This window comes from Methanobrevibacter sp. (assembly GCF_015062935.1).
Lineage (GTDB): Archaea > Methanobacteriota > Methanobacteria > Methanobacteriales > Methanobacteriaceae > Methanocatella.
The window spans coordinates 57,672-115,342 of sequence record NZ_SUTM01000001.1 but is presented as its reverse complement, the minus strand read 5'-3'; the positions used below and the strand labels follow the sequence as shown (position 1 = coordinate 115,342).

General features: G+C 32.6%; 53 protein-coding genes (2 of these 53 cut by a window edge). 13 read left to right on the top strand and 40 right to left on the bottom strand.

Annotated elements, in window-relative coordinates:
• Positions 1-64 carry the 3' portion of an IGHMBP2 family helicase gene (locus E7Z81_RS00505; RefSeq protein WP_292742824.1) on the top strand. Its footprint begins 1,859 nt before the window's first position, so 64 of the gene's 1,923 nt are visible here — the last part of the coding sequence; the start codon falls outside the window, past its left edge; it ends in the stop codon at positions 62-64.
• A 298-nt stretch (positions 65-362) separates the two neighbouring features.
• The gene (locus tag E7Z81_RS00500) at positions 363-1,541 is read left to right on the top strand and encodes an argininosuccinate synthase (protein WP_292742822.1); all 1,179 of its coding nucleotides are present in this window, start codon (positions 363-365) and stop codon (positions 1,539-1,541) included.
• A gap of 16 nt (positions 1,542-1,557) precedes the next feature.
• Here E7Z81_RS00500 and E7Z81_RS00495 read toward each other — a convergent pair whose 3' ends face one another.
• Positions 1,558-3,201, bottom strand: a complete 1,644-nt coding sequence (locus E7Z81_RS00495; RefSeq protein ID WP_292742820.1) for a helicase C-terminal domain-containing protein — start codon at positions 3,199-3,201, stop codon at positions 1,558-1,560.
• Between the two features lie 85 nt (positions 3,202-3,286).
• Here E7Z81_RS00495 and E7Z81_RS00490 point away from each other — a divergent pair, with 85 nt between their 5' ends.
• Positions 3,287-4,012 (top strand): NAD-dependent protein deacylase, encoded by a 726-nt coding sequence (locus E7Z81_RS00490; RefSeq protein ID WP_292742817.1) that lies wholly within the window; start codon positions 3,287-3,289, stop codon positions 4,010-4,012.
• Here the strand turns inward: E7Z81_RS00490 and sfsA are convergent.
• The 6 genes from sfsA to E7Z81_RS00460 form a co-directional block, all read right to left on the bottom strand.
• Entirely contained in the window at positions 3,962-4,705 is a 744-nt protein-coding gene (gene sfsA / locus E7Z81_RS00485) for a DNA/RNA nuclease SfsA (protein ID WP_292742815.1), read from the bottom strand. The genes E7Z81_RS00490 and sfsA overlap by 51 nt on opposite strands.
• Positions 4,692-6,233 carry an NAD(P)H-hydrate dehydratase gene (locus E7Z81_RS00480; RefSeq protein ID WP_292742813.1) on the bottom strand — a complete coding sequence of 514 codons (1,542 nt, stop codon included), beginning with the start codon at positions 6,231-6,233 and terminating at the stop codon, positions 4,692-4,694. The genes sfsA and E7Z81_RS00480 overlap by 14 nt, the downstream gene beginning before the upstream one ends.
• Before the next feature lie 166 nt (positions 6,234-6,399).
• Entirely contained in the window at positions 6,400-7,809 is a 1,410-nt protein-coding gene (locus E7Z81_RS00475; RefSeq protein ID WP_292742811.1) for a phage terminase large subunit, read from the bottom strand.
• The gene (locus E7Z81_RS00470; protein WP_292742809.1) at positions 7,802-8,611 is read right to left on the bottom strand and encodes a hypothetical protein; all 810 of its coding nucleotides are present in this window, start codon (positions 8,609-8,611) and stop codon (positions 7,802-7,804) included. Before E7Z81_RS00470 ends, E7Z81_RS00475 begins: the two co-directional genes overlap by 8 nt.
• Positions 8,612-8,624: 13 nt before the next feature.
• Positions 8,625-8,873 carry a hypothetical protein gene (locus tag E7Z81_RS00465; RefSeq protein WP_292742807.1) on the bottom strand — a complete coding sequence of 83 codons (249 nt, stop codon included), beginning with the start codon at positions 8,871-8,873 and terminating at the stop codon, positions 8,625-8,627.
• A 139-nt stretch (positions 8,874-9,012) separates the two neighbouring features.
• A complete protein-coding gene (locus tag E7Z81_RS00460; RefSeq protein WP_292742805.1) occupies positions 9,013-9,210 on the bottom strand; it encodes a hypothetical protein in 198 nt (65 codons plus the stop codon).
• 256 nt (positions 9,211-9,466) lie between these two features.
• On the opposite strand from E7Z81_RS00460, the gene E7Z81_RS00455 reads away from it, so the two are divergent.
• The gene (locus E7Z81_RS00455) at positions 9,467-10,549 is read left to right on the top strand and encodes a helix-turn-helix domain-containing protein (RefSeq protein WP_292742803.1); all 1,083 of its coding nucleotides are present in this window, start codon (positions 9,467-9,469) and stop codon (positions 10,547-10,549) included.
• 5 nt (positions 10,550-10,554) lie between these two features.
• Here E7Z81_RS00455 and E7Z81_RS00450 read toward each other — a convergent pair whose 3' ends face one another.
• From E7Z81_RS00450 to E7Z81_RS00410, 9 genes are all read right to left on the bottom strand, one after another.
• Positions 10,555-11,373 (bottom strand): pseudomurein-binding repeat-containing protein, encoded by an 819-nt coding sequence (locus E7Z81_RS00450; protein WP_292742801.1) that lies wholly within the window; start codon positions 11,371-11,373, stop codon positions 10,555-10,557.
• 56 nt (positions 11,374-11,429) lie between these two features.
• A complete protein-coding gene (locus tag E7Z81_RS00445; protein WP_292742799.1) occupies positions 11,430-12,497 on the bottom strand; it encodes a hypothetical protein in 1,068 nt (355 codons plus the stop codon).
• 266 nt (positions 12,498-12,763) lie between these two features.
• Entirely contained in the window at positions 12,764-19,627 is a 6,864-nt protein-coding gene (locus tag E7Z81_RS00440; RefSeq protein ID WP_292742797.1) for an Ig-like domain repeat protein, read from the bottom strand.
• A 154-nt stretch (positions 19,628-19,781) separates the two neighbouring features.
• The gene (locus E7Z81_RS00435; protein WP_292742795.1) at positions 19,782-23,705 is read right to left on the bottom strand and encodes a hypothetical protein; all 3,924 of its coding nucleotides are present in this window, start codon (positions 23,703-23,705) and stop codon (positions 19,782-19,784) included.
• Positions 23,706-23,802: 97 nt separating this feature from the next.
• Positions 23,803-25,311 carry a hypothetical protein gene (locus E7Z81_RS00430; protein ID WP_292742793.1) on the bottom strand — a complete coding sequence of 503 codons (1,509 nt, stop codon included), beginning with the start codon at positions 25,309-25,311 and terminating at the stop codon, positions 23,803-23,805.
• A gap of 1,585 nt (positions 25,312-26,896) precedes the next feature.
• Positions 26,897-27,106 carry a hypothetical protein gene (locus E7Z81_RS00425; RefSeq protein ID WP_292742791.1) on the bottom strand — a complete coding sequence of 70 codons (210 nt, stop codon included), beginning with the start codon at positions 27,104-27,106 and terminating at the stop codon, positions 26,897-26,899.
• Positions 27,107-27,475: 369 nt separating this feature from the next.
• Positions 27,476-27,976: a DUF4411 family protein gene (locus tag E7Z81_RS00420; RefSeq protein ID WP_292742789.1), complete on the bottom strand. Its 501-nt coding sequence runs from the start codon at positions 27,974-27,976 to the stop codon at positions 27,476-27,478.
• A gap of 6 nt (positions 27,977-27,982) precedes the next feature.
• Positions 27,983-29,137, bottom strand: coding sequence for an ImmA/IrrE family metallo-endopeptidase (locus E7Z81_RS00415; protein ID WP_292742787.1), 1,155 nt, complete (start codon positions 29,135-29,137; stop codon positions 27,983-27,985).
• A gap of 503 nt (positions 29,138-29,640) precedes the next feature.
• Positions 29,641-30,336: a hypothetical protein gene (locus E7Z81_RS00410; RefSeq protein WP_292742785.1), complete on the bottom strand. Its 696-nt coding sequence runs from the start codon at positions 30,334-30,336 to the stop codon at positions 29,641-29,643.
• 530 nt (positions 30,337-30,866) lie between these two features.
• Between E7Z81_RS00410 and E7Z81_RS00405 the strand changes: the two genes are divergently transcribed.
• Positions 30,867-31,091 (top strand): hypothetical protein, encoded by a 225-nt coding sequence (locus E7Z81_RS00405; protein ID WP_292742783.1) that lies wholly within the window; start codon positions 30,867-30,869, stop codon positions 31,089-31,091.
• A 248-nt stretch (positions 31,092-31,339) separates the two neighbouring features.
• On the opposite strand, the gene E7Z81_RS00400 is transcribed toward E7Z81_RS00405, so the two are convergent.
• The 5 genes from E7Z81_RS00400 to E7Z81_RS00380 all read right to left on the bottom strand — a co-directional run bounded on the left by E7Z81_RS00400 (position 31,340) and on the right by E7Z81_RS00380 (position 35,056).
• Positions 31,340-32,122 (bottom strand): hypothetical protein, encoded by a 783-nt coding sequence (locus tag E7Z81_RS00400; RefSeq protein WP_292742781.1) that lies wholly within the window; start codon positions 32,120-32,122, stop codon positions 31,340-31,342.
• A 124-nt stretch (positions 32,123-32,246) separates the two neighbouring features.
• Positions 32,247-32,645 carry a hypothetical protein gene (locus E7Z81_RS00395; protein ID WP_292742779.1) on the bottom strand — a complete coding sequence of 133 codons (399 nt, stop codon included), beginning with the start codon at positions 32,643-32,645 and terminating at the stop codon, positions 32,247-32,249.
• Positions 32,646-32,695: 50 nt separating this feature from the next.
• The gene (locus tag E7Z81_RS00390) at positions 32,696-33,622 is read right to left on the bottom strand and encodes a hypothetical protein (RefSeq protein WP_292742777.1); all 927 of its coding nucleotides are present in this window, start codon (positions 33,620-33,622) and stop codon (positions 32,696-32,698) included.
• Between the two features lie 9 nt (positions 33,623-33,631).
• The gene (locus E7Z81_RS00385) at positions 33,632-34,570 is read right to left on the bottom strand and encodes a hypothetical protein (RefSeq protein ID WP_292742775.1); all 939 of its coding nucleotides are present in this window, start codon (positions 34,568-34,570) and stop codon (positions 33,632-33,634) included.
• Positions 34,571-35,056: a hypothetical protein gene (locus tag E7Z81_RS00380; RefSeq protein WP_292742773.1), complete on the bottom strand. Its 486-nt coding sequence runs from the start codon at positions 35,054-35,056 to the stop codon at positions 34,571-34,573.
• A 192-nt stretch (positions 35,057-35,248) separates the two neighbouring features.
• Here E7Z81_RS00380 and E7Z81_RS00375 point away from each other — a divergent pair, with 192 nt between their 5' ends.
• The 5 genes from E7Z81_RS00375 (at position 35,249) to E7Z81_RS00355 (ending at position 40,740) form a co-directional block, all read left to right on the top strand.
• Positions 35,249-35,491, top strand: a complete 243-nt coding sequence (locus tag E7Z81_RS00375) for a hypothetical protein (protein WP_292742771.1) — start codon at positions 35,249-35,251, stop codon at positions 35,489-35,491.
• A gap of 109 nt (positions 35,492-35,600) precedes the next feature.
• Positions 35,601-37,883, top strand: coding sequence for an EcoAI/FtnUII family type I restriction enzme subunit R (gene hsdR / locus E7Z81_RS00370; RefSeq protein ID WP_292742769.1), 2,283 nt, complete (start codon positions 35,601-35,603; stop codon positions 37,881-37,883).
• A gap of 14 nt (positions 37,884-37,897) precedes the next feature.
• Positions 37,898-39,367 carry a class I SAM-dependent DNA methyltransferase gene (locus tag E7Z81_RS00365; protein WP_292742767.1) on the top strand — a complete coding sequence of 490 codons (1,470 nt, stop codon included), beginning with the start codon at positions 37,898-37,900 and terminating at the stop codon, positions 39,365-39,367.
• Positions 39,368-39,375: 8 nt separating this feature from the next.
• The gene (locus tag E7Z81_RS00360) at positions 39,376-40,161 is read left to right on the top strand and encodes a restriction endonuclease subunit S (RefSeq protein WP_292742765.1); all 786 of its coding nucleotides are present in this window, start codon (positions 39,376-39,378) and stop codon (positions 40,159-40,161) included.
• Between the two features lie 6 nt (positions 40,162-40,167).
• Positions 40,168-40,740: a restriction endonuclease subunit S gene (locus tag E7Z81_RS00355; protein ID WP_367262994.1), complete on the top strand. Its 573-nt coding sequence runs from the start codon at positions 40,168-40,170 to the stop codon at positions 40,738-40,740.
• On the opposite strand, the gene E7Z81_RS00350 is transcribed toward E7Z81_RS00355, so the two are convergent.
• Positions 40,729-42,120 carry a restriction endonuclease subunit S gene (locus E7Z81_RS00350; protein WP_292742762.1) on the bottom strand — a complete coding sequence of 464 codons (1,392 nt, stop codon included), beginning with the start codon at positions 42,118-42,120 and terminating at the stop codon, positions 40,729-40,731. The genes E7Z81_RS00355 and E7Z81_RS00350 overlap by 12 nt on opposite strands.
• An 8-nt stretch (positions 42,121-42,128) precedes the next feature.
• Between E7Z81_RS00350 and E7Z81_RS00345 the strand changes: the two genes are divergently transcribed.
• Together E7Z81_RS00345 and E7Z81_RS00340 are read left to right on the top strand one after the other, a co-directional pair.
• Positions 42,129-43,115: a site-specific integrase gene (locus tag E7Z81_RS00345; protein ID WP_292742760.1), complete on the top strand. Its 987-nt coding sequence runs from the start codon at positions 42,129-42,131 to the stop codon at positions 43,113-43,115.
• Positions 43,116-43,144: 29 nt separating this feature from the next.
• On the top strand, positions 43,145-43,942 hold the full coding sequence (locus E7Z81_RS00340) for a hypothetical protein (protein WP_292742758.1): 798 nt from the start codon (positions 43,145-43,147) through the stop codon (positions 43,940-43,942).
• A 28-nt stretch (positions 43,943-43,970) separates the two neighbouring features.
• Here the strand turns inward: E7Z81_RS00340 and E7Z81_RS00335 are convergent, their stop codons facing one another.
• The 15 genes from E7Z81_RS00335 to E7Z81_RS00265 form a co-directional block, all read right to left on the bottom strand.
• Positions 43,971-44,240, bottom strand: coding sequence for a transcriptional regulator (locus E7Z81_RS00335; protein ID WP_292742756.1), 270 nt, complete (start codon positions 44,238-44,240; stop codon positions 43,971-43,973).
• An 11-nt stretch (positions 44,241-44,251) separates the two neighbouring features.
• Positions 44,252-45,394: a hypothetical protein gene (locus tag E7Z81_RS00330; protein WP_292742754.1), complete on the bottom strand. Its 1,143-nt coding sequence runs from the start codon at positions 45,392-45,394 to the stop codon at positions 44,252-44,254.
• 1 nt (position 45,395) lies between these two features.
• Positions 45,396-46,478, bottom strand: a complete 1,083-nt coding sequence (locus tag E7Z81_RS00325) for a hypothetical protein (protein ID WP_292742752.1) — start codon at positions 46,476-46,478, stop codon at positions 45,396-45,398.
• A gap of 14 nt (positions 46,479-46,492) precedes the next feature.
• A complete protein-coding gene (locus tag E7Z81_RS00320; RefSeq protein WP_292742750.1) occupies positions 46,493-47,332 on the bottom strand; it encodes a hypothetical protein in 840 nt (279 codons plus the stop codon).
• 6 nt (positions 47,333-47,338) lie between these two features.
• On the bottom strand, positions 47,339-47,680 hold the full coding sequence (locus E7Z81_RS00315; protein ID WP_292742748.1) for a hypothetical protein: 342 nt from the start codon (positions 47,678-47,680) through the stop codon (positions 47,339-47,341).
• 88 nt (positions 47,681-47,768) lie between these two features.
• Positions 47,769-48,641: a hypothetical protein gene (locus E7Z81_RS00310; protein ID WP_292742746.1), complete on the bottom strand. Its 873-nt coding sequence runs from the start codon at positions 48,639-48,641 to the stop codon at positions 47,769-47,771.
• Between the two features lie 28 nt (positions 48,642-48,669).
• Positions 48,670-49,302 carry a hypothetical protein gene (locus tag E7Z81_RS00305; protein ID WP_292742744.1) on the bottom strand — a complete coding sequence of 211 codons (633 nt, stop codon included), beginning with the start codon at positions 49,300-49,302 and terminating at the stop codon, positions 48,670-48,672.
• Positions 49,299-49,892 (bottom strand): hypothetical protein, encoded by a 594-nt coding sequence (locus tag E7Z81_RS00300; RefSeq protein ID WP_292742742.1) that lies wholly within the window; start codon positions 49,890-49,892, stop codon positions 49,299-49,301. Before E7Z81_RS00300 ends, E7Z81_RS00305 begins: the two co-directional genes overlap by 4 nt.
• Positions 49,889-50,146 carry a hypothetical protein gene (locus E7Z81_RS00295; RefSeq protein WP_292742740.1) on the bottom strand — a complete coding sequence of 86 codons (258 nt, stop codon included), beginning with the start codon at positions 50,144-50,146 and terminating at the stop codon, positions 49,889-49,891. Before E7Z81_RS00295 ends, E7Z81_RS00300 begins: the two co-directional genes overlap by 4 nt.
• Positions 50,147-50,173: 27 nt before the next feature.
• Entirely contained in the window at positions 50,174-50,422 is a 249-nt protein-coding gene (locus E7Z81_RS00290; protein ID WP_292742738.1) for a hypothetical protein, read from the bottom strand.
• A complete protein-coding gene (locus tag E7Z81_RS00285; RefSeq protein ID WP_292742736.1) occupies positions 50,419-50,583 on the bottom strand; it encodes a hypothetical protein in 165 nt (54 codons plus the stop codon). Before E7Z81_RS00285 ends, E7Z81_RS00290 begins: the two co-directional genes overlap by 4 nt.
• Positions 50,580-50,771 carry a hypothetical protein gene (locus E7Z81_RS00280; protein ID WP_292742734.1) on the bottom strand — a complete coding sequence of 64 codons (192 nt, stop codon included), beginning with the start codon at positions 50,769-50,771 and terminating at the stop codon, positions 50,580-50,582. Before E7Z81_RS00280 ends, E7Z81_RS00285 begins: the two co-directional genes overlap by 4 nt.
• A 64-nt stretch (positions 50,772-50,835) precedes the next feature.
• Entirely contained in the window at positions 50,836-51,606 is a 771-nt protein-coding gene (locus E7Z81_RS00275) for a hypothetical protein (protein WP_292742732.1), read from the bottom strand.
• Positions 51,607-52,797, bottom strand: coding sequence for a hypothetical protein (locus E7Z81_RS00270; protein WP_292742730.1), 1,191 nt, complete (start codon positions 52,795-52,797; stop codon positions 51,607-51,609). It abuts the gene before it with no gap.
• 611 nt (positions 52,798-53,408) lie between these two features.
• A complete protein-coding gene (locus E7Z81_RS00265) occupies positions 53,409-54,398 on the bottom strand; it encodes a hypothetical protein (protein WP_292742728.1) in 990 nt (329 codons plus the stop codon).
• A 147-nt stretch (positions 54,399-54,545) separates the two neighbouring features.
• On the opposite strand from E7Z81_RS00265, the gene E7Z81_RS00260 reads away from it, so the two are divergent.
• Positions 54,546-55,154, top strand: a complete 609-nt coding sequence (locus E7Z81_RS00260) for a DUF3800 domain-containing protein (RefSeq protein WP_292742726.1) — start codon at positions 54,546-54,548, stop codon at positions 55,152-55,154.
• 160 nt (positions 55,155-55,314) lie between these two features.
• Here the strand turns inward: E7Z81_RS00260 and E7Z81_RS00255 are convergent, their stop codons facing one another.
• The 3 genes from E7Z81_RS00255 to E7Z81_RS00245 form a co-directional block, all read right to left on the bottom strand.
• On the bottom strand, positions 55,315-56,616 hold the full coding sequence (locus E7Z81_RS00255; RefSeq protein ID WP_292742724.1) for a hypothetical protein: 1,302 nt from the start codon (positions 56,614-56,616) through the stop codon (positions 55,315-55,317).
• Between the two features lie 81 nt (positions 56,617-56,697).
• The gene (locus E7Z81_RS00250; RefSeq protein WP_292742722.1) at positions 56,698-57,012 is read right to left on the bottom strand and encodes a hypothetical protein; all 315 of its coding nucleotides are present in this window, start codon (positions 57,010-57,012) and stop codon (positions 56,698-56,700) included.
• 362 nt (positions 57,013-57,374) lie between these two features.
• Positions 57,375-57,671: the 3' end of a hypothetical protein gene (locus tag E7Z81_RS00245; protein ID WP_292742720.1), read on the bottom strand. Its footprint extends 1,398 nt past the window's final position; only the last 297 of its 1,695 coding nucleotides appear in the window; its start codon lies beyond the right edge, outside the window; it ends in the stop codon at positions 57,375-57,377.

The window sequence follows — 57,671 nt, the reverse complement described above, 5'->3', positions numbered from 1 at the left end:
CAATCCGACATATGCAAGACTGATTGAGTTTGCAAGAGAAAATAATGTTTTAAATAAAGTATAATTTTTAGGTATACCTAAACTTTTATATACTATGAAATACTACATATTAAATAAAGTATGAAAGAATACTTTAACACAAACTCTTAATTGGGATTTTCTTTTTAAAGCCCATATAACTTTCAACCTCAATTATTCCCCTCAATTAAGAGTTTTTCTTCTGCCTTATTTTTTCATTGAAATTTTTAAATGAATTTCATAACTTTTTTAAATTTTTTAGAATCCTTTAAAAATTTTAAATACTATTAGACATATAAATATAAATTGATATTTCATCTTATCAAAATTATTATGGTGATTATATGACTGATAAAGTACTTTTAGCATTCAGTGGAGGATTAGATACCTCTGTTTGTGTTAAATTATTAGAAGAAAAATACAATGTAGAAGTTATTACCGCATGTGTGGATGTGGGACAAGGCGAAGAAGAAATGGAAAAAGCAAAAAATAGTGCCGCTAAAATTGGTGGATTAAAACACTACAATATAGATGCTAAAGAAGAATTCGCAAACGAATACATCTCACGCGGAATTAAAGCAAATGCAGAATACGAAGGATACCCATTAAGTACCGCTTTTGCAAGACCATTAATTGCTCAGAAACTTATTGAAGTAGCTGAAAAAGAAGGAGCAACTGCAATTGCACACGGTTGTACCGGAAAAGGAAACGACCAATTCAGATTTGAAGCTATTATTCTTGCAATGTCAGATTTAGACATCATTGCACCAATCAGAGAAATGAACTTAACCAGAACTGAAGAAAAGGCATATGCAGAATCCAAAGGAATCGAATTAAATTACGATAAAATTTACAGTATCGATGAAAACCTCTGGGGAAGAGCAATTGAAGGAGATGTTCTAGAAGACCCTGCAAACGAACCTCCTGAAGACATCTACGAATGGACTGCCTCCTGGGAAGATGCTAAAGCTGAACCTGAAAAAGTATCTATCGAATTTGAAGAAGGTATCCCAGTAGCTATTAACGGCGAAATGATGCCATTAATCGACATTATCCTTAAAGCAAATGAAATTGCAGGATCCCACGGTATCGGCAGAGTTGACACTATTGAAAACAGAATGATTGGTATTAAAAGTAGGGAAATATACGAAACCCCTGGTGCAAAATTATTAATTGCAGCTCACCAAGCATTAGAAGAATTAGTTTTAACAACTGACGAGTTAAGATTTGCTGAATACATGTCCGGACTCTATGCAGACCTTGTATACAGAGCACTCTGGCAAGAACCTTTAAGAGAAGACCTTGACCAAGCAATCGACAAAATGCAAGAAAGAGTAAGCGGAGAAGTTGTAATGAAATTATTCAAAGGTTCCATCCAACCTATTTCCAGAAAATCTCCATTCAGCTTACACAGCATAGAACAAATTACATTTGAAGACAAAGAAACCGACCAAAGAGATGTTGAAGGTATGATTAAATACCACGGTCTTCAAGCAGCAAATTATCAAAAATTAAACAGATAGCTTTAACGCTATCACCTTACTTCTTTTTTTGAATGGCTTCAATGAAATATTCATTGAAAAAACGCCTGTTAAAATCAAACAGATTTTTAAAATCAGAATCAATAATATATAGTTCACACCAATCATCCTTATCACGTATTCCACGACCATAAGCCTGCATTATAGCCATAATCGCCTGATAATAATACCAGGACGGATCTAAATTTTTCCTATATATTACCTGTTCATTTAATTGAGGATATGGAACCTTGAAAATAATTTGAAAACGACATAAATCATCTTTAAAATCCACACCATCCTTAATTGATGCTCCAATAAGTATTATGTCATCTTCATTTTCTGCAAAATCCTTTAATATATAATTCCTATCTTCACCACCGACAAACATTAACGGATACTCTTTTAATTGTTCAATTATCCAAAAAGCCTGCTCATTACTGGAAGTATGGATTACACCTTTTTCACCCGGATGATTATCTAAAATTTCTTTAATTTTGAGAATTGCCTTTTCATTTTTCCAGTTTGGAATTCCCCTTCTTTTTCCACTCATTTTACCTACAAAATCTATAAATATAGGTCTTTTAGAAACATCAAACGGACTTTTCTCGTAAATATAATATGTTTCATCAACGTCAATGTTGTTCCATTTACAGAATTTTTCCATATTGCCCAATGTTCCGGTTAAAAATATGCGAATATTACCTAATTTAAGGAGTTCCTGCGTATCTTCAGACACTGAAAATGGTTTGAAATCAGCGGAAATATCCATGCTGTTGTCTTTTATTTTATTTAATTCCGGCAAATCAATAATCAAATCTTCACTCTCTAAACCCAGGCTGATTGAATTAAACGCTTTCATATCAGTTTCAAGCTGCTGTTTTTCCGCATAGTCAAAATTGGAAAATCGGGAAGGATTGCTTTCAAATTCATCCAATGTAACCTGAACCGTTTCTTTGCCATCCCCTTCAATTTCTTTAATATTTGCACTGCATTTTCCGACAAGTTCATCGCATAAATCAATCCAATACTGAGAATCCCTTTTCAAGTTGTTGATTGACTTAGTGTTATTCATTATCGGATCAAAAATATCCATTCCGAATTTTGTTGCAATATACTCCCTATTTAACGAATTGGAGGATAACATTAACATTTTTCGCTCCAAATTGTGAGCTTCATCCAAAATCAGCAATTCACGAGAATCCAACATTCTGTTGGAAACGCCCATATAATACATGAAATCATAATTAGTTATTACATTTGGAGATTCCTTTGCCTTTTTAAAAGCCATACTGAATTCACAGTCACTGCATTTTCTCAAATTATACTCTGCCTTAATACAGAAATCGCAACTTCCCTTGTAATTGCATTTATAATTTCCACGGCCCTTTATTTCTACAAGCATGTCTGAAAAATCATCCAGATATTGCTCCTGAAGTTGTTTGGTCATTGTCAAAATATAAGTGTCTTCATACATGTTGGCCAGTGTGGTGGCTATTGCAGATTTTCCGGTTCCGGTACCGGCTTCCAAAATAATATTTTTATAACCTTCACCGATAGCCCAATTTATTTTATTGATTAATTTGATTTGACTATTTCTGGGATAATGGCCTTCAAATGACCAGTGAACCATCCAATCAAGATTAGAATTATTATTCTCCAATTAAATCCCCACTAATTTAATAACAACTTTATAATAATAACTATGTTGAATAACTATATTTAAAAGTTTATGCATAGATTTAAACATGTCTAAAATTAACCAATTACAAGAAATAATCGATTCTTCAGACAATATAGTCTTTTTCGGAGGTGCAGGAGTTTCTACAGAAAGCGGAATCCCTGATTTCAGATCCGAAAGTGGAATTTTTAAAAGTCTTGAAAAATATGGGGACACTCCCGAAAATCTTGTTTCCCATAGCTACTATTTAGACCACACTGAAGAATTTTTCAACTACTACAAGGACAATCTGGTATTCAATGATGCCGAACCCAATCCTGCACACATCACTCTTGCAAATTTAGAAAAAGCAGGAAAATTAAAAGCAGTAATTACCCAAAACGTAGACGGACTTCATCAAAAAGCTGGAAGCAAAAATGTCCTGGAACTTCATGGAAGCATCCATAGAAATTACTGTCAGATTTGCAATAAGGAATATGGCCTGGATTATATTTTAGAAAGTGATGGAATCCCAAAATGTGAATGTGGAGGGACTGTGAAACCTGATGTTGTTTTATATGAAGAACCATTGAATAATGCTGTTTTAAGCTTTGCTATCGACTATATTTCAAATGCAGACACATTAATAATAGGCGGCACATCGCTTGTCGTATATCCTGCTGCAGGACTGATAAATTACTTTAACGGCAAAAATTTAATCCTCATTAACAAAAGTGAAACACCATGCGACGGTCTTGCAACATTAGTCATCAATGATGCCATTGGCGAAACTCTTTCCCAAATCAAAGTCTAAGGGTTCCGGAATCAAATCAATTCCATCCAATCGGTTAACGCATCTGTAAACCAGTATTTCAACGCCAGCATCATAGGCGTCATTTAATGTTTGAGAAAAATTAGGGTCATTTTCCCAGTTAGGTCTGAAGAATTTGCCTGCAGGATGCTGTATCAGGAAAAATACACAGCATCTATTTCCTTCTTTTTTAAGTTTAATCAATTCCTTTAAATGTTTCGCACCACGTTCTGTTGGTGCATCGGGAAATCTTGCTTCCCCATCCACAATCAATGTAACGCCCTTAACTTCAACAAAACAAGGGTCTACTAAAAAATTCATACCACAACAATCATCTTCATGATTTGCAAGATATATATCAATCCTTGAGTTATCAACAGTTTTTTCTCTTTGATGATAATCATAACCGGAAAGCTCTTTTATTTTACCATCTACGATTGCATCATATACAATACTGTTAGCTTGTTGAGAGTAAAGTGATACAAGTTCGCCCTTGTTCTCGACAAAATGAAGTGAAAATTTGGTTTTCCGATTGGGATTGTCAGAGGGTTTTAACCAGACCACTGCATCATCCACCAAAAGCTCCTTGCATCTTCCAGTATTTGGAACATGGGCTATTTCAAGGTTTCCATCCACTTCAACTTCTGCAATGAATCTGTTGGGACGATTTTTAAAAATTCCTTTAACATAGTCCATTTTTAATCACACTGCCGATGTGAGATACCAAATCTGTTGCTGAAAATCCATTTCCTTTTTCTTTAAAAGCTTCATCACCTGCAAGGCCGTTTATGAAAACACCCAAACATGCACAGTCAAAGGAATTGAGACCCTGAGTGAATAAACTTGCGCAGATTCCTGCAAGTGCATCCCCAGTTCCACCTACAGTCATTCCTGAATTTCCGCTTTTATTAATCCTGAATTTGGTACCGTTTAAAATAAGATCATATTTTCCCTTGACAACAACTGAGCCCTTAATTTGGCGGGAAATCTGCTGAAAACTGGTAATGTTTTCATCCACTTTTTCAAAATCATAATAATCAATGTCCAATTTCAATTCATCACCAACATTGAAAAATGATTTAAACTCAAATATATGAGGTGTTAATATAATATCTTCACGATTTTTAATTAAAGACATATTAACCTGTTTTAAAGCGTCAGCATCTAATACCAACGGTTTTTTGATTTTTGTAGCTAAAACATTGAATAATTTGGAAGTCTCATCATCAATTCCTGCTCCAGGACCAATTAGTACTGCATCGACTTTTTCAGCCAAACTTAAAATTTCATCTGCATGCTCGACTGACAGCTTGTCTCCTTCTAAAGATTTTACAATCAAATCAGGGGAATTTGCTTTAATTGCTTTAGCGGCATCATAAGGTGAAGCCACATAAACCAGATCTGCACCTGCACCAATAGCGGCCATCCCTGCAATTGCAGGAGCTCCAGAATAATCAGCGCTTCCACCTACAATTAATAAACTTCCGTTATTGCCCTTATGGGAACTGTCATCCCTATTTTTGAGCCTTAAAAAATCCCCATAATTGACAAAATATTCCGCTTCAAACGGAATACCAATATCTGCAGTGACAAGGCCTCCGACAACTTCCTCCTCAGCATTTCTAACGCCGGTTTTTATTTTATGAAAACTGATTGTATAATCCGGAACAACAGCCAAGTCATCCACTTCACCAGTTAAAGGATCCATTCCTGAAGGTACATCAACACTTATCTTAATCCCTTTGGATTCATTGATAATTTCAATAGCTCTTCTGATGTTTGTTTGGAGCTTTCCTTTAATTCCTGTTCCTAAAAGTCCATCTACAATCACAAATTCCTCATCATTGCTTTTAGCGATTTGGCAATTGTTAATGTCGGCCAATGTTTTAAGATTAAAGATTTTTAAACGGGACAGACGTGGTTTTAAATTTTTAAGAATTTCAAAATTAATTTTTGACTCATTTGAGTGGATATTATCTTTTAGCATGTAAATATCCACATCATAACCTCTGTTAAGTAAATATCTGGCAGCTACAAAACCGTCTCCGCCGTTACCTCCGGAACCTGTGAAAATAGCTACCTTGACAGGTTTTGAAAATGTATAAACTGCAATCTTGCCAACTTCCTCCGCCAGAGATTTTCCTGCAGATTCCATTAGGCACAACCTTGATAATCCTAAATATTCACAATTATAATCTGTTACCATCATATCAATAGGACGCATAATATCCCACACTTTTACTCTCTACGACAATATATTCTATTGTTTTTACTATTAATTAAATTTTTTTGAAACCAAAAATGTAACAAGTACCATCTTATTATTTGGTTTATATAATTGATATAATAAATAGATGTATTACAATCAAAAACAACATAAAATTATTTTATCATGTGGAATACCATCTATCCACATCAACTCTTTTACTTTGAGTTTCACTAACTATTTTTTCATAACCTCCAGTGAATGCCACAACACAGTCATCATGAATAGCTTCATTAGGATATGCTGTAATTTTTTCAAGAAATTCCATCGCCCACTTTTTCGTAAACCCTGTCCTATCCTTTCCAACCAGGAAAATTCCATTCTTTTGAATATCGGCTGAAACTCTTCTTGCCCTATCGATTTTGTTTTCTCTTGAGTTGCCGGTGCCTGTGGCGAATCCTCTACGGTTCAACTCATCTATAATTAGCAATCCAAAGTTTTTGCCTGTGCTTCCGTCGAGTTCGATATACTGCACGTCTGACTTGTCACGTGCTGCAGTATTGAGAATTTCATTGATCAGGTTTCTTGACTCAAGCTGGAACTCATATGAATCTAAAATATAGATATTTCCGTTTAAATCTTTGGCCAGCATGACACCTGCAGTATAATCCGGATCACTTCCCCTCAATTTGTCATCGTTCAATACTTCAGTAGCGGCAAGATCCCAGTATCTGATAACTCTAACGATTGGTATTTTCATGTATTCATCATGAGAGATTATGTGGAAGTCTGATTCATCGAATAGCTGGCCTTTGACTGATGCATACCAGTTACCATTCATTAATTGTTCTCTTGTTACCCGATCCAATCCCATAAGATATTCTTCATAGTCGTTTCTGTCCAGATAAATGTTATCCAGATAACTGGAGGAAATGAATCTTATTTGTGTTTTGTCCTGAATGTCAGTATCAATTTTTTCTATGAATCTTTCTCTTACCCATTTGTTTCCACGCTTTCCAGGGTTTGATGATGCCATCAGTTGTGTTGGAAGCTTATTATCTTTTGTTTTCCTTACTCTTGACCTCATGTAGATATATTTGAATCTTTCAAGCTGTGTCAGCTCATCAATACCAATGAACTGATATTCAGAACCCTGGTAAGTATCAAGGTCATTGATGTTTCTCAAATATCCGAAAGTCAGTGAATTTCCATTGGGAAATGTCCATGAATGTTCGGTTCCATCCCATTTTGGCTTAATAGCTGCATTATTTTGAATTTTCTTTCTGTTTAACCATTGACTGGCTTTATGTATTAATGCTCCTTTCCTTTTAAGGTCAGATAATGTTCTTCTCAGGATTAGGGCATGGTATTCATTCACGTCATCCTGGACATAAAACAATGCCCTCATCAACAGACTGGTGGATTTACTTCCTCCAGCAGCACCACCAATCAAAACTTCCTTTTCTCTAGCCAGTATCATTTCAGCCTGTTTCGGGAATGGATTGAATGGTATATATGGATTCTCATATACACATTTCTGAAGAATAGCTTTGTCCCTAGCATCCAAATAGAATTCACCGTTTTCATCATACATTGTTATCATCTATCTGTTTTGCTAGGATTTCTATTTCATTCATTATGTCCTTTTGTGAGATTTCAATTTTTTTGTCTTCCAATTCTAAAACTCTGTTTTTGAATAATCTGTCCATTTCATCCTTGAACAATCTGTTTTTGGCTTCAAATGCTTTAACTGACAATTCCAGATATCTGATTTTTAGTTCTGTAAGGTCAATTAGGTATCTTGCCAGACTTTTTTCAGTGGCGTTGTATCTTACTTCCTGATCCAGTTTTGCAAAGTCAATTTCAATGCCTACAGCATTTTTGGTAATCTTGTCAAGATTGTCAAGACCTGTTTTGATGTCTGTTACCTGTTGCTGGAGTATTGTATCAATAGCCAAATCGATATTGTCCTCGTGAACGTTGTTGTCTGTTATTTGTCTTTGTGTAATTGCTCTTTCTGTTAACGCTTCTTTGTTTTTTGCTCTTGGGTCTTTTTCATTATCCCCTAGATGGTATTTCTTTTTGAATCTTGAAAATGTTGCCCTGCTTACTTCAAAGTCATGTTCATCGTCCAGCCATCTTCTCACGCTTTCATCAGTAGCTCCTTGAGTTTTCATGACTTTTATTTCATCTAAAAGTGTTTCCAGAAAGTCTACTTTGGTCAGTTTTAATCCTGCTTTGAATCTTCTGAAGGTGGTTTCGGGAACTTCACATTCATATTTTGTTTTTAACAGTTCTATGATTTCCTTGTTGCTCATTGCCTTCTTGCAGCAGTTTATTATTTCCTGTTCGTGCTGCTCAAGAAAGAAAATGACATCTGAATTTCCTCTGCCCATAGTGGTGGTTCTCCTATAAATCTCTTAATTCCCTTTCGAGCTGGTGTTTTCTCTCTTCAATTAGTCTGTACTCGGTCTGTTTTATTGTTTTATGATAATTGGGATTGTTGTGTATTAGTGTTATGGTATCTTCAGCATCGCCGATAGCTATAAGCATTGCTCCAAGTTCGTATGCATCCTTGTGGTTAAAACTAGATTCTTCTACTATTTTTTTGAGTGTTATTTCAACTCTTGCGCTGATGTTGGTTTTTTTGGTTATCATAATACATATATTTATTATGTATTATATATAAAATTATATTATAAAAAAAATATAAAAGTAATAATAAATTATTACTTTTGCCTATGAAAAACAGTTTTTCTTTTGAAGAGTTACATACCCGAGATATATTTTTTGAAGCTTATTCTTCGTCGCCCATTTCGTCAAGTTCCTTTTGAAGGTCGTGAATCTGCATTTCCTTGTAGAACCTTTCGAACTTGCCCACTTCGATGAGATAGGCTGAAACTTCAAGAGCATCCCTATAGGTATAGTTGGACTCTTTGATAATTTGCTTTTTGTCTTCATCCATGTAGGATGAGGTATTATTAATATTGGCCATAGCTATTACAACCTGTATATAATAATTAATATAATGTTTTATTATTTCAATTATATAAAATTATCATTATCTCACTATTTAAATTAGAACATATTTTGAACTGTTTTGAAAAATATTAGTTCATATAATACAAACAATATATATACAATTGAAAATATATTGATAACACAAAGTAAATGGAATATGAAAGTACCTAAAAAGGATAACTACCAAATAAGACTTATGCAAAACACCAGAAAACTAAGGAGGAACTAACATGCTAATTTATACTAAAAATATCAACGACATTAACATTGAAGATATAGACAACCTAATCGCCAAAAAACAAATTGAAAGTAAATTTTTAGAATTCAAACAACAAAAGTCCAACGGAGAAGAAGACAAGATTCTAAAAACCGTTTGTGGATTTGCAAATGCTGATGGAGGATTGTTTATATATGGTTTAAAAGAAAAAAATGGGGAAGCACATGAAATTACAGGAGTTTCACTTAATGGAAAAAGTTGGGATGATAAAAAACTACAAATTCAAGATTGGATATATGGAAGAATTGAACCTCATTTAAATATAGAAATAAATATGCTTACTTCAGCTGATGGCAAATTACTTATTCTTATTAAGGTTCCTAAAAGTTGGAATCCTCCACATTGTGTTATAGATAATCAAAAGAGGATTTTTTATGTAAGAAGAGATGGTCGTACAGACCCCATGGAATATGAAGAGTTGAAAAGAATGTTTGATTTAAATAATAGTTTAATTGAAAAGATTAATAATTTTAGAGACAATAGAATAGCAAAACTCGAATCTGAAAATCAAGAACACTATAAAGTTATTTTCCATGCAGTTCCATTAAATGCCTACTCGAACAATAACATCAATTTAGAAAAAGCAAAAAATGAATTAAAGGGTAGAATCATTGGAAGTAATTATAAATACAATTTTGAGGGATTATACTATAATAATAGCGAAGAAAATTTACAATTCTTCCGAAATGGAACTTTCGAAAGATGTTACACAATACCATACACAAATGAAAAAATATACTTAGATACTTATGAAAAAGATTGTATAAGCTTTTGTAAAGAAATTCTCCAGTTATACAAAGAATTAAATATCATATGCCCAGTTGTTTTCTTTGTTAGTTTAACTAATATTGAAGGATACTCATTAAGAAGTAATGGAAGAAATAGAAGTTATGAAAGTATTCCCGACAAAAGAGAAAAATTAGACCCCAACGGCATTATCATAAATAATGAAAATGAAATTGAGGAAAAAGTTAAAGATTTATTTAAACCATTATGGAATCATTATGGATTTCCAGAAAATAATACACCAAAATAATATTATTAACTACTGTATAAATCTGTGAAAATCCATGATGGGTCATATGCTATGATGTAGCCATCATCACACCAGATTGTTCTGACATTGCCTGAAGTTGTGTCTGCAACTGCAGCTGGATCACGGTTAATCCAGTTTCCAGACGTGTGTTTTTTATGTCTTAATCTTAATCTGATGTGGCCGGTTCCTGAAACCCTGCATCGGACATGAACAAACTGCACATCATAACCTAAGCTTTTAGCTATACGATAGTACACTTGTCCCCAGTCCACACAGTTGGAACCTTTACCATCCTTAGCATCTGTTATAGTTTTCTTGTCAGTTTTTTGAGAATCAAAGTATTTGCTGTACAATTTCTTTTTAGCTATTATTGCCAGTGCCTCATCAATACTATTACCTTTGAAAGTATAAGTCTTTATAAATAACTTCATTGTTGAATCGTTATAGTCAGGTAATGTTGACTTGCGATATACAATAGCCGGAAGCCTTCCGTTGGCTCGAATATAGCTTTCAGTTCTAATTGCCATGTCAACATATTCAGCCTTATCGATTTGTTCCTTATTCTTTAAGGTCACATAGTTTGGAAGGAAATCCAGTGACTTGTTGTCTTTAATGGCTGCCATTGTATACATAGCCACTAATTTATCTGAACCTAGTTTCTTTGCCTTCTTTTCTATGTCTTTACAATTACCTTTTAATGTTAATATCTGGTAATGGTCACGTTTTTTGTATTTCTTTTGGTTTTGGACAAGCCAGTAGGCAATTGAATTCATGGCCTGACAAAAGCTTGTCCAACTGATATTATCTTTTTTATTATCTTTCATATTATATTATTTATATATAATGGCTATTATATTTATTGCATATCCAAGCCGACCATTCACAATGGTATTGCCAGCACCTTGACCTTACCATTACTAATCTTATAGTCATACCTGTAATCAAGTGAAATGTTGCTCATCGCTTTTATATATTCAAGCTTGAGATATTCAGGATTGTCCTTGAAGTATGATTGTCTGGTACTGTTTTTTCCACGGCCGTGAAGCAGGTCAACGCAATCCATATCAAGCAAACCCCTTTCAATGGATCCCTGACTTAAATGAGTTGCGTTGAATTTTCGAAGCATGTGAGGTCTTAGGCGTGAAAAGCCTCCAACTTCTCCCAGTCCGAGATAATCGTTCAAGATTCTAAATCTGTAGTTTACATAATTCACATCATATTTAAGAAGCGGATTTTCCATGTCAAGGTCATTCTGTTTTAATTTGACCTTGGCGATTTTCTGCACGCATTCAGGATTTAGGAAGGTGTAGTAGGGCTTGTCGGTTTTCTTTCTCAACATCTTGCATGTGCAGACAACATTCTTTTTTCTTGACAGGTATTTCATCGCATCCTTGAAATTATCCTTTTTGTGGTATTCCAAGGTTCCCTTAAAAAACATTTCGTTGGTCATGGATTTTGCCTCTGCCCTGGTTGAGCCTGATGAAATCATCACAAGAATCCACAATGCAAGATTGTCACCTGAAAACCTTAATGCACGCCTTAGTTGATTTTTTGTCGGTAAATCCTCAAAAGAGATTACATCATTCTTTTTAACCTGCTTACTGTTCAATGGAGGTATGAAAGGCAGATAGACCCTGTTGTAGAGGTAGAATGTCCTGATTTTGGATATTGCATTAATGATTGTGTTTAACATATGATTTTTGCTCAGGTGGTTTCTGAATGTTATTATTCTGTCGTAGATGCTTAGCTTATTTTCGGGAATTCTCTTTTCCTGCTCTGAAATTGCTTCCCCTAGAAGTTCACATAAGCTCATATTGTGAAATTCTGTGTATTTGTTGAATACTGTTTGATATGATTTTATTGATCCGTTGCTGTGACCTGATTTGCAGTGAAAGTCATTTATCAAATCATGGTCGTTGATATAGTACATCATTTTAATTATCTCCATAACATTTATTAGTCAAAATGACTGTACTATAATAATTTAGACAGAAAATAAAAATAAGTTATGTAACCGGACGGAAACAATGCCATGAATTAACTATTCGAATGCTTGAATTATTGGTGTATAAAATTAATGATTTTGGATTGAAGTGATGTTTAAAATTAAGCTAAGATTTGTTAAATAAAATCAGGAGTGAAAAATTAATTACTTGAATTGTTTGATGTAGATGTGAAAAAAGAAAAACATGAGGAATGTTAAAATTCCTCTAACTATTTTTTAAATTTTATTGTCTTTTTAACCTTGTCTTTGGCGTAAATCACCTGATAGGTGTATTTTTTGTTTGCTTTGAGTTTATTGTAGACATTCTTTTTAATTGTGAATGTAACAACACCCTTCTTGTTGGTTTTAGCCTTGAAAGTCTTCTTGTTAAACTTCAAAGTCACTTTCTTGTTTTTGAGGTATTTCTTGTTTACCTTTTTGAGAGTAACTTTGATTTTGATTGACTTAGAAGACTTTTTGGCGTTAATGTTTTTCGCCTGGACAACAGTTTTAACGGTAACCTTCTTGGTAAGGGTTAAATTACCGTATGTTGCTTTCACAGTATATGCTTTTGGAGGAAGGCTGATTTTAAGTGAAGCATAACCGTTATTATCTGTTGTTTTGGTGTAGGTTTTGCCGTTGATTGTGATTTTAACCTTCTGATTTGGTAGGGCTTTACCGTCACTGGTCAATCTGACCTTGAAGTACTTACCACTTGTGTAGAGCATGCTTAAATTGGAAGCTGTAAGCTTGATTAGTGGAATATGCTCTTTAACAACAACACTTGACTTGGTGATTGATGCGTACTTACTGTCACCAGAGTAAGTAACAGTGATGTTGTGAGAGCCTTCAGATAATTCAGGAATGCTAACAGTTGCCTTACCGTTGACTAATGTTTGAGTGTATGGAACACCATCAACAGTAACTGTTAAAGTACCAGTAGCATCACTTGGAAGTGAAATACTGTAATCGCTTCCGCTTTCAGAGATAGTGAATGCTTCATCTGGAACACTCTGAGTAGCATTTTCACCAGTTGAGTTATTATCACCAGTATTATTTCCAGTGTTATTTCCACTGGTTGAATTTACAGGATCTTTAACAACAACACTAGTCTTTGTAACTGGCGCATACTTACTGTCACCAGAATAAGTTACAGTAACATTATGAGAGCCTTCACTTAACTCAGGAACAGTAACTGTAGCTTTACCGTTAACCAACACTTGAGAGTATTCTTTACCATCAACCGTAACAGTCAAAGTACCAGTAGCATCACTCGGAAGTGAAATACTATAATCACTGCCATCCTCAGGAATTGTAAATGCTTCATCCGGAACACTCTGAGTAGCATTTTCACCAGTTGAGTTATTATCACCAGTATTATTTCCAGTGTTGTTTCCACTGGTTGAGTTATTATCACCAGTTGCATTTACAGGATCTTTAACAACAACAGTTGTTTTGGTAACCGGTGCATACTTACTGTCACCGGAATAAGTTACAGTAACGTTATGGGAGCCTTCACTTAACTCAGGAACAGTAACTGTAGCTTTACCATTAACTAACTCTTGAGAATATTCGTTACCATCAACAGTAACAGTCAAAGTACCAGTAGCATCACTCGGCAAGCTAATACTATAATCACTGCCATCCTCAGGAATTGTAAATGCTTCATCAGGAACACTGACTGACTGGTTAGTATCAGAAGTGTTAGTTGCATTATCATCCGGTTGGGTAGTGTTAGTGGTATTGTCTACCGGTTGTGTTGTGTTATCAACTGGTGTGACATTTTCACCGTTAATGATTATGCTTTTGGTGCTTTCAAGATATTTGTCATCTCCGGAATAGGTGATTTTAATGTTGTGTGGGCCTTCACTTAATTTTGGAATGACAACTTCAGCCAAACCACCTGAAAGGTCTTTAGTGTAGTCTACATTATCAACGCTGACTTTAATGTTACCTGTTGCATCACCTGCCAACTTAACAGTGAATGTAGTATTGTCATCAGAAATACTTAAAGCATCATCCAAGGATACATTCATTTTAGATACTGTGAATTTAACCTCTTTAGCAATGCTTTCGTATTTATCATTTCCAGCATATACAATGGAAGCAGTGTAAGTGTTTGCTTTTAGGTTTGGGATAATTATACGATTATTTTCTGCAGTATAATTATTTCCATTTACTACTGTGTAGATTAATCCAGCTGCGTTTGTGTCTATGCTGATTTGAAGAGTTTGACCGACAGTTATGTTTTCAGCTGAAGCGGTTAATGTAGGAGTGAGCTTTTTAACTTCAAATGTGAATACCTGATTTTGACTGTTGAATCTGGCATCACCCTCATAAGAAATCTCAACACTGTAGTTTCCAGCTTTTAAATCAGATAATGATTTAGTGATTGTTCCCGCATCCCCAGTGAATGTTTCACCATTGATTGTGTATGTGAACTGATTTACAATCTGTGAATCCGCATCGATTGTGATTTGTGCAGTTTCACCAACAAAAATATCATTTACTGTAACATTGACTGCATCCCTTAAAGGAGCATATGTCAATGCAACGATACTGTTTTCAGTTGGAACATAAATCAAACCTGAAGCATCCATGACAGGATTACCAGTTATTTTAGAGTCTAAAATAGACTTCCACAATATGTTACCTTCACAGTCCACTGCATAAAATATGTTTTCAGATGCAAAGTACAGGTTATTGTTAGCATCAATCAATATTCCACTAGTTACTTTTATATCTGAGAACTTGGATTGTTTACCATCAATTAAATCATAACGGTAAAGAATTCCTTTAGCATTGACATGATACAATCCCTGTTCATTATCCAAAGCCAATGTTGTTCCAGCACCGCCAGTTACCTTGGTTTTCCAGACCTGCACACCATTACTATTATAAGCAACAATACTGTCACTTAAAATGGCATAAATAATATTGCCCTCACCAATAACCGGCCTTACAGCCTGGAAGTTACCTGACTTAATAGAGACAGTTTCCAATGTTTTTGCATTGATAAGTCTAAATCTATTATCTGAAATAACAACAATTATATCATCATTTAATGTTGGAGAACATAACGGCTTGCTATTACCGATAGTGACTAAAGTAGGATCACCACCATTTTCCCATAAACTGTACGGAATAAATACCAGTTTATAATCTTCAGAGGAATACTGGTATTCACTAACGATGAATAGGTTAGCGTTGGAGTCCACAACAGGTGCAAATAGACTGGAACCCTGATAGATATTGGATCCACCGTACCTTTCACCAGTAGTCTGGTTGATGAAATATAATGTGTCACCGGATTTAGGAGCAATTACAACATCACGGCTTATTGAAATTCCTGAGAGATTGCCTTCAAAAGTGTTGGAAGACCAATACCATAACTTGCTGGTCTGATTGAAACAGTAAATACCACTATCAGAAGTTAAGTAGACATTACCTAAACTATCAATTACCAAATCACCAGTTAAAGTCTCATTAAACGGAATAATGAAAGCAACATTACCGTTAGCTGATGTTTCATAATCTGATTTATGATTGTTTTGAGGATTTAAACCATCATTAGGTACTTGTGGGATTGGATACTCACTAACAACAAATGAAGTTGAATTTGAAACAGTCTTATAATTATTACCATTATATACTGCAGTGTAAGTGTAGTCCCCAATTTCCAAATCAGCAATACCATAAGTGACCAGACCAGACATCGGAATAGTTAGAATGTCACTACCTATTGTGAAAGTACCTGTGGTTCTTGGAGCAACCTGAATTGTGATTTCAGCAACTTTTCCTATTTTAATATCAGTTGAAGAAATATTAAATGTCAAATCAGCCTTATCAATAGTGAAATTACTGGTTTCTGTAAGGTTAAAGTAGGTATCATCACCACTATAGAAAACCGTGATGTTTTTAAAACCTGCATTAAGATTTGAGATTGGTAGTTCTGCTTTACCGTTAACTATTCTAGATGTGTTAGTTACACCATCAACAGTTACAGTAACCTCCCCTGTTGCATCATCATTTAAAGTGATTTTAATAATTTCTGTTTCACCATAAACAATGTCTTGAGCAGTGATTTCCATTGTAGCATTTAAATTATCAACTTCAATGAATTTAGAGTCTTGGCTTGATAAATACTTCTCATCACCACTATAAACAGCAGTTATCCTATAATCCCCTCTTTTAATGTTCTTAATAGTGTAAGATACTTTGGAATTATTTAATGTTAATGTTTGAGTACTATTGTTGATAGTTAATGTTATTGCACCAGTTGAAGAGTCTGTTGTTGTGATTGTTAATAAGACATCTTCACCAACATTAACTTCACTGATGCTTAACAAAGTTGAAGACTCATACTTATCAACATTAACACCAGCAGTCAAGTTTTTAGATAGATACTTCTTGTCACCTGAATAAATGACAGTGATATTATAAGTTCCGGCTTTCAAATCACTAAAAGTGAAAACTGGAGAACCAACATTGTTAGTTTTGGAAATGTTACCAACATTAACAGTTAGGTTGCCTTCACAGTCACTTGGAAGATTGACCTTAATGACAACATCATCGCCAACCATGACCTCCTCAGTTGCTAAAGATATAATAGGATTTGACTTTAAAAACTCAAAGGATTTTGTGGTTGTGAAATCATTGTAGTTAACTGATAAAGCACCATCTTCAAATGCAGTTAAAGTATAAACAACTTGGGAATTACTTTTAATAATGTTTTCGTTAGCAATTCCATTGATTGTGAGAATGTTTAAATCAATATCTGGTAAATTAGAATATATTTGATTTTCATTTGTGTAGAAATTAACATTAACATTTGCCTTATGAGTATTTTCTAAAGATTCAAAATCAGAAGTGATGTTTAAAGTTATAAACTTGTTAATGTTTAAGTCAGGCTGAGCATTGCCCCACCAATTATACTCCACATTAATATTGTTAAGATTACCAGTTATGATTTGAGAGTTATTCAACAAAATAGAATCACTAATAGAAGCAAAACCAGCATTATTAACTAAAACACCATCATTATTAGTAAAAATACAATGAGAGATAGATAAACTATTTTTAATCTGATTGATAAAAATATTGGAGTTTAAATTATTGATTTTCAAATTCTTTAAAGTGAAATTAGAATTACTAATAAATGAAGTAGCGTTAGTTAAAGTAGCATTTCCCTCACCTTTAATAGTGACATCATAATCTATTTGGATATTGTCCTCTGAGTAATCGCCATCTAGAAGAATGATGTTTTGACAAGTTCCTGCAAGTTCCAAAGCCCTTTTAATAGTGTTAACTGGAGTTTGTCTTGAAATTCCATTGTTAGTGTCATTCCCATTACTTTTAGAGACAAAAATGTATTCTCTGGTGCTTGTTATGGTTACTTCATTGGATTTGCGATTTGAAATGGTTGGAATCACATAAACATCACAAATATCATAATCACCAAAATCAACACTGAAAGTAGATGAATTAACCGTCTTTACATACTTATTGTTAATGTAAACATCATACAATGTTTTTTCCAGAATATCAGAATCATAATAAGTTGGATTAGTTAAACTAGCATTAACCTGTAAAATAGATTGTTCTTTACCTTCGCTTAATTTAGTGAGGGTTAGATTAGAAAATTCAATAGAATTACCTTCAAAATAATTATTAGAAACATTGAGAATAGTTCCTGTTACTCTCACTATCAATACATCGCCGATTCTAGTATGATTGATAAATGTATTATTTACAATAATAATATCTGGTGAACCATATGCTGCAACATCATATGCACAAATTGCAGTACCATGAGCTGCTGAATTTGCAATGAACGTAGTGTCACGAACTTCAATAGAACCAGCATCCATTAAAGAAATAGCACCACCACGACCAGTACCCGAAGTGGATAACTCATCTAATGACCAACAATTATTAGCATTATCTTTAAACAAACAGTTTTCAATATAAATATGAGGATCAGTTTGATAAGAACATGCACCTATTGCACCACCACCATTATTAGTAGTACAATTGTTACCTACAAAAATAGAATTATAGATTTGCAAGTAAGCATAAGTGTATAATGCACCACCATTCCAACCAGCAACATTATCTGTGAAATTAGAATCATAAATTGTAGTATTTCCACCCGCATGAGTATGTATTGCACCAGCCCACCAAAAAGACCTATTCTTAACAAAAGTAGTATTATAAACAGTCAATTTACCACAATTATTAATACAACCCGGTTCTGTAGATGCATAGTTATTTTCAAAATAACAATTACGAACAATCATATCAGTGGATTTCACACTATTTGGATCATAGACACTAACCGCACCGTAACCACTAGTACAATTTATAAAACTACAATTATCTAAAGTAGCAGAACCTTTTTTAAGATAAACTATGGTTGCATGTCCATATTGGGAAAGAATATCCTGAAAAATACAGTTTTTAATAATATTATTTCTTATTCCGCCCATCTGCATGAAAATACCATCACGAGTTCCACCGGTAGCACCCATTGTGGAATAAACAGACCAAATATGTTTAAAAGTTACATTTTCAAAATTTAATGACCCATAAATTGAATTATCTTCAACTAAAAAAGCCACGAACATAATGTCTCTAACATTTGATGATGAATCACCAATATATGCTCCTTTACCTCCAATAATTTTAACATTGTTTTTAATTTTAATTTGATAAGTTGGATTGTGAGGGTCGGTAGGATAAAAATTAGTATCTTCCTTTAATTTTAAAGTATAATCTCGATCAGTTTGAGCACAATAAAATTGTAATTCATCCCAATCATTAACAACAATAACATCTTTTGAATCACTTGATTTTAAAGAATTTTCAGAGGACTTCTGAAGATATTCCTCATCAGATGTATTATCTTTATATGGACTTTGAAGAGGATTCTCTTCAAAATTAATTTCATCTTGACAATCAACAGAACCAATATTATCTATTGAATCTTCATTATATACTGAAACAGCACTTGTATTTTCAAGTTCACTTGCAGACACAAAAGTAGTGCTTAAAAATAACACCAATAACATCAAGATGAAGAATTTTTTATTCATAAAAAAATAAACCCCCATTTTTATGAATTAAAAAAATAATCTGTTAAAAAAAGTGGATACCTTAAAAATGAAAAAATATAAAAAAGATAAAAATTTTTGTTAAATAAAAAAAAGAAAAAATTGAAGAGCATAATTACTCTTCAAAATTATTTTATTATTTTATTCTTATTTTTATTGTTTTGCTAGATGCTTTGTAGGTTTTATCACCTGCAAATTTGATCTTAGCTGTGTATTTACCTTTTTTGGTTATTTTTATGGTAAATTTAGCTACACCTTTTTTGTTGATTTTTGCGGTGTAGGTTTTACCATTTACTTTTAAGGTTACTTTTTTACCAGATTTTAAGTATGTTTTTTTATCATACTGGTTTTTAACAGTCTTAAGTGTTACGCTAATCTTTTTGGTTTTTGTTTTAGCTTTGAAAACTTTATTGGAAGCTGAAATGGTAGTTTTCTTTTTGGTGACTGTTAATTTTGATGATGCAATTGGTGCTGCATTATATTCATCGCCACCTTGGAAGGATAATGCATAAGTGTATGTGTTAGCATTTGCAAGGTTTACTTGTAGGCCTGCTCTTCCTTGATCATCAGTAGTCACATTATAAATTGGACCATTTACAGCAATTTGAACAGTTTTATTAGCTAAAACATTACCATCACTGTCTTTTAAGATTGCGTAAAACATTCCACCTCTTTCACCTGCATTGTAATCAGTAGCAACACGAGTGAAAGTTTTATCAACAACAATAACTGTGTCTTTTTTACTAATTGGTTTGGTTGAGTTAGTTTTAATAGTAGCAGTGCCATTAACAACATCAACAGGATACTCTACACCATCAACAACAATTGTAACATTAGATTGTGCTTTTTCTAACTGAGTAGTTAAGTTATTTACTTTTTGATTAGCATCAGCAAGATCTTCAGATAATTTAGTAGCATTAGCTTGAGTTTCATTTAACTCAGCAGTTAAATTATCAACCTTAGCATTAGCATCAGTTAAATCATCAGACAACTTAGTAACATTAGCTTGAGCATCAGCAAGATCTTCAGATAACTTAGTAGCATTAGCTTGAGTTTCATTTAACTCAGCAGTTAAATCAGCAATCTTATCAGTAGCATTAGCCAACTCACCAGTTAAATTATCAACCTTAGCATTAGCATCAGCCAAATCGTCAGACAACTTAGTAACATTAGCTTGAGCATCAGCAAGATCTTCAGATAATTTAGTAGCATTAGCTTGAGTTTCATTTAACTCAGCAGTTAAATCAGCAATCTTATCAGTAGCATTAGCCAACTCACCAGTTAAATTATCAACCTTAGCATTTGCTTCTTCTAATTGTTCTTTTAGCTCTGTTATGATTTTATCTTCTGATACTTTTACATCAGTAGTGTTTGTTGCTTGGTTGTATTTCTCATCTCCGAAGAATTTGATGTTTGCTGTGTAGTTTCCTTCAGATACTCCTTCAAGAGTTATGGTTGCCTTACCACTTTCAATGTCACCATAGAATTTTTTACCTGCAACATCGACTAAAACAATACCTGATTCAACATCTGGAACTGTTACTTCAATTTTTGAAGCATTTCCCTCTTCAAAAGCTACTTGTTTTGCAGTTATTGAAGTTTCAGCTTTAGAGACTGTATATTCGGTGGTTGCCATGTCACTTTCATAATTTTTATCACCAGAATATGTGACATCAACGACATAGTCTCCTGCTTGATTGTTTAAATCAATGGTTAATGTTTCATTTGCAGATTTAATATCTGTTTTTTTACCATTAATTTTAACAGTAACTTCCCCAGTAGCATCAGACGGTAAACTGATTGTTAAGGTTACATCGTCTTTTGTTGTGATATTTTCTACTGGTTCAACAATAACATTCATTGAAGGAGCTGCTTTATTAATTGTAATTGTAGCTGTTTTAGTAACATTATTATGGTTTTCATCAACGTTTGTTGTTACATTTAATGTGTATTTGCCAACAGTTAATGTAGGTAATGTGATTTCATTATCTGAAACATTTGCTGTGAATCCATCTAATGAAACAATGACATCTCCAGTTGAGTTTTCAGTTACAACATTAATTACAGCACCTACTCCATAGGTAAATTCATAACTGTCGTTTAAAGTTAAATCGGATTCGGCTTTATTGATAGTTAAAGTAATATCTTCTGCTGTGAACTCTTCATAATTGTCATTGACAATTGAAGTTACTTCTAATGTGTATTCACCAGCAGGCAAAGTATCCAATGTGAATTTGGTGCCTTCGGCGGTTGTGTTTGCTACTTCCACACCGTCTTTGTTTAAAACTCTGACATTTACACCACTTGCATTGGTAGTTGTGAATGGAATTGCAATAACATCACCGTATATGAAAACACTATTTTCAATGCTTACACTAGAGTCTGCTTTATCAACAGTTATACTGTCGACTTTTTCTTTTCCAGTGTATTTGTCACTGCCTGTGTAGGTTACAGTTACTGAGTAGGTAGTTGCGTTTAAGTTGTCAAAGTTTACCACCAATGTTTGGTTTGCTGGTAAAATTTTAGTATCATTACCAAATTTGATGGTTACATTACCTTCAACATCTTTAGGTAAAGTAATATCAATTGTTGCATTTTCACCAACTTTAACTTCACTGGAAGGAACTACATCAAAAACATAATTATTAACTTTAGATACAGTTAATAAAGTTGAATTTGAACCATAAACTTTGTTTACTTCATCAATGTAACTTACAGTTACTGTGTAATTGCCTTCAGTTAATCTATCTTCAATAGTGTAAGTTGTTGAATTAGTGTTATTAACTTCAACTTCATAGGTCTTGTTGTTTACAGTGATTGTAATGTTATTTGTAATTACTTCAGGGAAAGTAACAGTTATGTTTTGGTCTTCACCATAGAATATATTTGGAGCATCAACAGTGAAATTAATAGAACTAAACTTTAGTTCTTTAATTTCAGAACCTAAAATTGCAATAACTGAATGTTCATTTGAATTACTAACGTAAATAGCCCTAAATGTACCATTTGTTAAGATTGCATTAGATTGAATTTCACCAGTATTAGATGATAATGACACGTTCATTGGCTGGAAAGATTCCATGCTTATATTCTCATCACCATCACTCCAACTTAATTTACCAATGATTTCATATTGGTTATTGCCCAAATAATTTTCATAAGTTGAAAATATTGCATTTCTATCTATATGGATAACCCAATTACTTACATATCTACCTTTATCATTTGTAACAGCTGATCTTGGAGGATGAGTATATGTACTAGGGTCATTTTTACCAAACCAACAATTAATGAAATTAATTATTGTATTTTGATTATAACTTGCAAAAGTCATTAAATTCTGAATATTAAAACTACAATTTTCAAATTTATGAGAAATACCTTTTAAATACTTATCAGAAACTATCGCAGAATCGGAAGTACCAATACCCTCAAAATAACAATTATTAAATATTTGATTATAATTTCCACCATCGATAATACGTCCATAATTTAATCCAATAAATGAACAATTATTGTATATACCTAAATTAGCAGTTCCATAAAATAAATCAAAAATTGAAACTACAGGATAGAAATGATCAGAATGGTCTTCAATTAGATTAGTCATAGTAAAATTTGCAGAATTTGAAACTAGACCTAATGCTTTAATAGATGATTCATTATTTGCATTTTTAAAAATAACATTATTCCCCAATCCATTGATAAATAAATTAGAGGTATTAAATTTTAAATATGAATCTAAATAATAAGTTCCATCAAAAATATTTATAACCGTTTTATTCTCACCATTTATATGTTCGCAAGCTAAATTTAAGTTTCCATAAGGATTTTCTTTTGATCCATTCCCTCCATCATCAGTTCTATTTTGACCAACATAAATTTCAATGCAATCAGATTCGGATTTTTCCCCTTCAATATTTGAATCAGTTAAAGCAAGATTATCAGATAAATCATCACTATTTTCAACGTTAATCTCAGCATAAACCCCATCATCACTGTTATTTATAAAATTATCAGTTAATTCTGTAGCTGAAATTATATTAACTGATAAAATCATGATCAATATCAAAAATAAAGATAACATACTCCTTTTCATATAAATCCCTTTAAATAAATAGGGGATTATGTAATAATTACATATCCCATTTTTTAAACTATGGATTTGGACCAACAACTATAGTGCTAGGAGCATTTACAGCAGCATTCCCAATATTAGTTCCATTACCATAAGCAGTTAAATTATTATATTTAATTTCACCAAAACCTGATAAAATATAAACTGCATAATCTGCATTATAAACAGTTACATTATTATAAGTAATATGGAACTCATGTGATAATGGAGTAGATTGAACATAACTTATACCAAATGCATAACTACCATTAGCATAAGGATTAGTATTGTATACTACAATATCATTACCACATACATTTGCATAAGTATCCTGAAGTTCCATTCCAGACACTAATGACCATGGGTCGCTACCTGCTTTACCAGTTACATTAATATGGTTGCCACAAATAGTTAAATTAGTTTCACCATCATAATTTTGAGAGTAAATACCTAAGTTAGGTCCTTGATTTCTTGTAGTTAAATTATTATTACATATTTTTATTCCAGTGTGTGGACCAGTGAGTTGAATACAATATGCTGCACCAGTACCATTACCACCTACTAAATGACCCCCAGACTTATTACCATTCATATTTACAGTGTTACTACAAATTGTTAAATTATCACAGCAGTATACATCAATACCATAAATATAACTATATTGACCTTCTGCTGTTTTCACATCAGTTTCATAAATTATATTGCCTCTAATTTTTGCATTTTTAGATTCTGCAATGATAAATGCATCTAATGTTGGGTAATATCCAACACGTTCTTTACCAATTACTGTTAAATTATTTTTATCAAATTTTAAGTTTGTACAATTTTCTATTGCAACACCTGCAACATAATCAGAATCTATACTGCCATATACATCCCAATTAGGTTGTTTTAGTGGCACAGTTGCATTAATTTCATTTCCATATATTGTTAAGTTTTCACTGTTTACAGCTTTAATTGCATAATTATAATCATAATCATTATCATAATCACAATTATAATTTATTTTATTATTTATTACAATAACATTACTTGCATTTTCAATATCAATTGCATAATAGTCCTGACCATTTGGAGCATCTGCAATTATAGTTGCACCATTTAAAACAATTCCATCATGCAATAATCCGAAACTAATATTATTAAATGTAGCTCCAGTTGCAGTAATTATTATTCCTTGATTGAAATTAAGAGTTTCATAATTAGTTGGAGCAAAGTTTCCAGTAAAGATTACCTCATCTACATTAGCATCATTAAAGACATCATTTGTAAATTTACTTGTATAATTACTTGAATCTAAAGTAATTTTATTTGTACCTGTTGATATAGTTGGTACTTCAATTTCACAATCGCAATTAGTACAATCACAACCACCGGTTCCTCGATCTTGTTCTACTTCATCTACTGAATCTACAGTATCATCTATTTCAATGATTCCTGTGTCATCAGGTACGGTAATGTTGTCAACATCTGTTGCACTGGCTGCACTAACGCAGCAGATTAGCATGACGAACATTACTAAACCAAAGATTTTATAGTTAATCTTCATTTTTTCCACCGTATTTTATATGTTTGAAATTACAAGTTTCTAGAAAAAAAACTTGCAATACTCTTTTCTTTTTAAAAAAGAACCCGAAATTGACCATCCAAATTTTAAGTAGATAGTATTTATCTACTAATTTTTTAAAGCCGGAATCGGGCTTCTTTTTGTTTTCGTAATATTAATTAAAGAAATTGTAATACTTATTGTATATAAAATTAACTTTAATTAATTTTAATTGATAAAATTTAAATCGTTTTATCGATATATTATTTATATAACTATTAATATAAAGTTTTCTAAAATTCAATTTAAATTGACATTATAAAAAAAGAACATTACTCATCCACACCACTTAATCTGACTTTAAAAGAACCCACAAATTATTTAAATAAATTAAAACATCAAAATTTAAAAAATAACCTATTTAACCTAAAAACTAAGTATTTGCACAATTTTTAACTTATAAAAAAATATTACATTCACATCAGAAAAAAATCATTTTTCAAAAATCCCTTTTAAAATTGGTTTTTTACAATTTAAAGAAAAATATCCAACCAAATCAACCATTGCAGATTATAAAGCACTTATTTTAAAAGCCTTAATTTTTAAACCGGATAAATTTGAAAGTAACCAAACGGTTACAAGACTCTAAATCAATATCTAAAAACAAAAACAAAGCTAAATTAAAAACCATTACTAAAAAATAAACTTTAAAATAAAATACATCTTTTAAAACAGTAAGCGCCAAATTCAATATCGAAAGTGAAGTCATTTTCAAAAATTCTAATGTTGTAGATAAATACTATCTATAACATTCAAGGGGTGATGTTATTATGGAAAAAAATGTTTTTTTAAACCATAATAACATTTGTGATTGAATGAAGTAAAAAGAGAAAAAGCACATCTTTTTAGGAGAGTATTTTTTCAGGTTGTTGAGGTCTAAAAATTTATCAAAAAAAATATTCTTCCAGAAAAATTACCTGTGTTCTCTTTTTCTTCTATTATTTCATGTAAAATAATCTGAATTATTCTACAGACTATATTATATTTTTTCAAGTATATATTAGTTTTTGAATTGAAACATGCATTTTTAACTGCTGTGATATATACCAATTCATATATTTATCAAAATAAAAATTGACTTTTAATTTTTTGAGAAATCAACATGACCCCAAAAGACGAATGGATCAACATTAAAAAAAAACGTTGAAGAAATAAAACACCAAAAAGTGGGATAATAAAAAGTGTGTTTTATGCAGGGCAGACCAGCACCAGGACACAGCACTTCTCGTTTAAGAATTTTATACCACTGCGTCTTGAGCAGGACAACGGCATAACCAAGTCATAAGGGTCATAAAAAGCATCATGCATTTTATAATCTAGAGAATACCAATCCCGTAACACTTCTGAAATTCTTTAAGGAGTTTAGGTTTTAGTGGGCATACATAATAAAATATAGTAGGTAACTTATCTTTAAATAGTGCTAAGTCCAAATCTTTTATGAATGAGATATTTTAACAAATAAGTTTTACAAGTTTTAAAAAAATAAAATCAAAATTTTATAGGTTAAATATTAGTTTTATTAGTTAATTTAATGTTCCTTGAAAAAAATAACTTGAACATCCTCATCATCCAAAATAATTTCTTCTTCTTTGCCCAAAAGTTGAATAATTATTTTTCTTTTTAGATCAAATAGTTTCTCATATTTTTTTATTAGTATAACCATGATTCCAGTTTCATATTGAAAAATAAACTCATTTTTACTTAAAATTTCTTTTCCAATCTTTGTTATTACATCCACTTTTTCACCCCCTTTAAATTTTTTTTGAATCTCAAAATTATAACTACTTCACATGTTCCTCCTCCCTTGCAAAATATAATGGAGTGATAAGTACCAAATTCATTATAATCTTATTTAATTGTATTAAATTAATCCTATTTAAATATAACATTTTAATAATTTTTTATTAATGAATTAGAAAAGTATACTTTTCGTATGATTGTATTTAAATGTTATGGTTCTAATACTATTAAAATATAAAATTAACGAAATAATCTAGCATTAACAAATCAAAAAAACAGAAAATAATGCCCATGGAAAATGTAACATAAATAATTAAAGGTTTTAGAAATGAAATATTTCATTTCTAATTTTAAAAAAGAACATACTTTAAAATTTAATATTATTGTCTTCAAAAAACTGTCTTAGATTAACATGCCCCACTCCCAATTCATCACAGACATGTGGAATATTATGTTTTTTTGTTGGTTTTTCATTAGTAACAACCACTGCACCATTTTTCCAACCATAAGCAATGAGCCATGGATCAGCAACAACAGTTGCATAATTTCCCCATTCATTTTCAAGAGAAGTGACAATGCTGTTTCTTCGAAACTCTTCTTTATAAATTGACAACCCTTCAATTAATGGGATGCATTCTTCTTCACCATTAATTAATTCCTTAAATAATGTTTCATTACATTGGGATTCGATATTTAACCAATGATTTTTAATAGGTTCGGATTTTAATTCTAATTTTACTTCAGTAATGGAAACCATAGTTCCATCATCGATTAATTCCTTTACTTTATCCCAAACTGTATCGAATACTGTAGGGAAATAATTCTCATGCATGTCAATTAAAATATTTGTGTCAAAAACATATTGCATAACTCATTACCCCCTAATCTCCAAGTCCAAACCTTTTATTTTATCTAAAGACGTATCCAAATATCTCATTGCCTGGGTGGAAGTAATTATGTCATTATCATAAGCTTCCAAAATTAATCTTGTGTATGAGGTACCATCCTGTTTTCTTTTCATGGAAATTGTTGAAATATGAGGTTCACTATTCCTTCTCCTTTCAGCATCTTTTTCCCTCATTATTTGATTGTCACTTTCAAGCTTTATAATCCATTCATTTTTTAATCCATCATCGATAAAACCGCTATTATTTAACTTGTAAACAATACTTTGTTTACTAACTCCATAAATATTAGATAGTCTAGCGACTTTTAATTCATGTTTATTTTTTGTGAATAATTGAAGGTTTTTAAATGTATCATGAGGCATTAGTATCTCAGCGGCAACATTATTGCAAAATGCTTCTTTTTTGTTATGCTTATCCACATCACATATGGCGCTAGTTCCTTGTATTAAGTGAGCTAACTCATGCATTAATGTGAAAATTCTTCTATTATGATAATTTTTACCATTAAGCAATATAATTGGACAATAATCATAATAAATTGAACATCCACTTATTTCGGATTCTAAGACCCCATTTGTTTCAAATACTAATATCCCTAAATCAAAACAAATTTCTTTCCAATGGTCTAGGAAACTTTTATGAGTTCCATCGCGATTTCCATTATTATTTAATATCCATTTTTGTTGTGTTTCGAAATCAACATTTAGATATTCCCTAATATATTGACCTAATTTAATAGGATTTTTCTCATTGCAAACATGTTTTTTGAAGTTAGGTATCGGTATGCCCATATCTTCATGAATTCTGATATATGCATTTCTTCTGGATTTCGCTTTTCTAATCTCTAATCTTAATTCAGGGCTAAACTCTTCTATTTTTTCATCAGATCTAAATTCAATAAAATCATCATTGTCAATAGGAGGTTTTGAAAGGAAATAAAAGAATGATGGTCTTTTGTATTTTTTTGCCATGTTTCTTAAATCTGTCCATGTAGGAACCTTTTCACCAGTTTCCCATTTTTCAGCATCTTTTAGATAACCTGGCAATTCATCTAATGAAAATCCAGAATCCTCTCTAGCCCACTTTATCATTGCAGGATTTACATTAAGTGCTTCAGGCATTTTAATCAACTCATATATTTACTAGTTTAAATTATTTATGTTATACCAAATAATTATAATTTACCATAACAAGATAGTTTCATCTTGTTGATTATATATTTATTCAATTATATATTTAAATATTATTATTAAAATAAATTAAACATATTTATAAGTATTTACTGAAATAATAGTTAATTGAACACACAATATGGGAAAAACATATAGTGTAAATTTTTAAAAAATGTGCAGAAAAATAGTGAAATGTACAAAAAATAAAAGTAAAAAAAATTATTCCAAATCTTTAATTAAAAAGCATTTAAGACACCATAATTTTATGAAAACATATTATAATAGATACCTTCACAAAAAAATAAAGTTACTCTTTTAAAAATATCATCTCTTAATAGGATAATACCAAATTACATAATAATGCTTCTTTTCTATAATCAAATTTCACTTGACTTTTAATTGTTTTTTGTTGTAGCCTACAATTGAATTATAACTTTAAAACCCCATCAATGTTAAAAAAAATAACTATTTTGAGCATAACTATCATAATTTTTTGCTGTTAAAAATGGAATTAAATGCACATAAATTTTTTTGAGATTTTTTAAGTTTAACTGATTATATTCATAAAATTCAAATGTATGCTTGTTTTTACCACTGAACAATGATATTACCATATCTTGGGACTTTTTATCCAACCGAATATTTTTTTTGCAAATGTGCCTAAAAGTATAAAGTAAATTTTTAGATTTAAAAGTATATTCATAGTGTTCATGATGCATATTTAAGACACTATTAAACTCACTTATGTATGCAGAAATCTTACTTGGATTTAAAAAATTATTTTTATTTGTTTTAAATAATGGTTGATTTAAATCATCCAAATCATTCATCCTTTTTTCTTTTAAATATGTAAAAATAAAAAAACTTGTTTCAGGAGTATTAAATGTAATTTGTTTTTTATATTTAATATCCCAAGACGGAATGATTGACAACGAATCTTTTTTAAGTAGATTACTAAGTGTTTTAGATTCATTCTCATCAAAATAATCATTACAAGCATTTAAAAAATCATTTAATGTTAATTTTGAAATAGTAGTAACATTCATTGATGATGTAAAAACTAAACCCGCAATTGCTTTGTAATGAGTAGGTTTGCTTGATGCAAATGCTATAAATAAATCCCTTAATGGTATTGTTGTCATGCTCATATGTATTTCTATAGATGACCACATTATTAAATATTCTTCTTTTTGGAATAAAAATAATAATGCTACTTAAATATTTCATTATTTAAATAAGTTATATTTAGTATTATTTTTATTAAAAATGATTTAAAAAATCTTTATATATTTAAAAACTAAAACTTTATTAATATTGAGATATATATTATTCTATGAGTGTTATTTTCATTGAAAATACTCATTAAAATTTAAATTACTTAAAGTTAATTTAAGTTAATTTTTAAAAGCTCAAGTGGTTGCTGGTAGCTCATGGACGAGGTAGTGGTAATCTGGTTGGATGATATTTCTTTAGTGTGAATTAAAGAGATATGATGGTGGTGTGAATCTTTGTGATTCAATTGGGCAGAAACTGACATTCGAATTAAATCTCACAAAAATGTGAGTATTGATTTCCAACCATATGATAGCTAAAAATCAAGTTACTGCAAGTGTTAATAAGATATCTTGAATTCATTGTTTATAAGTGTTGGGAATTGATTATCAACAGAGGTATTTTTATGAACATTATAAATGTATGTTCTGAAGAATTAACTCGTGACTGGACCAGCCATATAAACTTATATTTACATGGCGGTTTTAAAATTCACGTTGAAAAAAGCGATGAATTAATAGAAAAAGACGAGTTTTTATTCATCTCTAAAAAATATGGTGAAAAAGAATCTTTCGTTAGATTAAATTCAATTGTCAACTTCGAAATTGTTAGGTTTGACAGGTCTAACTAAATATAAAAGTGGCAATCCAATACTTTTTTTATTATATAATTGCCATAAGGCAATTATATTTTCTATTTATGAAAATACACTCTTAACTCCCCATCTGAAATAAATATTTACTTAAAAAATAAAATATGATACTTAATATAATTAACTCATAGATAATTAAAAGTTCTATTATTCAAATAACTAAGTAGAATTATATGCAAAACTTTTCTAATCAATAAAAATAAAAGAATAATTATAAATTAATTAAATTACAAATCCCATACCCAACATAAAGGTTCATCATGATTTTTTTCACAAACAAAAATTGCATCATCTTTTTGTTTTAAACAAAAATCGCAATTATTTTCATAACGTTCATTTAAGAAATTTTCAAGATTCATAATTTTTAAAAGTAACTCATCTCTCATTTTAACATAAGCTAAATGAACCCCATTAGTCATAGGAACATTATAAGAAATATATAAATTACCATCAACTTCTACAGTTTTAATGACCGAACCTGAAACCACATACTCACTGCTCCTGTTATATTCTTTACTAGAATTAACTTCACTCCCAATCCTACGACTTTCATATATAAACGGCCAATTTCTAACAGCAATTTTAAAATAGTCCCTTTCAACCCATTCGTCCTTTTTAGGATGAAAATCTAAAACATCAACAAGGTAAATTCTACCTTTAAACACTATATATAGCAATATATATTTACTCCCACCATAATAAGGTTTATTAGATGATTCTACTAAGTGTAAATGACTAATATTAAATTTTTTAAAAAGAGTATCATCAATTTTGTTAATTGTTCTGCTTTGATAAGGTACAATGTTTTCTCCATTAACCATGCGACAGATTACTTCATCAAGAAAACCTATATATTCATCAGGAATTTTATTTTTATATATTTTTTCCAATATTTCATCTGAAAAAACAACTGGAAAAGATTTATTATATAATGCCCTTTCTTTAAAATTAAGATAATTATAGAATAAACTTTCATGATAATCTTCACTCTTATCTAAATTTAATTTCAAATCAATATCATGAATATCTTTAATTTCTTTAACTTTATTTTCTAATATATCATGAAAATCATTTAATAAATTAATTTTTTCAAACCTCCAAATTGTTCTTTAAATTAATATTATATAGTAATTTTTATAATTTATTAATGTTCCCATTATGGATCCATTCACGATGCTTTCCAATAGCTACACGTACAATAACCTCAATCAATTCAACTTCATCAATCTGTTTGAAATAATATTCAGCAGGTCCTTCCAACATCTGCCTTAAATCATAAAAAGGCCTTGGATTAACAGCATCCAGATGCATCAAGCCATACCTCTTCAACAATTTAACATTTTCTGTTTCGTATTTCTCCAATCCAGATTTTTGAACCTTTGTGGCAACGGTCTTTTCTTTTTTATCAAAAATCTTAGCAATTTGAGATGAATCAATCAGTATACTAGATTCGATTAAAAGCAATGTTATTTCCTTTCCTTTAACTGTTATTGTTGTTGGATGTGAATTTTCACTGTCCAGTATCAGTTTCATTTTTATTGCCCCATATAATAAGTTTAGATGGGAAGTTAATCCCAACTATTTTAAGCCCTGAACTTACCTTTGATGATTCTGTTAGGTGCATTCATCAAAACACCAACTGAAGTAAGTATGAATAGCTTTGTATACATCGGAAGTTCATCTCTGATATCCTTGCGCATGAACTCAATCAAAGGATAGAAATCATACACGTCCCCATCAGGACCAAGAGGTGCAACGGTTGTTCCACTGATTTTCGAATAGAGAAGTTTCATTCCAGGGTTTTGATAGTCCATACCGATGTAGGTCTTCTCGGCAATTTCAGATCCACCATCACAAACGGCAGTACCCAACAAGTCAATATTGTCAATACCGTAATATGACCTTATCTCCTCAACCGGCTCCACCTGCCTATTTGAAGCAAACATGTCAGACTTTAATGTAGTCAATGACTTGTAATTAACTGCCATACTGTTTAGGTTACAGAAGCTTCCTGCTGATTCCTTGAACTTCTCCTGAGCTTTAAGGATTGTAACTCCGCTGTCATCGCCTGAAGTATAATTATATGTTGCTACTTTAGGGTTGTTTAAAATCATGTTGATTGCAGCCTGCTCAATACTTCTGCCAATCAATATTCCAACATCCTGAAGCATATCATTTACGGAAATCAAGTTGGAGTCAAGCATCTGTGCGGACACGTTCAAAACACCACCGATTGTATCGATTGATACTGTATCACTTACTGGTTTTCTTACGTTAAGTTCCTGTAGTGTTGCTCCAGGTGCAACGTCTTTTGCCTCACCCAATTGTCCTTTTGCTATTATCTCATCAATATTAACACGTTGAGACATGTATGTATAATATTGAGAATTCTCTTCAATTTCCTGCTTTGGAATCAGTCTTGTGAATCTCATCCATTTGGCTGAAGTGTCTGCAACAATCTGTGCCATCACTTCATCCTGAACTTTAGCATTGTTTCCTTTAGTTAACATTAATATCACCTATGGCCTGCATGTACCTGTAAGGGCAAGATGCGGTTTGTTCAACAATATTCCAACCTTAGACTGTATGAAGAGTTTTGTATACTGCGGCAGCTCATCATATATGTCTTTACGCATGATTTCAATTATAGGATAGAAATCAGCAATGTTTTCATCTGAAGTAATCGGTGCTACAGTTGTTCCAGAGGATTTGGAATAGAGTACTGTCAACGGTGCATTCCTTAAGTCAAATGCGATGTAGTCCTTTTCTCCAAGCATTGCCCCTCCGTCTGCATGGGTTGTTCCCAAAAAGTCAATATTATCCACACCGTAATAGCTTTGTATTTCCTCAATCGGCTGAACTAACTTATTACTCATATATGCCAATTGCTTAATATAGCTTAATGTCCTGTATGACTCGACCATTACTGTTAAATCAGCACCTGCTCCGGAACTGCCTTTAAATGCTTCCTGTGCCTTGATGACAAACTGTCCGAATGCTTCCATGGTATCCTCGGTTTGTGTGGTATTGTATGTTGGAACCTTAGGTGAGCTTACAAGAGTATTGTAAATGTTAGACTCAATTTTATTGGCAATAAGTGTTGCCACATCCGCCAATAAATCCTCAAAGGATATTCTGTCACTGTCGAAGACATCCTTATTGACATTCAAGACACCACCAACAGTGTCAATACTGATAGTGTCTGTTACAGGTTTTCTTATGTTTAACTCTTGTAAGGATGCACCAGGTGCAAGGTCTTTTGCTTCACCTAGAAGGCCACGTTTTATTGCTTCATCAAGATTGATGTTTTGTCTAAAGTAAGTATAATAATCAGAGTTCTCCTTGATTTCTTGTTTTGGAAAGAGTCTAGCTAGCCTTAATCTTTTGGCTGACTCATCAGTAATAGTTTGAGCTATTACCTCATTTTGCACTTTAGTATCATTTCCTTTTGTTATCATTTAAGCCTCACCTATATCATATGGTCTGAATACTTCAATGTAATTGTAATCATCTGAGCTAGCTACAGGGTGCATTGCAATATATTCACCGTCATCTGATTTGATAGCTCCAGTGCTTGTTAAAGCAATTCTATCTTTAACGTTAATATTTGACAATCCACTAGCTAATTTTAATCTGAATAAATGACCTAATACTAAGATTGCAGTTTTTCTTCTACCACCAGTCATGGTGATTGGATCGTTTACTGCAATGCCCAGAATGATTTCACCATCTGCTGCAGTGTATTTTTTGACTGTTGGTTTTCCAATATCTGAGTTAGCTGATAATGTTACGGCATCATCAACTTTGATTTTATCTCCTGCATATTCATAACCTGGAGTTTCACCAGTAGGGGTTGTTACAGTAGTTGCAGTGATTTCACCTTCATCCAGAAGGAAAGTTGTGACTTCTTTTCTCTCTTCAAGTAAAATTATAGAATCTGCCATTAAATTTTTCCTCCACTTAATTTATTATATAATTTATTATTTATAATATATAAATATTTATATATAATAGCTACTTTTTATAGAAAAAATGTATAAACATAAAACTGAAGTAACTAATAATAAAAGTGAGAATAATGATTAAATCCGAAAATACCACTCGAAGATTATCTTAATGATTTATATCAGTTAGGTGTGATACAAGGAGAACATAACATCAATTGGGCCAATGAATATAATCTATTGGAACATTCTAAGGAATATTACAACAAAACAAAAAGTATTGCCGATAAGTACAACATTGATGATGAGATTTCCCTCGAGGATTGGCATGAAAGCTATGATGAGGAAGAATACCTATTATGGGGCAAGTTAGCATTCAATATTAACGAAATTACAAAAGAACATATCATGAATATCATAAATAAAAATTATTGATTAAAACTTATTATTTGATTATCTTGAAGCAATATTGCTTTCATATAAAAAAGTTTATTTTATCAAAAAATAAACTATATATTAATAGAATTATAATGTTGTGTCAATAATGAGTTACAATAATTATTCTGAAGAAGATGTAAAATATCAATTCATTACACCTTCAATTGAAAATGCCGGATGGGATAAAACCCAAATTCGTTTTGAATATTCATTCACCGATGGGCAAATGATAATCAAAGGCATGAAAGCTAAAAGAGGTGCAAGAAAAAGAGCTGATTATCTTCTTTCATATAAACCAAATTTACCGTTAGCTATTGTTGAAGCTAAAGATCAAAAACATGCTGTTGGTGATGGCATGCAACAAGGAATACATTATGCTGAAATTTTAGATGTTCCTTTTGTATACAGTTCCAATGGTAGTGGATTTTTAGAACACGATATGATAACTGGAAAAGAAAGAGAACTTTATTTAGAAGAATTTCCTTCTCCTGAAGAGTTATGGGAGAGAATGATTCATGAAAAGAAAATTTCTGATGAAGTTGAAGATATAATAAGAGAACCTTATCATATAGATAATGGACAAAAACCCAAAATTCCACGTTATTATCAAAGAATTGCAATTAATAGAACAATTGAATCAATTGCTAATGGAAAAAATAGAATTTTATTAGTAATGGCAACTGGTACTGGAAAAACATTCACAGCATTTCAAATTGCCCATAGATTATGGAAATCTGGAACTAAAAAGAAAATTTTGTATTTAGCAGACAGAAATATTCTCATTGACCAAACTATGACACAAGACTTCAAACCATTCGAAAAAGTCATGACCAAAGTCCAAAAACATGAATTGGACAGTTCTTATGAAGTATTTTTTGCACTTTATCAACAATTAGTTACTCCTGATGCAGATAAACAACCTTATGAAGATTTAGATCCTGAATTTTTTGATTTGATTTTTGTTGATGAATGTCATAGGGGCAGTGCGAAAGCTGATTCAGAATGGAGAGAAATTTTAGAGTACTTTAGTTCCGCAACTCAAATTGGTATGACAGCTACACCAAAAGAAACAAAACAAGCTTCAAACATTACCTACTTTGGTGAACCAGTTTACACATACAGTTTAAAACAAGGAATACAAGACGGATTTTTAGCACCTTACAAAGTAATTAGAATTTTAACTGACATTGATGCAAATGGCTATAGGCCACCTAAAGATAAACTGGATATACATGGAAACCCGGTTGAAGATAGAATTTACAATACTCTAGATTTTGATAAAAACATTATAATTGATGAAAGAACAGAAATCGTAGCTTCTAAAATAACAGAATATCTAAAGAGAACAAATAGGTTTGATAAAACAATTGTATTCTGTGTAGATACAAATCATGCAGAAAGAATGAGACAAGCTCTGGTCAATGCCAATAATGATTTGGTTGCTGAGAATTCCAAATATGTTGTAAGAATAACAGGCAATGATGAATTCGGCAAATCACAATTAGATTACTTCATAGATTCACATGAAAAATATCCAGTCATTGCAACAACATCTATGTTAATGTCAACAGGTGTCGATTCAAAAACAACTAAATTAATAGTCTTAGATAAGAATATCGGATCCATGACAGAATTTAAACAAATTATAGGAAGAGGTACTAGATTACGTGAAGACTTAGGAAAAAATTTCTTCACAATTATGGACTTCAGAAATAATACCCGTAAATTCGCTGATCCAGCATTTGATGGAAAACCAGTTGTTATTTTAGAAGATATACCTCCTAAACCTATTCCAGATCCTGTTGACCCACCCGTTGAACCACCTAAAGTTGTTCCAAGAGTTAATGGAGTTCCAGTTACTGTTATTTTAGAACAAAACCAATGTTATGATGAACATGGGAAATTAAAAACAGACAATTTCATTGATTTTACTAGAAACAATATCTTAAGAGAATATTCCACATTAGAAGAATTTATTAAAACATGGAATTCATACGATAAAAAACAAGCTATTATTGATGAGTTATACCAACATGAAATCTTTTTAGATGAATTAAGAGAATTGTCTGGTAATGATGAAATGGATGACTTTGATTTAATATGCCATATTGCATTCGATAAAGAACCGCTTACTCGTTCAGAAAGAGCGAACAACGTCAAAAAACGTGATTACTTAAATAAATATGAAGGTATTGCTCGCCAAGTACTTGAAGGATTACTTGATAAGTATTCTAGTGAAGGAATAACAGATATAGAAAATATTAGAATCCTTGAAAATGACCCTTTTAGAAGAATTGCAAGTACTAAAAAGATCGTTTCTGAGTTTGGTGGGCGTGATGGTTTTTTGAATGCTATACACGATTTACAAAAAGAGTTGTATGTTGATTAGGGAGGAGGGTTGGAATGGAATTAAATAATTTTGTTAAAAGCATTCAAGACATTATGCGCAATGATGCCGGTGTTAATGGTGATGCACAAAGAATTGAACAGATGACTTGGACACTATTTTTAAAAATATATGATGCTCAAGAAGAAGAATGGGAAATTTATGAAGACAATTATAAATCCATCATCCCCGAACATTTAAGATGGAGAAATTGGGCTGTTGATAAAAAAGATGGTAAAGCTAAAACTGGAGATGACTTACTTAACTTTATCAACCAAGAGTTGTTTCCAACACTTAAAAATTTAGAAATATCTCAAGACACACCAATGGGTCAAAAAATCGTTAAAGATGTTTTTGAAGACAATAATAATTATATGAAGGATGGTGTTCTTCTAAGGCAAGTCATAAACATAATTGATGAATTAAATTTTGATGACTACAATGACAAACATGCATTTGGTGAAATATATGAAAAAATACTTAAAGATTTACAAAGTGCAGGAAATGCTGGAGAATTCTATACTCCACGTGCAGTAACAGATTTCATGGCATTAATGTTACATCCAGAGTTAAATGAAAAAATAGCTGATTTTGCATGTGGAACTGGTGGATTTTTAACTTCAGTACTTAATATATTAGATGATAAGGTTTCATCAACCACTGATCGTGAATTATATAAGAATGCAGTATTTGGTATAGAAAAGAAAGCTTTACCTTATATGCTTTGTGCAACTAATATGCTGTTACATGATCTTGATAATCCAAACATTATTCATGGAAATTCATTTGACAGGAATGTATTGGATTATACGGAAGATGAAAAATTTGATGTTGTAATAATGAATCCTCCTTATGGTGGAAGTGAGAAAAAAACAGTGCAAGACAATTTCCCTAAAGATTTAAGAAGTTCTGAAACTGCAGATTTATTCATGTCAGTTATTATGTACCGATTAAAAGAAAATGGTAGAGCTGCAGTTATTTTACCTGATGGATTTTTATTCGGAACTGATAATATAAAAGTATCTATTAAAAAGAAACTATTGGATGAATTTAACTTGCATACTGTTATAAGACTTCCAGGAAGCGTTTTTGCACCATATACAAGTATTACTACAAATATTCTGTTTTTTGATAAATCAAGTAAAGGAACTAAAGAAACTTGGTTTTATAGAGTTGACATGCCTGAAGGTTATAAACACTTTTCTAAAACAAAACCAATGAAATTAGAACATTTTGATGATTGTGTATCATGGTGGGACGATAAACAACCTATAGAAATTGACGGCTTTGATAAAGCTAGATTATATACAATTGATGAAATTAAAGATAACAACTATAATTTAGATTTATGTGGCTTCCCACATGAAGAAGAAATAATTTTACCTCCAGATGAGTTAATTGCAAATTATCAAAAAGAAAGAGCAGAACTCGAAGCTAAAATAGATAAAACACTATCTGAAATTAAAAAAATATTGGATATTGAATAGGTGAGTCTATGAAAGCTGAAGATTTAAAAAACTCAATACTTCAATTAGCAATGGAAGGTAAATTAGTTCCACAAGATCCAAATGATGAACCCGCTTCTGTTTTATTAGAAAAAATTCGTGAAGAAAAAGAACAATTAATTAAGGAGAAAAAAATCAAAAGAAACAAAAACGAATCGTTTATTTATAAAAGGGATAATCATTTCTATGAAAAGATTGGTGATAATGAACCTGTTTGTATTGATGATGAAATTCCTTTTGAAATTCCAGATAATTGGGCGTGGGTTAGATTAGATAGTGTTTGTAAATATATACAAAGAGGAAAATCACCAAAGTATTCTGAAATTAAGAAATTCCCTGTTGTTGCTCAAAAGTGCAATCAATGGTCGGGATTCTCACTCGAAAAAGCAAAATTTATTGATCCAAAAACTGTTGATTCATATAATGAAGAACGTATATTACAAAATAAAGATATAATGTGGAATTCGACAGGTTTAGGTACATTAGGCAGGGTTGGTTTGTATGATGAATCTGTTAATAAATATGGATGGGCTGTTGCAGATAGTCATGTTACAATTATAAGACCATTTGCAGAATATATTTTACAAGAATTTATCTATTTATTTTTAGCAAGCCCAACAGTACAGTTAGTAATAGAATCTAAAGCAGGCGGGTCAACAAAACAAAAAGAACTAAATTTATCAACTATTAAAAATTATTTAATTCCTTTAGCTCCGTATAATGAACAAAAAAAGATAATCGAAAAAGTACATAATTTAAATAAAGTACTTGAGTAATAATTTATTATTAAAGAAAACAATCATTTTTATGAAAAAATTGGAAAAAACAATCCTATTTGCATTGATGATGAACTTCCTTTTGATATTCCAGATAACTGGGAATGGTGTAAATTAGAAAATATAATTGAACTTATTTCTGGAAGAGATTTGAAAAAAACACAATATAATGATTTAAAAAAAGGAATTCCATATGTTACTGGTGCAAGCAATATTATAAATGGCCAATTATTAATTAATAGATGGACTGATGAGCCTGCAGTTATAGCTATAAAAAATGATATTTTATTAAGTTGTAAAGGAACAATAGGCAAAATATTAATATTAAATGAAGATAAAGTCCATATTGCTAGACAAATAATGAGTATTCGTTTAATAGATGAAACTTTAATTAATAGGGAGTATATTGTAATATTTTTAATGTATTATGTTACTAATTTAATCAATATTGCTAAAAGTATGATCCCAGGCATATCTCGTGAAGATGTTTTAAAAATAAATATTCCATTACCTTCTTTAGAAGAACAAAAAAGAATTGTTGAAAGAATAGATTTATTATTTGAAGAATTAAACTTTTAATCTTAAATTAATTTCATTAAATATTTTTTCAATTTTATTAACAATTATCTCCTGTTCAATAAATGGAGGTATGGGAATCAATAAATTTTTTAAAGATTTTGCATTGACATTGGGTTGTCCTGTTCCTTTAGTGTTATCTCTTAATTGACTCCAAAATAAAGGACTTTCAAAAAATTGTTTCAAGTAATTTTCATTAATATTTTTCAATGGAATAATTCTAATTAAATAAGAAGCAAAAACAGCTTTTTTATTTAAATTATTAATTATATAGGATTTTCCAATTGTTCCTCCAGTACGAGCCATGACTATGTCTCTATTTCTTAAAATGTAATTTGCTAATTTATCTTCACTAATAACACAATATGGTACTGAATCCCAATTTACATTATTTTCATGAATATCAGTTATTCTCAGAAGTCTTACATCGCCTACTTCTTGGGCTGAAGCAGTATAACCATAATGGATATTTGAAGTTATATTTTCTAGTTTACACCACATCCAATTGCCCGGAATTTCGAAAGGTAAATCATTAGTTATATCAACTACTTCTTTTCCAATTTTTTCATAAAAATGATTGTTTTCTTTAAAAATATATGATTCATTTTTATTTCTTTTGATTTTTTTCTCTTTAATCAATCTTTCTTTTTCATCTCTAATTTTTTCCAATAAAACTGATGCAGGTTCATCATTAGAATCTTGAGGAACCAACTTACCTTGAATAGCTTCCTGTAAAATAGAACTCTTAAGTTTATCTGGAAATTCAGAATTTAATTTATCTAATTTCTTTTTATTAATACCATATTCATTAATTAATGGATTTAACTTATTAATTTCTTTGACCATTCTCTTTTGTTCATTTAAAGGAGGTAATGGGATATTAATTTTTAAAACATCTTCACGAGATATTCCTGGAATCATACTTTTAGCAATATTGATTAAATTATTAACGTAATACATTAAAAATATTACAATATACTCCCTATTAATTAAAGTTTCATCTATTAAACGAATACTCATTATTTGTCTAGCAATATGGACTTTATCTTCATTTAATATTAGTATTTTACCTATAGTCCCCTTACAACTTAATAAAATATCCTTTTTTATAGCTATAACTGCCGGTTCCTCAGTCCACCTATTAATTAATAATTGATTATTAATAATATTACTAGCTCCAGTAACATATGGAATGCCTTTATTTAAATCATTATATTGTGTTTTTTTCAAATCCCTCCCTGAAATGAGCTCAATTATATTTTCAAACTTACACCATTCCCAAGTATCTGGAATGTCAAAAGGAATTTCATCATCAATACAAACAGGTTCACCTTTCTTACCAATCTTCTCATAAAAATGTCCATTTTTTCTGAAAGTAAACAAATATTATTATGAATCATGAAGACAAAGAAATCATGAATGAGTTCATTAAAATTCGAAATTTGAATAATAGAACTGTTTATGGTTATAACAATGCAATCAAACTTTATACAAATTTTAATAACATGTCTTTATCAGAACTTCTTAAAGAAGCTGAAGAAGATGAGGAAAATGGAGTTAGATGGAAAAATCGTAGGATTAAAAAAAGATTATTAAATTTTAGAGCGTATTTACAAAAACAATACCTCATAAGCACTGTTAAAGTTCATTTTCAAAGAATCTTAACTATTTATAGGCATTTTGAAATTGAGATTCATAATTTGCCACCTTTAAATCTTAAAAATAGTAATAAATTAAAACCAATAATGTTTGAAGATTTACCTACTAAAAAAATCATTAAAGATGCTATTAACATCACTAATCCTATTATGAAAGCAATTATTTTATTTATTTCCAGTAGTGGCTGTGCTCGCCAAGAAACATTGAATATTACAATTCAAGATTTTATTGATTCCACAAAAGAATATCATGATAGTAATGATATTTATGAAATAATAACTATTTTAATTAAGAGAAATGATGTAGTTCCAACATTTAAACTTAAAAGACAAAAAACTAATAAGTTTTATTTTACTTTCTGTTCTCCAGAAGCCGTTACTTATATCTTAGATTATTTAATTATATCTAAAAGAAAATTAAAAAATGATGATAAGTTATTTAAAACTAATTTAGATTATTTGAATAATTATTTCAACGAAATTAATGAAACTTTAAATTTAGGTAAAGTCAGAAAGTATAATCGTTTTAGAAGTCATATGTTACGAAAATTTCATGCTTCAGCATTATATAATCACGAAAATGGTTTGAGTTTAGAAGAAATTGATGCACTTCAAGGAAGAGGTAAGAACAATACTCATTCATCTTATTTCATGGAAAATCCTAAAAATCTTAAAGAGAAATATATTAATTCTTTAAAATCCATATTAATTTTTAATTAGATATTGAAATTAATATGGGATGCATATAAATGGATATTAAAAATAGCGTGATTTATTTTTTAATAGGTATAATGGGAATTTTAGCAATTGTTTCTATAGGTATAATTTTTTTCGTTTGTACTCCAATTGAAATAAAAACTGTGTTTGCTAGTTTGTTTATGGGATCAATAACATTGATTGGTATTTTAATTAATTTTAAATTTAATATGGATTTAATGAAATATAATAATGAATTATTTGACGAAAATTTAAATTCAAGATTTTTACAATTAAGATACATTCATTCAAAAAAGGCTATTAATCTTTTAAAAAGAGAAATTCAAATTACTCTTTTAGTATATAATTACATTAAAACTAATGTTGAAAATAAAGATGTTGGGATAGAATGTTTATCAGGTCATGCATATCTTATTATGCAGTTTGTAAATCTCATTTCAAATCCAGAATTAATGGATGATTTACCAATAACTTTAAAAGGAGATTTTGAAAAAAAATTTGAAAAAATAGTTATAACCAATCCAACATATGCTCCTTCTTTAAAATATTTGGCAATAATGGAAAATACACCTACGTATGACATTCAAAATATCCCCTTCCCATATTATATTGAATATAAACAAGCTATTGATAACTTTAATGAATCAGAGCACATCATTCAAAACAAACATGTATTTTCATGTTATTTCGAATCTAATGACATTACTGAAGAAGATATGTTTAATCATTTTACAAATGTTTTCAATGAAATAATTAATAATACCATTGAAAATTTGATTTTAAGAGATCGTGACGTAGAAATTAGAAAAGAAGATTATAAAGTTTTATAATAATAGTTAAATTGGTTACTATAGATGATTATTCTTTAAAATTTTTAATTAACTCATCACCTTTCTCAGTCAGCCTATATAGTCTACCTTTTCTAACTTCAGGATTAATGCATTCAACAAGTTCATGTGCTTTTAATTCTCCCAGAACCTTTGAAATGTGATTTGTTCTAATCCCTGAGTTTTTAGCTATTTGGGAAGGTATTAACACTTCTCCATCTAAAGACTTCATTACTTTAGTTCTGTACTTTGATATATTTACATAACTCATTTCTATTAACAGTTCATCTGACAGTTCCATATTATCACTTATTAAATTCTTACAAAATAAATTGTATCCTCATCATAGCTACTTAGCGCATCATAAGCTGATTGAGTCATGAAGCGGAACTTACCGAAGACTCCATATTCAACTCCCATATAAACAGGCCCACTACTTTTTGCAAGATACATCTGTATGCCTCCAGAATATTTTAAAGGTATCACAGAATAGGCATCAAGTGATTCAGTTTCCCATGACGAACCGTTATACTCTTTAATAGCCATTACTGAATTTGTTACAATAGCTACACGATATCCTTTGCTAACACCAGTAGGCAATGTTGTTGTAGTCAATATTGCATCGACTGGCAGTTTCCATCCTGCGTTTTCATCTGTTGCAGGACCTGTTGCACCAGTATCTCCTTTTGCTCCGGTTTTACCTGTAGCTCCAGTATCTCCCTTAGCACCAGTATCACCTTTACTACCAGTGCCTCCAGTGTCACCTTTTGGACCTTTTAAACTGGCCAATTGTTCTGGTGTGAAATCTTCAAATGTGAATGCATCACCTGTATCGCCTTTAACACCTGTGTCTCCTTTAACTCCGGTTTCACCAGTATCTCCTTTATCTCCTTTAATGTTTCCGACATTATTCCATGATGAACCGTTCCAGACATAAAGAGATCCGTTTACCAGATAGCCATCACCATCACTGCCTTGAGGATGTTCATTAATCAGTTCCTCGTAAGTACTATACGAACATTTAATAGTAAGACCAGCGCCAGTAGCTCCAGTGTCCCCAGTCGGCCCGGCCGGTCCAGTATCTCCAGCAGGTCCTGTGTCTCCAGTATCTCCCTTAAGTCCCTGTTCTCCTTGCGGTCCAGCTGGTCCAGTCTCGCCTTTGTCTCCTTTACTGCCTTTCGCACCAGTATCTCCTTTAACACCTTTATCACCAGTATCACCTTTATCTCCTTTAAGAGAACCTGCATTTGCCCAGCCGGTTCCCTCCCAATAATAATAGCTACCGTCAACAATATATGCATCACCTAAACTTCCTGAAGGATGAACCTGAATGAACTCTTCATAAGTGTTGTAATGTCCTTTTATTACAGTTCCGATGCCAATGTCTCCGGTATCCCCTTTAGGTCCGGTATCGCCAACTACACGTCCAATTTCTATCCATTCTGTATCTGCCATTTTAATCACTGCTCCATGGTTCAATTAAACATTCTCTGAATCTGATTTTTCCACCGTAATCATAAATCATGAATGCCGGAAAGACCGTTTCCATATTTGCTATCTCATCCGGAAGTGATGAGCTTTCATATGTATAATAAACAGTATCATTCCAATAATGTGAGATAGTTGCCTTAACATATGAACCGTCATACCATAACTCAAATTTAAATGCACCATTCAATGTTAATTGTCCGCTACTTGTATTTATCTCATTTATTGCATGATTTGTTCCGGAATATTTCAGACCCTTTTTTCCAGGATATGCTCCAAGTTCAAGAATCCTATTGTCACGATAATGATTCAGATTATTGGAATTCAAAAGACAGATTCCACTTGCCCATCCGCTTGATGATGAATACATCGGACTTACAATAGCTGAAAAGTGAATTCCAGTATCTGACAAGTCAACCCCATCAATCAAACTGGTTGGAATCATATAAGCCGCCTGAGGAGACCCGTATGTTTTTGAAACTTCAACTCCATTGGCATAGTCATAGTCACTGTTGAATTCATCAACTTCACTGACTGTAATGCTGGCCGAGGATGGATATTTAACTAAAGTGTATGAATCAGGAGTTACTTCATATTCATCTTCATATCTAAACGACAATACTTCAGTTTCAAGATATACTCCCTGAAAATCATTGACCAATGCCCTGATTGTTAAAACATCACCGGCATTTTCAGGAATGTATGAACAGCTGGCTTCACCATTACTGAACACTGATTTTACATGAATTTCATTTCCACCGTTGACTCTTATGAAAAAGTCTGCAACACTGCCGTCCGGGAGTTCATTGCCGTCATCTGAATCCTTATTGACACTAACACCAACAGGATGTCCGACCACTGCATAATCCTGATATGTTCCACCGGGAGATCCGTTTGTCGGATGGACTAAAAACCAGACTCTTCTTGCCAGCGTGAAAACATCATCATCACTATAATATACAATCCCATGCTGTGTTAACAATTCTCTTAATGAATCTCTTATAATTGTCAGTTTTGTATTTGTATTTATTACATCACTTGCAATTGACATTAACGATTCCTCCTTTATAGTACATTTAATCTGCATGGTGAGGACAGGTATAATCTTGGAACATATGACATTCTTCCAAGGCCGGTCCCATGACTAACATATCCGAACTTAAGCTCAGCACTTTCATAGCCTTGAGGCAAATCGGATAAATCAAACCAGTCATTCCATAAAAAGTCATTATCCTTAAACCAGTACAGTTTCAGATAATCATCATCGTGCATCATGTATAATCTGAATTTCTGATTTGAAGAATCATAGGTTCCATAATCCATTTTTGTTATTATTGGAGTTGTGCTGTTGTTGAATATTGCATATGCAGGACGATATGTTCCTGAATCCAGTGTGATTCCAATGTAAAATCCTGTCATTCCCGAACCTGCCTGCGGTATGCCATAGCTGAAGCCGACACCTGAAAAAGCATTATTGTTGAAAATAGCCATGCCCCTACCATAAACGATTAAATCATATATGTCGGTTGGATTAATGGTTCCTGTGTTGAATAATCCCCATGCTGTTGCTGTGGCATTTGAAGATTTTGTTAGGGACTGGAGGTACCAGTAGTCGCTGTCAGCATATGTTGTCGGATTATATTTGTTCCAGGAGTACACATCACACCCCGTTACTGCAACACGTGTTCCCAGCTGGTCAGTGTCATATGTTGAGCTTCTCTCAATTTTCCAGGCCGGAGGATTAGTGATTCTTTCAATCAGTCTTTTTATTGAATCATTGTTGGAATAGCTGGTGGCCAAGTCATCCAGTTCATTTCTAAGCAATCCTCTTAAATTGGTTAATCTTGCATTTAATTCCTGTTCGTTTGCTAGGATTTCTGAAAGGTCAGGAGCTGTAAAACCCATGGTCAATCAGCTCCCAAGCAATGTCAGATTGGCGCTTTGTGCTGAGGTTATTGTTCCGATCTGACTGCTTATGTTTTGAATGGCTGTGGCCACTGCACTGTTGATAACGGCATTGGTTGTATCTGTTGTATCCAAAGCGGATACAAGATTGACCGGACCTGCAGGACCTGTTGCACCGGTAGCTCCGGTGTCTCCTTTCGGTCCTTTTATTTCGCTGAGATACAGGAATACTTCATCCTCACCGGAACCGAAATAGATAAAGCCGTGTGCAGAATCTTTTATTATTGTTACATTATCACCATCAGAACCTGTATCTCCTTTAATATTTCCTACGTTTACCCATGACATATTATCACCTTGAATTGTTTTATAAAAAAAGGAAGCACCAACATTAACGGCCGGCACTTCCTATAGGGAATCTATGGATTTAGTTTTTTTATTGGAAAACGTAAAGTTCTCCGTCAACAAGGTATGCATCTCCGGTTGTGCCGGTCGGATGTGCTGCAATCAAATCAGCGTAACTGGCATAACTTCCTTTGATGATGGTGCTGTATCCTTGAGGACCCATTTCACCAGTATCCCCAGTATCTCCTTTAGCACCGGTATCTCCAGTGTCCCCTTTGGCACCAGTGTCACCTTTATCCCCTGTGTTACCTGTATCTCCTTTTGCTCCGGTATCGCCTTTGGCACCGGTATCTCCTTTATTACCTGTTACGCCTTGTGGGCCTTGGTCTCCGGTTTCTCCTTTATCACCAGTAGCACCTGTAGCTCCGGTTGCTCCAGTATCTCCTTTGGCACCTGTGTCACCTTTAAGACCTGTTGCACCGGACATGTCAGTTACGAAAGTGAATTCACTTGCTCCTTTCAAGTATAACTTTGCATTGTCCGGATCTTCAACATCTGATTGGATGGCTACAAACATTCCTTCAGGAACATTACTTGCATCGGCTTCCATAGCTGCAACGGATGCATATGTTTTGTAAATGCTGAATGGATCTCCGGTGTCTCCTGTAGCACCGGTTGCTCCGGTATCTCCAGTAGCTCCTTTGTCCCCAGTATCACCTTTTTCACCAGTTGCACCGGTAGCACCAGTATCTCCTTTTTCACCAGTTGCTCCGGTTGCTCCTGTAGCGCCTACGTCTCCAGTATCACCTTTGTCACCTTTATCTCCTTTATCACCAGTCAATCCTGCTAACTGTTCTGGTGTGAAGTCTGTGTATTCAAAAGCTTTACCTGTGTCTCCGGTGTCACCTTTCTCACCGGTATCTCCTTTTGGTCCTTTAATAGTACCCACGCTTGTCCATGCCATATATAAACACCTCTATAAATTTATTTTTTTAATCATTGTGCCAAACGAAGAGTTCACCATCCACCAGGAATGCATCACCCTCATTGGCAGTTGGATGTGCTGCTATAAGTTCTTCGAAAGTATCATAAGACCCCAAGATAACAGTAGCAGCACCTGTATCTCCGGTGTCTCCTTTCTCTCCTTTACCTCCAAGACTTACTTGGAAACAATTGACATAATTGTATTGATCTGAATTTGCAACAGGATGAAATGCCAGAAACTCACCTGCATTATCGACAATGGCTCCGTTTGGAGATAATTTAATCCTATCTCCTGCTTTAACATTAACGATTCCTGAAGCTAGTTTCAAACGGTAAAGTCCTCCTAAGAGAAGTACACTTCCTTTTCTCTCCCCATTTGTCATTACAACAGGTTCATTGACAAGGACCCCTACAGGAACTTCCGTATCGTCACCTGAGTATTTTCTTAAACTTTCTTTTCCTATTGCAGATTTGTCTGAAATACAAAGTATATCGTCTACCATGCACTTATTGGAATACTCATATCCAAGACTACTACCTGATGCAGTTATTACATTATCTACCAATGTTTTAACCCCATCATCCAATAAGAAGGTAGTAATCTCCTTTCTTTCTTCCAATAAAACAATTGTATCACTCATATCATCACGTCAAATATATGATTTCCTTTTACAGTCGGATTGCATTTAATGTTAAAACCATTTTCACTGGCCAGATTGCAGAAATATAAATCTTCAGACAATACTGTATCATTTGGATAGGTGACAAACTTGAAATATGGATATTGAAGTTTGCTAAATACATTAACATTGATTAATGCAACTCCAAGTCCTCCACCCTTGACTTCAATTGGCCTTGGGACTTCATGGATCATTGTCTTTCCTTTGATGCAGTTGTCATCGTTGAAGTCCTTGCCGAAGGTATAGATGATTGTCTGGTCTGTTTTTGTTCTCTTGCGATAATACCATCCAAGTGCAATATCTGATTCACATTCAAGTAACTTGACTAAAGCATCTGAAGGAAGCTGAATGTCTGAATCTACCATCAATACATAGTCATAGTTTCCTGCCATTGCATTTTTGGCTATCTGGTTTCTAGCTTTAGCACAGTCATATCCTGCTACATAATCAAAGTAGAGACTATATCCTTCGGGCCTTGTCAGACCATATATGCTTTTGAAGCATTCGGGTTTGATGGTCTCAAAGGTTGGAACTGCAATCAATATCTTCATTCACTTTCCTCCAGTTTTTTGATTCTTGACTCCAAATCCTCTAAAGTCACCTTGTCTTCACGCTCACATCTATACTCATAAAAGTCGATTAATGCAACAATAATGATGGCTAATGTAAACGGCAATAGTCCTTCAATTAAAGCATACTTTGTTGCGTTGGTCATGATAATGTTGATAGCTACTGCTGTTAAAACAGCACTTGAAATTGTTTTGGTAAAGTTGCAGATGAGTATCTTCTTTTTTATTTTGTTCATGATAACAATATCCTCCAAAGAAGCTTATCATTCTTCAGGATAACCCAAAACCCTTTTAGCTTTCTTTTTAGCGCTCTCAACATCTCCTTGACCTCTTATCCTACTTGCATAATGGCTGGCTATGCCTAACACTATCATAAGGATACAGTAGGGAACTGTATTTTCGGTAATGCCTAATGCCTCTGAGTATAACATGACGACTGGAATAGCTGTGACTAGAAATGAAGTTAAAATGTCAATGTCCTTTCTGTTTTTTTCCAACCATTCGTAAATCATTGTTTTTCCTCCTTTTCTGTGTAAGGTTTGTTTGTATGGCTTAGGATTATGCCATCAACGCAAATCTTTTCTTCGCTTCTGTATACTTCTTCAGCATTCTCTTCAATGTTTATCCAGGATTCGTACTCTTCTAAAGTTTCAAAGTATTTGATGTATTTCATTGTGCCTCCCAAGTAATTGAATAATATAGAATACCATCTTCGATTTTAAATGATATAATGGGTTTGACGGCATAAGGATAACCGGAGTCAACGTATTTGGTGCCGTTCCAGTAAAACCAGTGGCCTGTTGACTGGTCTATGTATGGTCCTTTGTTTTCAAGTGTTCCCACCAGTTTCCTTATTGTCATCTTAAACCTCACTATAATATTATATTTTTTATTATATAATTTATTATATATTTTATTATTTCTTTTATATAAAATATACTTTTTCATCTTCACTGCAGCCTTCCCATTCCATGTACAGCTTGTTGTCTTCCCATACAAATCTGACATTATTGACAATAGCTACGTCCGGAAGCTCGCAATATGTAACGCCGTCATTATCCTTGACATAATTGGCCTGTGCCATGATATTGGATTCCGTTGGTACGATCATGTTGACAACATGGGTTATTTCGTCCTGTTCAAAACTGCAATCGGCAAGATCTATACAGTTCTGTGATTCTGGATACATTTCGATTTCAGACATTTGGCGATAGACCCTGATGTATTCCACATCCTCATTTTCCGTCAGATTAACTATTGATAATAACCTCAAGTCATGTCCTTCAATTGGATTGCATTCGCCGTCCTTGTCAATGTATATTCTGGTGTTCGGCAATATCTCTGCAGGAGCAGGCCTTTTCAGTTTCAATCTGAAGACATCACCCAATACCGCTACAGTAACGAGAGTATATCCAGATGAGCGAACCTGAACTTTAGCCAGAAGATAACCAAAGGCCAGATCGCCTTCATTAGCTTTTCTAACTATTGTATGCTCCATTGTTGATGACTCATCCAGCGTTACCATTTCACCGACACGGCACTGGTTTGCTGAAATCCATGCAGTATGCTCCTCATTAACATACCTCTTTTCGCCCTCATCCAGAAGACATGCAATAACATCCATTTTCTCTTCATGACTTAATCCTGTCGGATGGCCACGATTATGTCCTATTGTTTCATCATAATCGATAATCATCTAAAACACCCAATCCCAATCATGGTTGATTATCTTATCCGGTATGTAAAGGCCTGTATTTTCCAATGACTCGTCATTGGCATCCCACAATAATGTACTGCCTTTATAGGCCTTAGGATACTCATGTTCACCTTTGTATAATCTGATTCCGGTTTTTGTCTGCCTTTGCGTTACGCTTACCTGCGGAATTCCATTGGCTGCAAACAATGGCGATGGAAATATCAAAAGCCACTTCAAGTCAACATAATTATATTCCTCAAATTCATCTGTCAGATACCATTCCGGAGAAATGGAAACCTCATTGTAATCATTTTGATAAATTTTGGTTGGATTGTCTCTCATGAATCCTTCCAAGTAATCTGAAGTGTTTGATGTTCCCGTTCCTGCACGGCCGTGAATATGATACTTTTTCCAGTTTCCCTCGTCATCGCTTCCTGATGAATATGCATCAAATGAACTGGCCATAAGCAATGTTTCAGCACCAGTGAACATGCAGTAGGATTTACTGCCTCCGAAGTTTATGCTTGTTGATTTCAAATCCTCCTGGTAAATCGTGAGATTAAAGTCTGACTGCATCATGACACATCCGGTTGTTGTTCCATGATATGTTGCATTATCATTAACGCTGACATTACCGTTTATCCTTTTAAATCTTGCAACGGTGACACGATTATTTGCTAATGATTGACCTGAAGCGCTGGTTGTGATTAATCCGGTTGGAGAGCTTCCGTCAATGCTTGGAACAAATCTAACTCTTAAAAATTTCCCACCGTCTGTTGAGTCATTGTTTGATGATAATCCTGAGTAGTTCATGAAAAATTGTGAGTATGTATCAGAGTTTGCATCAAACATTAACACATCTCCTCCAATTGTTAAAGTGCTTGAAAATGTTGTTGATTTGTCATGAACATCCAGCAATAGCTTTGTGGTTTGAGAGATCTTACCTGTTGGAATTCTAACTAGAATGGCTGAGCTTTGAGATTCATAAGCTGGAATGTATAGAAGTTTGCATTCCGTTTTGTCTTTGGTTTTGATTTTAAGATTTTTCAAGTCATTTCTGAAAAGATTGACATATGGGCTGTCAGATAGATTATCCAAAAAGAGGTAATCATAGCCGGATGAATAGCTTCCGCTTCTCTGGTTGTAATTACTCATTACAATATTGATTTGTAGTTCTTCCTGCAATGTCATAATCAATATTTTATTATTTATTTTATATAAATAATATAATAAAAATAGTAATAAAAAATTAGTTACATTAACGGAAAAACTATCAATAGGATTACCTTTGAAAAAATAGTTTACATCAACAAACAGACATCAATACCGCAGGCATTAATGCAAAAAACAATTCATGAAATATGACCTTAAGTATGTTTCATTCTTTGAGCCCGCATGAGCCAGTCAAATCACAGGGGCACGCAAATAGTAAACAACAGCCATGATAATACCATTTACAAAACATTTATTCATTCCTCTAATATTATTTATTACTTTAATGTTTAATAATATTACTGATTTGTTTTTGCTATTTTCCAGTAAAGGCCAATCAAGAAAAATAAGCTGTCCATCTATGATGGACAGGTTGCGACGAATGAAATGAGTCGCAATAGCCATATGAAGAAATGATTAATCATGTCAGATTTAAGAACCGACCGTTTACCGGTCGGTTCGAGGGTTAAGTTTTGTAAATTTAAAAAGGGAAAGTGAAAACACATGAAAACACTTTCCCAAAATATAAATAACGAGCGATTCAATGAAAGTATAGCTCCGGTGGAAAAGTTAGAAAAACACCATCATAGCTATATTCTAGTTCGGTTGAATCCCATGTCCTTTAGAATCTTGTTATATTCTTCACGGGTTGTAAATGACGGAGCGTTTTCATCTCCTGTTTTTCCAGTTGATCCAATTTCACCTATTTCACCTGAGTTTTGAGGGTTGCGTCCTCCAGGAACTGAAATGTCATTTGTAGCTTCAATCTTTATTCTTCTCTCAGCCAATTTTTCCATCAGCTCCATATCAACATCACCTGTGAGTAGCTTATCGATTATTTCCTTGTCCTGTGCGTTTTCATTGTAGTTGAAGTTGTACTTGGCTTCGTACTCTTTTATTTTCCTTTCATTTTCATGTTTTCTAAGTTCAGACAATTCCTTTAGGATATCTTCCTTATTGTTTATGAATTCCTTGTTTTCCTCTATAGACTTTTTAATCTTGTCATACTTTTTGGATTCCTTTTTCAGGTTGTCAATTTCATCCTGCAGTTTTCCGATTTCAGCATCTTTGCCCTGAAGTTTTTCCAAAAGCAGATTAGTGGCCACATTAGCGTCCTGGTTTTGCGGTTCAGGAGGTTGTGGTGCAGGTTCTGGATTTCCAGTTTCTCCGATTTCTCCTGTCTCTCCGGTTGCACCAGTCTCGCCGGTTATTTCAGAATTCAACAAAGTTATCTTTCTCGGGTTTTTGGTTACGCCAACATCTATCAAGCTCATAGTATCAATTCCAAATGAATCTCCATTGTCTTTCAGCAAAACATCAACTTTTGGTGACAGCCCTTTTCCTTTCATGTCAAGTTCATCCGGAAGGTCTATGAATAGCTTTCCCTTATCCTCTTCGAATACGATGTTGTTTCCGATGCCGATATAAACCCTATCGTGCTCTGATGTTAAAGGAATTCCGCCACGGTAGTTTTCAGCTATTAGCTTTAGATCTTCAGCAGTCCATTCAACAGGTTTGGTCAGACGTTTATCCAAATCGGAGTAGTCATATGATCCGACTTCAAAAAGTTCATGTTTCATGATTATCACTTTATTATATTATTTATTATATATTTTATTATTTATTTTATATAAATATTTATATTCTATTTGTCATTAAAAAGATTAATTAATGATAAAAAATAGATTAATAATGCGTTGTTAAATAATTATAATCGGGTTTTAAGCATGTCTTATATTTATATTGATGAAAGCGGAGATTTGGGAACTAAACAAAGCAGTTCAAAGCATTTTATTATGGCTGCCATCAAAGTTGAGGATTCAAAGAAGCTGGATAAGACAATCAAGAAAAGCCGAAGAGAATCTAAAAAGAAAATGTTAAGTTCAGCTGAAATCAAAGGCGGAAACTTACCTTATGAATTAAAAATCAAAATCCTCAAAAAGTTGAAAAACCTGGACTATGAAGCTTTCATAATAGTTTTTGACAAATCAAACAGATATAAAATAGGTTATGAATATGACAACAAAGAGACATATGACATTTTAGCTTCAAAACTGGCTGAATTAATCAATATCGATAAACCCACTTTCATATTCATTGACAAGTCAAAAAACAAACAGAAAGAAATTGACAATTTCAATGAACTCTTTTTAAACAGTTTAAATAATATTCAAAAGCAACCTATTGTAATCGAGCATGCGGATTCAATGCACTATAAAGGTTTGCAAATGGCGGATTTGATTTCATGGTCTGCATTCCAGAATTTTGAAAATGAAAATCATGAATTCATTGATCTAATAAAAAATAAAGTAATTAAGTTTGTATATGAAAATTAGAATTGATTTATATGAATGATAGAAGAACCCGTATACCACCTAATTCGCCCCTCGTCGAGACAAGGATATACAGGCTGAACCTCAAATGAAGTTTTTACCTCCTATAAAATTCAATTTATAATTATGTATGATATTGCATATAAATATTTTGCAAAAAACATTATACTTCAACACCGCTTTCAGATGAAATTCTCTCACCGACAGGCTGTTCCTCTTCAAAGTTAGACAAGTAGTTCTTATAGATTTCATCACCTTCAGAGGAGAGTTCCATAATGTATCGGAGCACATCATCTCTTGAATAGCTGAAATATATATTCAATGTTTCGTCAATACCCATAAGTTCCAGCTGCATATTCAATAGTTGATTGCAATATTTTAACACCCATTTCTGGTCATTGGCAACATTAACGATAAATCCTGTAATGGCAGAATCGTTAATGTATTCGGCAACGTTCTGGTTAGACCGTTCGTTACCTGCCTGTGATTGTGGAGTAACGAAAGTCCTTAAGATATTATTCCTGAAGATTTCAGTCTGTCTTGTATAGTCGGACTGGTAGTTGTTACCACCTAAGATTTTACTTTCAATTCCAGGAGGCACAATAGCTACATTCGAATCGGCAGTTGTTCCATAATCTGCATAAAGATTCTCTTTAGCGGTTGATGACAGTTCGGTTATTATAGGCTGGCCGTTAGCGTCAAGAGACGGCTTTACTTCAATGATGTTGTCCTTGTTGATTCTTTCAACCTGGTTTCTCTCCAGATTGCATTTATGGTAAATGTCATCAAGGCAATTTAAGATGATGCTTTGGGCTTCACCGTAAATTTCATTGTACATGAAGTTAATGACCTCATCAGCATCATATTTGACCGTTAATGTCCCTTCCTCAACACTGACATAGTTGTTAAAGTCTTCGGGAGAACCATTGACTATATCTTTCGGCATCTCATGAAGGTACAGCTGGACTTCATTATCGTCATTGAATTCCTTTTTCAGTCCGTAACCGTGCGCACCAATTTCAAGAAATATTGGCTTGATGTATTTGCCAATACTTTTATCCCAGCGCTGCACAGGTTTGATTAGTCCTTCACCGTCAACCATCCCACCCTGCAGGATTTCCTTAGCCACTTGTCTAATATCAATTTTTCTGGCCCAAAGAATTAATGTTAATTTTTGCTCCTGAGACAGCTTGTTTTCCTTATCCACAAGAACAATATTGACATTGGCCTTATCAATTCTGTTTTTCAAAATTCCTGAAGTATAACCGTCAAGCTTAACAGCATAACGTGCATTGGTTATTGTTTTATTTATCACTGGCGGAAGTGCATCGACAAGATCAAGACCTGTGTTGATTCCATCGACTCTAGGCTGTCTTTCACTTTCACCCCAATAGCTGCGCTTGGTGTTGTACTGCTCCACACGATTATTCAATAATCTGGTTCTAATATAATCAGTAATTCCCATGACATATCATTTCCAATTATAATTTTTTATTATATTGTTTATTATATTTTTTATATAAAATTAGTAATAAATTTATTTGTTTTAATCTCTCAATAATTTTCTTCTACCCTGCCATATCAATTGGCGCTGCCTTTTTCTCAACTCCTTATACTCCCAATACATCTGTGATGTGACGTATCCATGCAGCTTTCTAAACTCATCTATCCGGACAATCCCTGATTGTACAATGGCTGATTCGCATTCATGCCAACAGTACCATGGATGATGGCAGGGAATATCATGTTCTGAAGCCAATCCTGTTTTGCAGTTGTTACAGTAATCCACAAACCATAATTCTTCCTCTCTTTCTCGTTTTTCTTTTTTAGCTTCGATTATCTGCTGCTTAATAGATTTCATAACAATCAATTTTTATAAAAACCATAAAAACCATAAAAACTATTGTAAACTTTTTTGATGGTTTTTTTAAAAACTCCTTAAAATCCGTTAAATCAAATAATAACAATCCATAAGAAGTTTCACGAAAATGATTTTTTAAAAAACCAAATTTTGCCGGAGTATACGGGACAACTTGTTAAACCTGCTCCCGCTCATACCCCGACCTTAAGTTTTTTTGTGTAAACCACCCCCCCAAAACAAAAGCAAAATCCTCCAATTTATCTAAAAACGATTATAAACAATTTTTAAAAAAAACTTTTACAAAAGTTTTTATAAGTTTACATGGTTTTTTTAGTTTTTTGGTTTTCATGGTTTTTCAGTTTTTATGGTTTTTTGCCAATCCATATTGGCTTTCTTATATCTGAATCAAAGTTCATTATACTTAACCCCTCAACAAATTTATCTTCCTTCATAATGTCTACAACCCACTGCCCAATCTCATAGCAGATATCATCATATACTGAATCGTCCATGTGCTTTAAATCATAGCTGATTGATTCCACTTCACTTTTTGCAAGATCATATACATTGGATCTTCCTGACCTGTCAGTAATCTGTAGAAATCCCTTGTCAGCCAGTTCATACATATATTTCCTTGCTGATGCCTTGCTCAATCCGAG

Excerpts from the sequence above, each read along its gene's own strand:
- E7Z81_RS00310 (WP_292742746.1), bottom strand. The coding sequence starts at position 48,641 with ATGGCATGGACAAGCGTGGGTACTATTAAAGGACCAAAAGGAGATACC.
- E7Z81_RS00275 (WP_292742732.1), bottom strand. The coding sequence starts at position 51,606 with ATGATTATCGATTATGATGAAACAATAGGACATAATCGTGGCCATCCG.
- E7Z81_RS00290 (WP_292742738.1), bottom strand. The coding sequence starts at position 50,422 with ATGATTTACGAATGGTTGGAAAAAAACAGAAAGGACATTGACATTTTA.
- E7Z81_RS00300 (WP_292742742.1), bottom strand. The coding sequence starts at position 49,892 with ATGAAGATATTGATTGCAGTTCCAACCTTTGAGACCATCAAACCCGAA.
- E7Z81_RS00455 (WP_292742803.1), top strand. The coding sequence starts at position 9,467 with ATGCTAATTTATACTAAAAATATCAACGACATTAACATTGAAGATATA.
- E7Z81_RS00250 (WP_292742722.1), bottom strand. The coding sequence starts at position 57,012 with ATGAAATCTATTAAGCAGCAGATAATCGAAGCTAAAAAAGAAAAACGA.
- E7Z81_RS00365 (WP_292742767.1), top strand. The coding sequence starts at position 37,898 with ATGGAATTAAATAATTTTGTTAAAAGCATTCAAGACATTATGCGCAAT.
- E7Z81_RS00330 (WP_292742754.1), bottom strand. The coding sequence starts at position 45,394 with ATGGCAGATACAGAATGGATAGAAATTGGACGTGTAGTTGGCGATACC.
- E7Z81_RS00255 (WP_292742724.1), bottom strand. The coding sequence starts at position 56,616 with ATGGGAATTACTGATTATATTAGAACCAGATTATTGAATAATCGTGTG.
- E7Z81_RS00315 (WP_292742748.1), bottom strand. The coding sequence starts at position 47,680 with ATGTCATGGGTAAACGTAGGAAATATTAAAGGAGATACAGGTTCTGAT.
- E7Z81_RS00410 (WP_292742785.1), bottom strand. The coding sequence starts at position 30,336 with ATGAGCATGACAACAATACCATTAAGGGATTTATTTATAGCATTTGCA.
- E7Z81_RS00480 (WP_292742813.1), bottom strand. The coding sequence starts at position 6,233 with ATGCGTCCTATTGATATGATGGTAACAGATTATAATTGTGAATATTTA.
- E7Z81_RS00415 (WP_292742787.1), bottom strand. The coding sequence starts at position 29,137 with ATGCCTGAAGCACTTAATGTAAATCCTGCAATGATAAAGTGGGCTAGA.
- hsdR (WP_292742769.1), top strand. The coding sequence starts at position 35,601 with ATGAGTTACAATAATTATTCTGAAGAAGATGTAAAATATCAATTCATT.
- E7Z81_RS00460 (WP_292742805.1), bottom strand. The coding sequence starts at position 9,210 with ATGGCCAATATTAATAATACCTCATCCTACATGGATGAAGACAAAAAG.
- E7Z81_RS00465 (WP_292742807.1), bottom strand. The coding sequence starts at position 8,873 with ATGATAACCAAAAAAACCAACATCAGCGCAAGAGTTGAAATAACACTC.
- E7Z81_RS00265 (WP_292742728.1), bottom strand. The coding sequence starts at position 54,398 with ATGAAACATGAACTTTTTGAAGTCGGATCATATGACTACTCCGATTTG.
- E7Z81_RS00320 (WP_292742750.1), bottom strand. The coding sequence starts at position 47,332 with ATGGGTTTTACAGCTCCTGACCTTTCAGAAATCCTAGCAAACGAACAG.
- E7Z81_RS00335 (WP_292742756.1), bottom strand. The coding sequence starts at position 44,240 with ATGGAACTGTCAGATGAACTGTTAATAGAAATGAGTTATGTAAATATA.
- E7Z81_RS00270 (WP_292742730.1), bottom strand. The coding sequence starts at position 52,797 with ATGACATTGCAGGAAGAACTACAAATCAATATTGTAATGAGTAATTAC.
- E7Z81_RS00450 (WP_292742801.1), bottom strand. The coding sequence starts at position 11,373 with ATGAAAGATAATAAAAAAGATAATATCAGTTGGACAAGCTTTTGTCAG.
- E7Z81_RS00470 (WP_292742809.1), bottom strand. The coding sequence starts at position 8,611 with ATGGGCAGAGGAAATTCAGATGTCATTTTCTTTCTTGAGCAGCACGAA.
- E7Z81_RS00390 (WP_292742777.1), bottom strand. The coding sequence starts at position 33,622 with ATGTTAACTAAAGGAAACAATGCTAAAGTTCAGGATGAAGTGATGGCA.
- E7Z81_RS00280 (WP_292742734.1), bottom strand. The coding sequence starts at position 50,771 with ATGACAATAAGGAAACTGGTGGGAACACTTGAAAACAAAGGACCATAC.
- E7Z81_RS00380 (WP_292742773.1), bottom strand. The coding sequence starts at position 35,056 with ATGGCAGATTCTATAATTTTACTTGAAGAGAGAAAAGAAGTCACAACT.
- E7Z81_RS00340 (WP_292742758.1), top strand. The coding sequence starts at position 43,145 with ATGGATATTAAAAATAGCGTGATTTATTTTTTAATAGGTATAATGGGA.
- E7Z81_RS00500 (WP_292742822.1), top strand. The coding sequence starts at position 363 with ATGACTGATAAAGTACTTTTAGCATTCAGTGGAGGATTAGATACCTCT.
- E7Z81_RS00405 (WP_292742783.1), top strand. The coding sequence starts at position 30,867 with ATGAACATTATAAATGTATGTTCTGAAGAATTAACTCGTGACTGGACC.
- E7Z81_RS00435 (WP_292742795.1), bottom strand. The coding sequence starts at position 23,705 with ATGATTTTATCAGTTAATATAATTTCAGCTACAGAATTAACTGATAAT.
- E7Z81_RS00295 (WP_292742740.1), bottom strand. The coding sequence starts at position 50,146 with ATGAACAAAATAAAAAAGAAGATACTCATCTGCAACTTTACCAAAACA.
- E7Z81_RS00360 (WP_292742765.1), top strand. The coding sequence starts at position 39,376 with ATGAAAGCTGAAGATTTAAAAAACTCAATACTTCAATTAGCAATGGAA.
- E7Z81_RS00475 (WP_292742811.1), bottom strand. The coding sequence starts at position 7,809 with ATGTATGATGAAAACGGTGAATTCTATTTGGATGCTAGGGACAAAGCT.
- E7Z81_RS00285 (WP_292742736.1), bottom strand. The coding sequence starts at position 50,583 with ATGAAATACATCAAATACTTTGAAACTTTAGAAGAGTACGAATCCTGG.
- E7Z81_RS00260 (WP_292742726.1), top strand. The coding sequence starts at position 54,546 with ATGTCTTATATTTATATTGATGAAAGCGGAGATTTGGGAACTAAACAA.
- E7Z81_RS00430 (WP_292742793.1), bottom strand. The coding sequence starts at position 25,311 with ATGAAGATTAACTATAAAATCTTTGGTTTAGTAATGTTCGTCATGCTA.
- E7Z81_RS00440 (WP_292742797.1), bottom strand. The coding sequence starts at position 19,627 with ATGAATAAAAAATTCTTCATCTTGATGTTATTGGTGTTATTTTTAAGC.
- E7Z81_RS00385 (WP_292742775.1), bottom strand. The coding sequence starts at position 34,570 with ATGATAACAAAAGGAAATGATACTAAAGTGCAAAATGAGGTAATAGCT.
- E7Z81_RS00345 (WP_292742760.1), top strand. The coding sequence starts at position 42,129 with ATGAATCATGAAGACAAAGAAATCATGAATGAGTTCATTAAAATTCGA.
- E7Z81_RS00305 (WP_292742744.1), bottom strand. The coding sequence starts at position 49,302 with ATGAGTGATACAATTGTTTTATTGGAAGAAAGAAAGGAGATTACTACC.
- E7Z81_RS00395 (WP_292742779.1), bottom strand. The coding sequence starts at position 32,645 with ATGAAACTGATACTGGACAGTGAAAATTCACATCCAACAACAATAACA.
- sfsA (WP_292742815.1), bottom strand. The coding sequence starts at position 4,705 with ATGGACTATGTTAAAGGAATTTTTAAAAATCGTCCCAACAGATTCATT.
- E7Z81_RS00325 (WP_292742752.1), bottom strand. The coding sequence starts at position 46,478 with ATGTCAATTGCAAGTGATGTAATAAATACAAATACAAAACTGACAATT.
- E7Z81_RS00445 (WP_292742799.1), bottom strand. The coding sequence starts at position 12,497 with ATGGAGATAATTAAAATGATGTACTATATCAACGACCATGATTTGATA.
- E7Z81_RS00490 (WP_292742817.1), top strand. The coding sequence starts at position 3,287 with ATGTCTAAAATTAACCAATTACAAGAAATAATCGATTCTTCAGACAAT.
- E7Z81_RS00420 (WP_292742789.1), bottom strand. The coding sequence starts at position 27,976 with ATGCAATATGTTTTTGACACAAATATTTTAATTGACATGCATGAGAAT.